The following is a 54,345-nucleotide window of genomic DNA, read 5'->3' on the forward strand; positions in this document are numbered from 1 at the left end:
CAGCTGGAAGCGGCGCTGGCGCGCGCGGCCATCGTCGGTCGCGACGATGCCGGGCTGCAGCAGGCGCTCGTCCGCATCGACGCGTGGCTGCGGCGCCTGCTGGCCGGGTCGCCGTCCCTGCCGCAACGCCAGCGCCTGATCGTGCAGCTGCGCACGATCACGCTGCATCCGGCCATCCCGCTGTCCGGCAGCACGCTGGCGCAGCTGCGCGCGCAACGCGACGGCTGATCCAAGGCACCGCGCCGCCGGTTGCATCCACGCGCGGCGTGGACATCCCGCTCCAACCCACTGCGTACACTGGCGCCATCCCGCCGCCTGGGGCGCGGATACCCCCTGCCCACCTGGGAGATGCCGCATGAACCTGTTCCGCAACGTACTGGTCTGGCTGCTGCTGGCGGTGCTGGGGGCTGTGCTGGTGCAGTTCCTGCTGCAGGACCCGGGCTATCTGCTGATCCGCTACCGCGGCACCGATTACAGCACCACCCTGGCGGTGGGGATTGGCCTGCTGCTGGCAGGGCTGTTCGCGCTGGCACTGCTGTGGGCTGCGCTGCGGCTGCCGTTCCGGCTGTGGAACCGGCGCCGCAAGCGGCGCGCGCGGGCGCAGCTGGTGGATGGGCTGGCCGCGTTCGAACGCGGCGACTACCTGCGCGCCGGGCAGCTGCTACGACAGGCCATGGACGAGCCCGCAGCGGAAGCCGTCGCCCGCGCGCAGGCGGCACGCGCCGCGTTCGCGCGCGGCGACGACGCCACAGGCGAAGCGTTGCTGGAGGGATTCGAACATCGCCACGCCGGCATCCGCGCGGTGGTGCAGGCCGAACGCGCGCTGGCCCGGCAGCAGCCGGAAGCCGCGCTGCATGCTCTCGACGCCACGGCGGCGCAACCGCTGCCGCCGCGCGGCCTTTGGCTGCGCGCGCAGGCGCTGGTGGCCAGCGGACGCAGCGCCGAGGCGTACGGCTTGCTGGGTGCGCTGCGCCAGCAGCAGGCGCTGCCGGCAGCCGAAGGCGAATCGCTGCCGGCACGCTGGGCAGCGCAGGCGCTGCGCGAAGCCGATGACGGCAATGCCATCGCCGGACTGTGGGATGCGCTGCCGCCGGCACTGCGCACGCATTCCGACGTGGCGGCCGCCTACGCCGGCCGCGCCGCCGCGCTCGGCTGGCACGAGGCAGCCACGGGCGGCATCGAGCGGGCACTGGACGCCGGCTGGGACGATGCGCTGGCAGCGCTGTACGGCCAGCTCGACGTCGACCGCCTCGATGCGCGCCGCGCGCAGCTCGAGCGCTGGCTGCAGGCGCGCCCGGCCAACCCGGCCCTGCTGCTCGCCAGCGCCCGCATCGACCAGCGCCAGGGCCGCTGGCTGGCGGCTGAGGACACCCTGCATCGCGCCATCGCGGCAGGCGCAGGCGCGCCGGCATGGGAAGCGTTGGGCGATGGCGCCGCGCGGCTGGATGACCACGTTCGCGCCCAGCGCTGCTATGCCAACGCGCTGCGCAGCCAGCGCGGGGAGACCGTGCTGGAGCCGGCAGACCCGGCGCCGCAGGCGCTGCCGCTGGCCGCGCAGGTGGTAACGCGCGACCCGTACGGCACGCCGCGCCTGTCCGACTGACCCGGCCCGCACCGCGGCGCGTCATCGCCCGCGCGCGGTTCGGCGAAAATAGCGCGCGCCTTGCCCGCGTCCCGCGCCGCTGCGGATGCAGCCGCGACGCGACGCGCGGGCAGCCGCCCCCTCCTTCCCCGGATACCCCGATGCTCAATATCGTCGTCGCCGCGCTGTGCAGCGTGCTGGTTTCCGTCCTGCTCAAGCTCGCCCGGCGGTTCGATGTCGACGTCGGCCAGGCGGTGGCGTGGAACTACGTCGCCACCACCGCGCTGACTCTGGCGGTGCTGCAGCCGGCGCTGCCCCCGCTGCAGCAGGTGGACACGCCGTGGCTGACCCTCGCCGCGCTGGGCCTGCTGCTGCCGACCATCTTCCTGGCGCTGGCGGCCTCCGTGCGCCACGCAGGGATCGTGCGCAGCGATGCGGCCCAGCGGCTGTCGTTGCTGATCCCGCTGCTGGCCGCATTCACCCTGTTCGGCGAATCCCTCGCGCCGCTCAAGCTGACCGGCTGCGCGCTGGGCCTGCTGGCGCTGGCAGCGATGGTCTGGCGCGATGATCGCAATGCCGATGGCAACGGTGGCGCGCGCTGGGGCTGGCCGCTGGCGGTGTTCGCCGGCTTCGGCCTGATCGACGTCCTGTTCAAGCGCTTGGCCGCCGGCGGCATGCCGCTGGGCAGCGCGCTGCTGGCGGTGTTCGCACTGGCGCTGCTGGTGGCCTTTGCCATCCAGCTGGCGCGGCGGGTTCGCTTCACCCTGCGCAGCGCGCTGGGCGGGCTGCTGCTGGGGGCCGTCAACTTCGCCAACATCCTGTTCTACCTGCGCGCCCACCGCGCGCTGCCGGACAGCCCGTCTCTGGTGTTCGCCAGCATGAACCTCGGCGTGGTGGCACTCGGCGCGGTCGCTGGCGTTGCGCTGTTCCGCGAGCGCCTCGGCCGGATCAACGCCGCCGGCCTGCTGCTGGCGCTGGCCGCGATCGCCCTGCTGGCGCTGGGCTGAGCGGCGCAGCTCCTACAATGCACGCATGAACATCCCCGACATCGACAGCGTCCGCAGCTACCTCACCGGCCTGCAGGACCGCATCTGCGCCGCCATCGAAGGCGCCGACGGCAGCGCGCGCTTCAGCGAGGACGCATGGACGAAGGATCCCGCCAGCTCGCCGATCCGCGGCGGCGGGCGCACCCGGGTGCTGCGCGAGGGCGCGGTGTTCGAGCAGGCCGGGATCGGTTTTTCCGACGTGGCCGGCGACCGCCTGCCGCCATCCGCGAGTGCCGGCCGCCCGGAACTGGCCGGTGCGTCGTGGCGCGCGGTGGGCGTCTCGCTGGTGTTCCATCCGCGCAATCCGTACCTGCCGACCACGCATGCCAACGTGCGCCATTTCCGCGCCGAGCGCGACGGCGAAACCGTGGCCTGGTGGTTCGGCGGCGGCTTCGACCTGACCCCGTTCTATCCGTTCGACGAGGATGTGCTGCACTGGCACCGCACCGCGCGCGCGCTGTGCGAACCGTTCGGCGCGCAGGCGCGCTACGACGCGCACAAGCGCTGGTGCGACGAATATTTCTTCCTCAAGCACCGCGACGAAACCCGCGGCGTGGGCGGGCTGTTCTTCGATGACCTGCACGGCGACTTCGACGACTGCTTCGGCTACATGCGCGCGGTCGGCGACGGCTTCCTCGACGCCTTCCTGCCGATCGTCGAACACCGCAAGGACACGCCTTACGGCGAGCGCGAGCGCCAGTTCCAGCTGTACCGGCGCGGGCGCTACGTGGAGTTCAACCTGGTGTTCGACCGCGGCACGCTGTTCGGCCTGCAGAGCGGCGGCCGCACCGAATCGATCCTGATGAGCCTGCCGCCGCTGGTGCGCTGGGAATACGGCTACCAGCCCGAGGCCGGCAGCGCCGAGGCGCGGCTGGCCGACTACCTGCGCCCGCGCGACTGGCTGGGCGAGCTGGCCTGATCAGTCGCGCATCAGGGTGGACTTGCCGAACAGGCTTTCCACCAGGTCCACCGCCAGCTTGGCGGTGGCGTTGCGACGATCCAGCGCGGGGTTCACTTCAACCAGGTCGAGCGACCCCAGGCGGCCGCTGTCGGCGACCATCTCCATGATCAGCTGCGCCTCGCGGTAGTTCACGCCGCCGGGCACGCGGGTGCCGGTGCCGGGCGCGATCGACGGGTCCAGCATGTCGACGTCGAAGCTGACGTGCAGGTGGGTGTCGGCATCCACGCCTTCCAGTGCCTCCTCCATCGCGCGGCGCATGCCCACTTCATCGATGTAGCGCATGTCGTAGATGTCGAGGCCATGTTCCTTGACCAGCTGCTTCTCGCCCGGATCGACCGAGCGGATGCCGATCTGGCGCACCTGTGCCGGGGTGATCGCCGGCACTGTCCCGCCCAGCGTGGTCAGCGCCTCCGGGCCCATCCCGCACAGGCAGGCCACCGGCATGCCGTGGATGTTGCCGCTGGGAGTGAGCGCACTGGTGTTGAAATCGGCGTGCGCGTCCAGCCACAGGATGCGCAGCTTCCGGCCGTTGTCGCGGCAGTGCGCGGCCACCGCGGCGATTGAACCGATGGCCAGGCAGTGGTCGCCACCCAGCATGATCGGCATGCGCCCGGCGCGCAGCTCGCCGAGGCTGGCGTCGAACACCGCGCGGTTCCAGGCGGTGACTTCCGCGAGGTGGCGGTAGCCGTCCACCGGCGGGCTGACCGGATTGCGCGGGCCGGCGACATCGCCGATATCGCGCGCATCCACCCCGCGGGCGGCGATGGCTTCGACCAGCCCGGCCACGCGCAGCGCTTCCGGCCCCATCGATGCGCCGCGCCGGGACGCGCCGATGTCGGTGGGTACGCCGAACACGGAAACGGGCGGATAGGCACGGGTCATGGTGGCTCCAGGCGCTGCGGATGGCGCGGATGCGCGCACGGGATGGTGCCGCTTGTCCGAATCGAACGGACGACCTGCTGTTTACAAGACAGCTGCTCTACCAACTGAGCTAAAGCGGCGGGCAGCCGATTCTATCAGGCGACATGATCGCCGCCCGACGCGCCGCAGCGCGCCCTCAGCGCAGCTGCGCGCAGTCCAGCGGCTGCGAGCGCGCGATCCGCGCCAGCGCGGCGCGGTCCGCGCCCGCCGGCAGGCGCGCGTCCAGCCACGCCTGCGCGGGAGTGCCGCCAACCGGCTCCACCTGCGCCTGCACACCCTTGCCGCGCAGCTCGGTCTGGCGCCGGCGCGCGCCGGTCTCGCTGCTGAAGCGGCCCAGCGCGATGCTGTTGGCGTCCGCGCCCTCGGTCATCACGAACAGGTCGGCCACGCCCGCGGCCTTCAACCGCTCTGCCGTCGCCACCGCTGCCTCGCGCGAGGGCTGCGCAGGCAGGAACACCTTCCAGCCGCGCACGCCGCGGGCGCGCTCGTCGAAGGCCACCGCCGTGACGCCGGCCGTGGCCAGCGCCGTGCGCGCAACACTGCGCGCGGCAGGATCAGCAAACGGTCCGAAGCGCAGGCAGACCGCAGGCTGTTCGACCGCGATGGGGGCAGCGGGCGCGGGCGTGGCCATGGGCGTGCCGGGCGCCGCAGCCGGCGGTGCCGCGGCGGCAGACGGTGACGGTGCGGCCGCCGCGTCGGCCGTTGCCGCCACTGCCGGCGGGAACGGCGCCGGCACTTCCTTCAGCAGGCGCAGTCCCGGCGCGGCAGTGGCCATCCCGGCGGCAACGCCGGGCTGCGGCTGGAACAGCCACCAGCCGGCGGCGCCCAGGTTGAGCATCACGAGGATCACGATGGCGGCGCGCAGCAGCATCGGGCGAGTTTATGCGATCCGCAGCGCGTGCCAGCGCGCCAGCCCCTGCAGCACCGCATCCGGCGCCCAGGCGTGCGCCGGCAGCCGCGCACGCAGCGCCTGCGCGCCACCGCCGTGCAGGTGCAGGACGGGCGCGGCGCCCAGCAGCGCCTGCGCGGCGTGCAGGCTGCGCTCGACCAGCGCCAGCGCGGCGCCATCGCAGCCGGAGGCGAGTGCGTGATGGGTGTCGTCGGCGAACTCCGCATAGTCGCCGCCTGTGGCCGGCAGCTGCGCCGCGCGCACATTGAGCGCCTCGCGCATCAGCTGCGGCGAGGGCGCGATGCGGCCGCCGCGGTGGCGGCCTTCGCCATCCAGCAGATCGAGGGTGAGCGCGGTGCCGACGCCCACCACAAGCGCCGAGCCGCTGCCGCACAGTCCCAGCATCGCCAGGAAGCGGTCCACGCCCAGATGCGCGGGCTCGGCGTAGGCGATCCGCAGCGGCCCCAGCGCCGTTTCGGTGTGCACCCGGTGCAGGCGCACGAAGCGCGCGCACAGCGCATCCAGCAGCGCCACCCGCCGCTCCGGTGCGGCCACGCTGGCGATGCAGGCGACATCGCCGATCGGCAGCGCGTCCAGCCAGCCATCGGCATCGTCATGGGCGATCGCGCGCACCTCGCCCACGCTGCCGTCGGGCCGCAGCGGCGCACATTTCAGGCGGGTGTTGCCGAGATCGAACAGCCAGGTGTTCATGCCTGCCCCGCCTCCGCCCGCGCGGCGCGCACGCTGACGTCGCCTGCGTGCACCAGACGGATGTCACCAGCGTCGTCGCGCACCCGCAGCGCGCCATCCTCTGCGATGCCCAGTGCCTGCGCATCCCAGCTGCGCTCGGCCTCATGCACCTGTACCGGCCGTCCGGCCAGCGCATCCAGCGCCGCATAGCGCGGCAGGAACGGCGCCAGCCCCTGTGCATCGAACACGTCCAGCGCGGGCAGCAGCTGCGCCAGCAGGCCGGCCGCCAGCAGGTTGCGCGCGGGTGGTGCCGGCGCCAGTGCGGCCAGCTGCGTCCACGGCTGGTCGATGGCGCTGGAAAAGGCTGCCGGCATGCGCACATTGACGCCGATGCCGACGACCGCGCGCGCCGCGCCGCCGGCTTCACCGCCGCCCTCCACCAGCAGGCCGCCGAGCTTGCGCAGGCCGGCGCCATCGTTGACCACCAGATCGTTCGGCCACTTCAACCGCAGCTGCGGGAAGCCCAGCGCCTGCAGCGCCTCGCAGGCGGCCACCCCGGCCACCAGGCTCAGGCCGCCCAGCCGCGCCAATCCGCCCTCGAAACGCCGCGCCAGCGACAGGTACAGATGCGCGGCCAGCGGCGACGCCCACTCGCGGCCACGCCGGCCGCGCCCGCCGGTCTGGCGTTCGGCCAGCAGCACCGCGCAGCCACGCGCAGGGGTGTCGCGACGGAGCAGTTCGCTGTTGGTGGAATCCAGCGACCACGCCACCTCCAAATCGGCCAGCCCGGTGTGCACCGAGGCCGGCAGCGCAGCGCGGATGGCCTCGATGTCCAGCAGGTCCAGCGGCTGCGCCAGGTGGTAGCCGCGCCCCGGCGCCGCCTCGATGGCGATACCCGCGTCGCGCAGCGCCTCGATCCGCTTCCACACCGCGGCGCGGGTCAGCCCGACCTCGCCGGCCAGCACGTCGCCGCTGACCGGCCCGCCAGCCAGCCGCTGCAACAGCGCGCGTTCGCCGCGGGCGTCGCTCATGCGCGCGCGCCCCGGCGGCGCAGCAGGCGCGCGCGCTCGAAGCGCGACTCGGTGCCATGCCACAGCCGCTGCAGGTTGCCGCGATGGGTGAAGGCGAGGAACAGTGCCAGCGCGACGGAAAACGCCAGCCGCGACGCACCGGCATCGAACAACCAGGCCCACAGCGGCAGGCTGGCCGTCGCCAGCACCGTGGACAGCCCGACGTAACCGGTGGCCACCAGTACCAGCAGCCACACGCCCAGCAGCAGCGGCACGGCCAGCGGCCACAGCACCAGCAGCGCGCCGACCGCGGTGGCGGCGCCCTTGCCGCCGCGGAAACCGTGCCAGACCGGCCAGACATGGCCCACCACTGCCAGCGCCGCCGCGGGCCAGGCTATGGCCGGTGCGAACCGCAGCGCCAGCCACGCCGCCAGCGCACCCTTGCCGACGTCGATCAGCACCACCCCCAGCGCGAAGCGCAGGCCTTGGGTGCGGAACGCGTTGGTGCCGCCGGCATTGCCGCTGCCCATGGTGCGCACGTCGACCCCGCGCAGCCGGCCCAGCAGGAGACTGCCGGACAGCGAGCCCAGCAGGTAGGCGACACACAGCAGGCAGGCGGCGACGAGTACGGGTGACATCCTTCGATGATACGCAGCGCGGCCATCCACCCGCACCCGGATCGCGTCAGGGGGCGGGTTGCAGCCCCACCACCAGGGCACCGCGTCCGGCATGCGCGCCGATCGCCGGACCCACTTCGAGCAGATGCGCCTCGGTCACCGGCAGCAGCCGGCGCAGCGCCGCAAGCGCGCGTTCACCGTCCGCCGCCGCATCGGCATGGCCGACCAGCAGCCGCCAACCGGGTGCCGCCGGCAGCCGCCGCGCCACATGGCGCGCGAACGCCTCCGGCGCGCCGTGGCGGGCGAACAGGCCACCGGCCACCTTCAGCACGCCGTTGCGGATCGCGGCCAGCGGGGTCAGCCCACTGAAGCGCACCAGCGGGGCGGCCCAGCGGGGAATGCGACCGCCGCGCACGGCGTGGCGGATGTCGCGGGCCATCGCCCAAGTCAGCGTCTGCGGCACCAGCCGCGCCAGTTCCTCGGCAATCGCGTCCGCCTCCGCACCGGCGGCGGCCAGCTCGCCGGCGCGCCATGCCAGCAGCGCCTGGCCAACGCTGGCATGACCGCTGTCGATGCAGCGCAGCGGCCCCTGCTGCCCGCGCGCCGCCGATTCGGCCGACTGCAGGGTGCCGGATAGCGGCCGCGACAGGCCCACGTAGACTGCCGCCGGCTGGTGCGCCAGCACGTGTTCGAAGACGCGGCGGAAATCCCCCGGTGGTGGCTGGCTGGTCTGCGGCAGCTGCGCCGACGCGGCCATGCGCCGGTAGAACTCGGCCGTTCCCAAGCCCAAGCGGTCCAGATAGTCACGGCCGTCCAGGCTGACCCGCACCGGCACCACGTGGATGTCGAAGCGATCGGCCAGTGCCTGCGGCAGGTCGGAAGCGCTGTCGGTCACCACCGCCACCCGGCCCGGCGATTCCACGCTGCGCTGCTGCATGACCATGTCGTCGGCCTTCATCGCCTCGACCCGGCCAAACCCGGCGCAGGCATCGAACAACACCTGCGGTTGCGCCGCGTGGCCATGCACGCGCACCCGGCTGTCGCTGCCGGCCACCACCAGCGATTCGATGCCGATCGCCGCCAGCGCCGTGCGCAGCGCGACCCGATCGATCCGCTCGCCCACCAGCAGGCATTCGGTGCAGTAGCGGCTATCCGGATCCACGTCCAGGTGGACATGCGTCGCAGCGGCGTCCGCACCATCGGCAGTCGCGCCGCGCAGATCCAGCGCGCGCGGTCCGCCTTCGGCATAGGCGGCAATGCCTTCCAGCCAGTCCACGAATCCGCGCGCACCGGCGTCCACCACCCCGGCCTTGCGCAACAGCGGCATCTGCCGCGGGGTGTCGGCCAGCGCCACCCGCGCACGCGGCAGCGCCGCCGCGAACGCCTGCCACGGCTGCGCGCCCACGCGGCGCGCCTGCTCCTCCAGCGCCTCGGCGAACGCCGCGATCACGCTCAGGATGGTGCCTTCCACCGGCTGCGCCAGCGCCGCGCGCGCGCTGTCCGCGCCGCGCCGCACCGCCGCCGCCAGTTCGCCGGCGTCGAGCTGCGACAAGGCCCGCGCCTGCTCGCCCAGGCCCATCAGGAACTGCGCCATGATCGCGCCGGAATTGCCGCGCGCGCCGTCGATCGCGTCGTTGCCCACCCGCAGCAGCAGTTCGCCGGCATGGCGGCTGCGCCGGCTCAGCGCGCCGTGCAGCACGCTGCCCAGGGTCGAGGCGAGGTTGCTGCCGGTATCGCCGTCGGGCACCGGGAACACATTGATGCGGTTGAGCTCGTCGCGCGCGGCGATCACCCGGCGCGCTCCGGCGATCAGGGCGCGGCGCAGCGCGGCGGCGGTGACGGCAGTGGGCGTGGCGCTGGTGGCCAGGGCGGTATCGGACATGCCGCCAGTGTGCAGAGCCGGCCGCCTCCGCGCCTGCTGCGTCGCAGCATCCGCCGGCCCGGCCGGCTGCTATAGTCGCGGGCGGGCCGTGCGCTGCGTACGCCCATTCATCCGGTGACCCTCCATGCGCCTGTCCATGACGCGTCAGCTGTTGGTCTGCCTTGCCCTGGCGGGCGCCTTTGGCCATGCCGGCGCCAGCGAACTGCGGCAGATGGCACCGGAAAGCCCCCCGCCGACGGAGCCCCAGCCGGCGTCGATGGAGCGGCTGGACGAGGGCGACCTGGACGTCACTGCGGCCGCCGCGCATACCCCGCGCGCACCGCGGCCGAAGGCACAGGCGCCGGGTCCCGCCCGCGCCTCCGGCGACAGCCGCGCAATGCCGTCGCGCTTCCACAGCTTCCTGCCCGGCATGTTCCGCTGAGCGATTGCGTTTCCGCGTGATCTGGCCGTTCCTGCGCCGCCCGCGCACCGCTCCTGCACTTGACCCCTCGCTGTGCCGTCAGGCCGCGGCCGGTTTGCCGTGGCTGTGCGACCTCGATCCGCCGCGCCAGCAGCGCCTGCACGCGCTGGCCGCCGAGTTCCTGGCCGACAAGGCCATCACCCCCCTGCACGGCCTGCGCCTGGACGAGGTGCAGCGGCTGCGGCTGGCGATGTTGTGCTGCATGCCGCTGCTGGAATTCGGCCGCGAAGGCCTTTATGGATGGAAGGAGCTGCTGGTGTATCCGGCCGCGTTCCGCGCCCGGCGCAGCCATGTCGATGCCCACGGCATCCTCCACGAAGGAGCCGAGGATCTGATCGGCGAAGCCTGGGAGCGCGGCCCGGTGATCCTGTCCTGGGCCGACGTGCGCAGCGACATCGCCGCACCGAACGACGGTTTCTGCGTGGCTGCGCACGAGATCGCGCACAAGCTCGACGCACTGGACGGCGCGATGGACGGCACCCCGCCGCTGCCGCGCGACTGGCAGCGGCAGTGGGCGGCGGATTTCCAGCGTGCCTACGACGGTTTCTGCGCCGAGGTGGACGCCGGCCACGACACCGCCATCGACCCCTATGCCGCGGAAGCGCCGGAAGAATTCTTCGCGGTGTGCACCGAATACCACTTCAGCGACGCACGCACGTTGCAGGCGGCAATGCCCGAGGTCGCCGCGCACCTGCGCCGGTTCTACGGCGCGCCGCTGCTGGGCTGAGGCGCGTCGAACATCGCCGCAGCGGGCGCGAAGGCGCGCGGTGCATAGCCGAGGTCGCGCGCCGCCGGCCCGGCATCGAACACCAGGTCATCGCGCATGCGTGCGATTGCGTCACCGGTGAGGTCGCGCGCGATGCCCCCGGCACGCGCCGCCGCCAGCAGCGCGCGGAACAGCGCCATCGGCAGCAGGTGCAGGCGCAGTGGCGGCGAGAGGCAGGCCAGCACCCGCCGCACCATCTCGATATATGGCAGGGTTTCACCGCCCGGCAGGTCATAGCCGCGGCCGTGCGCGGCGGCGCCGTGGCTGGCCGCCAGCGCGGCATCGGCCAGGTCATCGACATGCACCGGCTGGCGCAGGCCGCTGGCGTTGCGCGGCAGGACGAAGCGACCAGCGCGCCGCGCCAGGCGGGCGATGCGGGTCAGGGTGGCGTCGCGCCCGACCCCATACACCAGCGTCGGACGCAGCACGATGGCGGCTTCACCGCGCGCCCTCGCGGTCGCGAACAGGCTGGCTTCCGCCTCGCGCAGGCGCCGCGCCACGTCGCGCTCGCCGGGATCGCCGGAGGCATGCTTGACGTGGACGCTGGTGGAACCGAACGCGATCACCCGCGCGCTACGGATGCCGGCCTGCGCGTACCACTGCGCGAACGCGTCCAGCGGGCCGCAGCTGAAGATCGCATCGACTTGCTCCGGCAGTCCCGGCGGCCGGGGAAAGCCGCCGCGCAGCCAGCGCAGGCCGGGGCCATCGGCGCGTGCCTCGCGCGACAGCGCCAGCACCTGCCAGCCCCCGTCGCACAGCCGCGCCAACAGCGCCGCGCCGATCTGCCCGCTGCCACCGAACACCAGCGCCGTTTTCATGCGCGGGCGTTGCGCGGCAGCACCAGCGCCAGCCATACGCTGCCCAGCAGCGCCGCGACCACCGATGCACCCAGCACGCCCAGCACGCCCTCGGTGTAGTGCAGCGGATGCCCGGTGAAGGCCAGCGATGCGATGAACAGGCTCATGGTGAAGCCGATTCCGCACAGCAGCCCGAGGCCCAGCATGGAACGCAGGTCCATGCCCTGCGGGAACCGCGCCAAGCCCAGCGCGCGCATCGCCACCGCCGCCGACACGATGCCCACCGGCTTGCCCAGCACCAGCCCCAGCGCGATGCCCGCCGGCAGCGGCGACGCCAGGTCCTGCAGGCGCAGCCCGCCCAGCGCCAACCCTGCGTTGGCGAATGCGAACAACGGCAGGATGGCGAACGCCACCCACGGATGCAGCGTGTGTTCGAGTGTCTCCAGCGGCGAATGCTCGTTGGCGTCGTCGACCGCGTTGCTGCGGTCGTAATGCGGGATCATCAGCCCGGTCACCACCCCCGCCAGCGTGGCGTGCACGCCCGATGCCAGCACCAGCGCCCACAGCAGCAGGCCCAGCAGCAGGTAGGGCGCCAGCCGCGTCACCTTGCGCCGGTTGAGCGCGGCCATCGCCAGCACCACCAGCGCCGCACCGGCCAGCGCGCCCCACTGCAGGCCCTGCGAATAGAAGAACGCGATGATCAGGATCGCGATCAGGTCGTCGGCCACGGCAATCGTGGACAGCAGCAGCTTCATCCCCAGCGGCACCCGCGCGCCGAGCAGCGCCAGCACGCCGAGGGCGAAGGCGATGTCGGTTGCGGTGGGAATGGCCCAGCCGCGCATCGCCCCGGCATCGCCGTGGTTCATCGCCGTGTACAACAGCGCCGGCACGGCGACGCCGGCCACCGCGCAGACCACCGGCAGCACCAGCTGGTCGCGGCTGGACAGCTGGCCGGAGATCACCTCGCGCTTGATCTCCAGCGACACCAGCAGGAAGAACACCGCCATCAGGCCGTCGTTGATCCACCAGTGCAGCGACTTGCCCCAGTCCGCGCCGCCCAGCGGGGTGTCGCGCAACATTTCGTAGAAGTGCGCCAACGGCGAGTTGGCGGCCACCATCGCCAGCACTGCCGCGGCGATCAGGACGATGCCGCCGGCGGCTTCAAGGCGGAAGAATTCGGCCAGCGCGTGCTGGGCGCGGGCAAGGACGGAAGCGTGCGTAGTCATCGCCCGCATTATAGAAGCCGCACCGCGCTGGCTACCCGCGCACTGGCGTCAAGAACAGCCTTCCACGTAGTCCACCTGCGGCGGCAGGCCCACCCGCCACGCCACCACCTTCGCATCCTCGCCGCGGCCATCGGTCTCGAACACCAGCACGCCGGTGCCGCCGGCGGGATCGCGGATGCGCAGGTATTCGCCGTCGGTGTAGTGGTGCGGCCGCGCTTCGACCTGGTCCGCATACAGCCGGGCGATGTCGGCCCTGCGCATGCCGACCTTGCCGCCGCCCGGCGCGGTTACGCGCGTGCCGTGGATGTCGTAGCGGACGAACCTGCCGCCTTCCAGCATGAAGGCCGGGTCTTCGACTGAGCGCGCGGCGCGCTTCGGACGCAGGTAATGACAGGCATCCGCCGGCGACGGCGGCGGCCCGAGCCGTTCCAGCGCACCACCCCAGGCCTGCTCCATGCCGGCGGCGGCGGTGCCGAGCCGGACATCGCCGTAGCCGCCAAACCCCGCCAGGCCCGGCTCCGCCGTCGGCGCCGGTGTTGCCGGGGCGGCAGGCGCAGGCTGCGCCGGGGCGCTCGACGGCACTGGCGTGGTGGGTGTGGCCGGCGTGGCAGGTACATCGACCGCGCGCTCCGGTGCGCGGTCACAGCCGGCAAGCACGGCAACTACGATCACGGCCGGCAGCAGGCGCATGGCGGAACTCCAGCAAGACGGGGAAGCCTGCAGTGTCGCCAGCCGCGGTGAACGCGGCGCGAACCGCCTTCGCCCTCGCCGCCACGCAACCGTCATTCGCGCGACATCCGCGCCGGCTAGCGTGGCGCGCGTCGAACCGGGGACCACCCATGCTGCTCAACAAGACCGCACTCGCGCACAGCGCCCTGCAGGCCGGCTCCAGCGCCGGCTTGAGCCTGGCGGAACGGCGCATCCTGATCGTCACCGACGGCAAGCGCACGCTCAACGAGGTGATGGCGATGCTGGGGCCCGACATCCTGCCGGCCATCGACCGCCTGCTGAAGGATGGTTACATCCGCCCGGCCGACGCCAGGGACACCGCCGTGGTTGCCCCCACCAACGGCGTGGCCGGCGCGTTCACCGGCCTGCTGCGCGCCACCACCGAAGCGCTGCAGGCACGCACCGAACAGATCCGCGCCGGCAGCCCGCGGCCGGCGCCGACGCAGGCCGGTATCGCCTCCCCGGCGCAGGCTGGCGGCACCGCGCCACTGGTGGTGCCGGCTGGCGCCGCGCCAGCGCCCACGCGCGGCCAGCGTCGCTCGCTGGTGGCGGCGAAGATGTACATGATCGACATGCTGTCGCTGCAGCGCGACCCGGATGCGGTGGAGCGCAAGGCGCGCATCCAGTTCTGCGGCAACGACGACGAACTGGTCGAGGCCCTCCTCGACGGCCTGCAGGTGCTGCTGCGGCTGACCAACGACAGCTATGGCCAGCGCGTGCTGGCGCGTCTGGGCGAGGTGTTGCCGGAGCCGCTGCTGCCGCGGCTGGATGCGACCGCGACGCCACGCGCACCACGGGAGGCCGCGCCCCAGCTCAAGCTGGTGGGCGGCTGAGGCGCCAGCGGTTCAGCGCTGGAAACGCTTGCGCAGGCCCATCCAGCAGTCGGGGTAGTCCTGCTGGCGATGCGGCGCGGCCATGGCCTGCGCGGTCGGGCGGATCACCGCGCGGGTCTCGAACATGAAGGCCATGGTGCCGTCGATGTAGTCCGGCTGGCTCAGGTCGGCCGTGCTGGCCTTCTCGAAAGTGGCGGCGTCAGGCCCGTGCCCGGTCATGCAGTTGTGCAGCGAGCAGCCGCCGGGGGCGAAGCCTTCGGCCTTCGCGTCGTACACGCCGTGCAGCAGGCCCATGAACTCGCTGGCGATGTTGCGGTGGAACCACGGCGGCCGGAACGTGTCGCGCATCGCCAGCACGCGCGGCGCGAAGATCGCGAAGTCCACGCTGCTGGTGCCGGGGGTGTCGCTGGGCGAGTGCAGGACCAGGAAGATCGACGGATCCGGGTGGTCGTAGCTGATCGAACCGATCACGTTGAAGCGGCGCAGGTCGTACCGGTACGGCGCATAGTTGCCGTGCCAGGCCACCACGTCCAGCGGCGAATGGCCGATGTCGCTGCGCCACAGGTGGCCCTGGAACTTGGTCAGCAGCTCGAACTCGCCCTCCACGTCCTCGAACGCCGCCTGCGGGTATTCGAAGTCGCGCGGGTTGGCCAGGCCGTTGCTGCCGATCGGGCCGAGGTCGGGCAGCTTGAACAGCGCACCGAAGTTCTCGCAGACATAGCCACGCGCCTGCCCCTCCGGCAGGGCGATGCGGAAGCGGACGCCGCGCGGGATCACCGCGATCTGCTGCGGCTCCACGTCCAGCACGCCAAGCTCGGTTTCGATGTGCAGGCGCCCCAGCTCCGGCACCAGCATCAGCTCGCCGTCGGCATTGCAGAAGAAGCGGCCGTCCATGTCGCGGTTGGCCGCGTACAGGTGCAGGCCGACGCCGGTGCCGGCTTCCGGGCCGCCGTTGCCGGCCACGGTGAACAGGCCGTCGATGAAATCGACCGCCTGCTCCGGCAGCGGCAGCGGATTCCAGCGCAGCTTTTCCGGCGTCACCGGGCCGCTGCCGAAGTCGTTGTGGAAGCCCGCGTGCGCGAACGGCTCGAAGCGCCCGTGCACCGCCGCCGGGCGGATCCGGTACAGCCAGCTGCGCCGGTTGGCGTGGCGCGGCGCGGTGAACGCGGTGCCGGTCAGCTGCTCCGCGTACAGGCCATGCGCCACCTGCTGCGGCGAGTTGCGCCCCACCGGCAGCGCGCCGGGCAGCGCCTCGGTTGCGAATTCATTGCCGAAACCGGTCTGGTAGCCGTTGCTGTGGATCGCCATGGTCTGCTCGCTCAGTGGATGCCCGCCGCGCGGCGGGCGGGGATCACAGCACGCCGCGCTTCATCTGGTCGCGTTCGATGCTTTCGAACAGCGCCTGGAAGTTGCCCTCACCGAAGCCTTCATTTCCCTTGCGCTGGATGATCTCGAAGAAGATCGGGCCGAACGCGTTCTGGGTGAAGATCTGCAGCAGCTTGCGCGACTTGGTTTCCATGTCGGCGTCGATCAGGATCGAGTTCCTGCGCAGGCGCTCCACGTCCTCGCCGTGGTTGGGCACGCGCACGTCGATCACGTCGAAGTAGGTGTCCGGCGTGTCGAGGAACTTCACCCCGGCCGCGTGCATGCGCTCCACCGAGTCGTAGATGTCGTCGGTGAACAGCGCGATGTGCTGGATGCCCTCGCCGTTGTACTCGCGCAGGTATTCGTTGATCTGGCTCTTGTCGTCGCTGGACTCGTTCAGCGGGATGCGCACCACGCCGTCCGGCGCGGTCATCGCCTTGGACAGCAGGCCGGTCTTGGCACCCTTGATGTCGAAGTAGCGGATCTCGCGGAAGTTGAACAGCTTCTCGTAGTAGTCCGACCACTTCGCCATGTTGCCCACGAACAGGTTGTGGGTGAGGTGGTCGATGAAGGTCAGGCCGAAGCCCTTCGGATGCTGGTCCACGCCGGGCAGCGGTTCGTAGTCGGCGTACAGGTCGGCGCGGCCGTCGTCGACCAGGTACAGCATGCAGTCGCCGATGCCCTTGATCACGGGCGTCGCCACCGCGCCGGTGTCCGGCTTGTGGTCGACCTGCGCGCCGCCGTTGGCCAGCACGTGCGCCAGCACCTTGTCCGTGGGTTCGCGGAAGCGGATCGCGAAACCGCAGGCGGACGGACCGTGCTGGGCGGCGAAATCGGCGGCGAACGAATCTTCCGACTCGTTGAGCAGGAAATTGATGGTGCCCTGCCGGAACAGGGTGATCGGCCGCCCGCGATGGCGGGCGATGGCGGTGAAGCCCAGCTGCTGCAGGTATTCGCGCATGCGCGGGCCCTGGCCGGCGGGGGCGGCGAATTCGACGAACTCGAAGCCGTTGATCCCCATCGGGTTGTCGAAGGTGGTCGGCTGCATGCCAAGATTGGGTTGCGCGTTCATGCGGGTGGTCCTCAACGCCGGGAATGCGCATTCTATGGTTGCACTTGCAACTATCTCAAGCACCCCCTCTTCCGGCCACCTGCCATGCCCGACCACGCCAGCCTCGCCCTCGAACGCTTCCTGCCCTACCGGCTCAGCGTGCTTTCCAACCGCATCAGCGGGTCGATCGCGCGCGAGTACTCGCAGCGCTTCGACCTGGGCGTCACCGAATGGCGGGTGATGGCGGTGCTGGGCCGCAGCCCGGACCTGTCGGCCAATCAGGTGGCGCAGCGCACCGCGATGGACAAGGTGGCGGTGAGCCGCGCGGTGGCCAGCCTGCTGGAATCCGGTCGTCTGCTGCGCAGTTTCGACGACGACGACCGGCGCCGCTCGGTGCTGCGCCTGTCCGAGGCCGGCTACGCGATCTACGACCAGATCGTGCCGCTGGCGCTGGGCTTCGAGCGCCAGCTGCTCGGTGACATGCCGGCGGACGAGCGCGCCCTGCTGTTCCGCCTGCTCGACCGGCTGGACGAACTGGAACTGCGGGTCGAGGCCACCAGTCAGGCCGCAGCCGGCTGATTTCCAGCGGCCGCGAAACGCACGCGGCGGCCCTGGGGCCGCCGCGCTTGCATCACCCAGCCGCGCCGTCCGCCGGCGCGGCTGGCAGGTCTTACTTGACGCCGTGCATCAGGCGCTGGATCAGCGGCGCGATCACGAACAGCAGCACGCCCGGGATCACCAGCGCCCAGAAGCCGAACGTGTAGCCGCTCAGCGCGGACGCCACGCTCATGCCCTCGGTGCCGCTGACATGGCTGGCGAAGATGCCGGACAGGTTATTGCCGATGCCGGTGGACAGGAACCAGCCGCCCATCGCGAAACCGACCAGCTTGGTCGGCGCCAGCTTGGTGGTCATCGACAGGCCGATCGGCGACAGGCACAGCTCGCCCACCGACTGGATGACATAGACCATGAACAGCGTCCAGAACGGGATCTTCAGGGTCTGCGGGTCGACCAGGCTGGACAGCGCGAACATCAGCAGCAGGAAGGCCAGGCCGTTGAAGATCAGGCCCAGGCCGAATTTGCGCGGGATCGACGGATTGTTGCGGCCCATCTTCACCCACAGCCAGGCCAACACCGGCGCCAGCGTGATGATGGCGATGGAGTTCACCGACTGGAACCAGGCGTTCGGCCAGATGAAGCCGCCCGGGGCGCCGAGGTCGCGGTTGACGATCTTGTCGGACAGGAAGCTGAAGGAGCTGCCGGCCTGCTCGAAGAACATCCAGAACAGCACGTTGAAGGCGAAGATGATCAGCATCGCGATGGTCTTGTCGCGAGACACCGAACCCTCGCGCACGCCCTCGACCAGCAGCATGATGCCGAGCACAACGAACATCGCGGTCAGGATCCACTGCAGCGAGCTGGCGCCCATCGACAGCAGGAAGTAGATCACCGGGATCGCCACCAGCGCGCCGATCGCCGTCATCAGCACGCGGCCGGCGCCTTCTGCGCCTTCCGGCGGGCGACCCACGCCGTGGAGCTGGCTGCGGCCGAACCAGAACCACACCAGCGAGACCAGCATGCCCACGCCGGAGGCGATGAACACCACCTTGTAGGCCGGCATGTCGACGGTGCCGCCCAGCAGGCTCTGGGCCAGGAACTGGGTGAGGATCGGCGCCAGCATCGCGCCCAGGTTGATGCCCATGTAGAACAGGGTGAAGCCGGAATCGCGGCGTTCATCGCCCTGCACGTACAGCTTGCCGACCATGGTCGAGATGTTCGGCTTGAACAGGCCGTTGCCGGCGATGATGGTCGCCAGGCCGAGCTTGAACACGTTCTCGTCCGGCATCGCGATCATGAACAGGCCAGCGGCCATGATGGTCGCTCCGACCAGGATCGAACGCTGGTAACCGATGATCCGGTCGGCCACGTAGCCGCCGAAGATCGCCGCCGCGTACACCAGCGCCAGGTAAGCGCCATAGGTCTGGTTCGCGCTGGCTTCGCCGGACGCGGCGCCGCCGTGGAACTGGGCGACGATGTACAGCACCAGCGCCCAGCGGATGCCGTAGAACGCGAAGCGCTCCCAGAACTCGGTCATGAACAGCATCCACAGCGGACGCGGATGACCCATCAGCTGCTTGTATTCCGGAATCGCGCCCGGCGTCGTGTTAGCGGCTCCGCTCATGCGGAATCCCCCCGTCTTGAGTTATTGGAATGGCGTGTCGAACCGGCCTGACACGGGCCGGGAACCGGGGGAGCATCGCCGAGGCGCGCAGGCAACGTCAAACCGCGCGCATTCAGGACAACGTGCTGCACCGCAACAGATGCGGCGCGCGAGCGGCCCTCAGGCAGGCGCGGAAGCGCGGCCCGGGCCTACCGAGGTGCGCACCTCGAACAGCTCCGGGAAGAAGGTGAGATCGAGCGCGCGCTTGAGGAAGGACACCCCGCTGGAACCACCGGTGCCGCGCTTGAAGCCGATGATCCGCATCACCGTGCGCATGTGGCGGAAGCGCCACAGCTGGAACTGGGTTTCCAGATCCACCAGGTCCTCGCACAGCTGGTATTCGCGCCAGTAGCGGTCGGTGTCCTCGTAGATGCGTTCGAACACCGGCACCAGCGACCCGTCCAGCACATGCGGCTGCGACCAGTCGCGCTCCAGATGCGCGGCCGGCACGGCATGGCCCCAGCGGGCGAGGTAGCGCAGGAATTCGTCGTACAGGCTGGGCGCGCGCAGCACTGCCTCCAGCGACGCCTGTCCCTGCGGGTCATGCGCGAACACCTTGAGCATCGCCGCGTTCTTGTTGCCGAGCAGGAACTCCACCGTGCGGTACTGCAGCGACTGGAAGCCGGACGACGGCCCCAGGATGTCGCGGAACTCCATGTATTCCGACGGCGTCAGCGTCTCCAGCACCGACCACTGCGCGGTCAGCTGGTCGAGCACGCGCTTGCAGCGCGCGGCCACCTTGCCGAACTGCCAGACGCGGTCGTGGCGCAGGTGCTCCACCGCCGCGGACAGCTCGTGGATCAGCAGCTTCAGCCACAGCTCGCTGGTCTGGTGCTGGACGATGAACAGCATCTCGTCGTGGTGCGGCGGGTTCGACAGCGGCTGCTGCGCGGACAGCAGGCGGTCCAGCCGCAGGTAGCCGCCATAGGTGATGCGACCGGCCAGATCGGTGTGGATATCGGCTTCGAGGTCGCGCCGGTTGGCGCTGGCGGTGTCGTGTTCGCTGCTCATCGCGCGATTCTCGCATGCCGCCTGCGGCGTCGCGCTGACCGCCGTCAAATGCCTTGCGATGCCGCAGCGCGCAACGGATTGCCAACACATCGCCGGTATCATGGAGCAATTGCTCCAACCTCAAGGCGATCATGACCACTGCCGCCAGCTTCGAAATCGAATACCTGCAATACCTCAAGCCCGATGGCACCCTGGCCGGCCCGCTGCCGCCCGCGGTGGCCGATGCGGCGGCGCTGCTGCCGCTGTTCAAGCAGATGCTGTTCCTGCGCACCTTCGACAGCAAGGCCATCGCCCTGCAGCGCACCGGCAAGCTGGGCACCTATGCCGCCTGCCTGGGCCACGAGGCCACCCACGTCGGCATCGGCGCGTCGATGCAGCCGGAGGACGTGTTCGCCCCCAGCTATCGCGAATATGGCGCGCAGTTCGCACGCGGCATGCGCCCGCGCGAAGTGCTGATGTACTGGGGCGGCGACGAACGCGGCAACCTGCTGACCGGCGCGCCGGCCCACGACTATCCGTGGTGCGTGCCGATTTCCACCCAGATGCTGATGGCCTCCGGCGCCGCGCTGAGCTTCAAGCTGCGCAAGCAGGACCGGGTGGCGGTGGCGGTCTGCGGCGACGGCGGCTCCTCGAAAACCGACTTCTACGCCGCGGTGAACTCGGCCGGCGCCTACCAGCTGCCGCTGGTGCTGTGCGTGGTCAACAACGGCTGGGCGATCAGCGTGCCGCGCAAGGCCCAGACCGGCGCCGAGACGCTGGCGCAGAAAGGCCTGGCCGGCGGCCTGCACTGCCTGCAGGTGGACGGCAACGACCTGGTCGCGGTGCTGGAAGCGATGCGCCGCGCCCACGAGCGCGCGCGCGCCGGCCAGGGCGGCAGCGTCATCGAGTTCATGACCTACCGCCTGCACGACCACACCACCGCCGACGATGCCCGCCGCTACCGCGGCGAGGACGAAGTGAAGCAGGCCTGGCTGAAGGAGCCGTTCCTGCGCCTGCGCAAGTTCCTGACCGATGCCGGGCTGTGGGACGAGGCGCAGGAAAAAGCCTGGATCGAGGAGAGCGGCAAGCGCGTGGACGTGGAAATCAACGCCTACTTGGAAACCCCGGTGCAGCCGGTGGAAGCGATGTTCGACTACCTCTACGGCGACATGCCGGCGGACGTGCTGGCGCAACGCGACGCCGCGATCGCGCTGGAGGGCCGGGCATGAGCGCGCAACCCATCACCCTGATCGAGGCGATCACCCAGGCGCTGGCCTACGAACTGCGCAACGACGAATCCGTGGTGGTGCTGGGCGAGGACGTGGGCGTCAACGGCGGCGTGTTCCGCGCCACCGCCGGCCTGTCCGCGCAGTTCGGCACCGAACGCATCCTCGACACGCCGCTGGACGAAACCACCATCGCCGGCCTCACCGTGGGCATGGCCTCGCAGGGCATGAAGCCGGTCGCCGAGGCCCAGTTCGACGGCTTCATGTACCCGATGGTCGATTTCATCGTCTGCCACGCCGCGCGCATGCGCTACCGCACCCGCGGCCGGCTGACCTGCCCGATGGTGCTTCGGGTGCCGTGGGGCGGTGGCATCCGCGCGCCGGAACACCATTCCGAAGCCAACGAGTCCATCTTCACCAACGTGCCCGGCCTGCGAGTGGTGATGCCGAGCTCCCCGCAGCGCGCCTACGGGCTGCTGCTGGCCGCGATCCGCGACCCGGATCCGGTCATCTACATGGAACCCAAGCGCATCTACCGCCAGTACAAGGAACTGGTGCCGGATGACGGCGAGGCGTTGCCGCTGGACGTGTGCTACGTGCTGCGCGACGGCGCCGACGTGACCCTGGTGACCTGGGGCGCGCAGGTGAAGGAAACCCTGGAGGCCGCCGAGAAGCTGGCCGCCGAGGGCATCAGCGCCGAGGTCATCGACGTCGCCACGCTGACCCCGCTGGACTTCCCCACCATCGCCGAATCGGTGGCCAAGACCGGCCGCTGCGTGATCGTGCACGAAGCCGCCAAGACCGCGGGCTTCGGTGCGGAAATCGCCGCGCGCGTCGCCGAGGAATGCCTGTTCGACCTGCTGGCACCGGTCGAGCGCGTCACCGGCTACGACACCCACATCCCGCTGTTCCGCCTCGAGATGAAGTACCTGCCGAGCGTGGACAAGATCGTCGCCGCCGCCAAGCGCGCGAAGGCCTATTCGTAAAGGACAGCCCATGAGCAAGAAATTCCTCCTTCCCGACCTGGGCGAAGGCCTGCCGGACGCGACCATCGTGGAGTGGTACGTCAAGGAAGGCGACGTGATCCGCCTGGACGAGAACCTGGTTTCGATGGAGACCGCCAAGGCGGTGGTCGACGTGCCCTCGCCCGTCTCCGGCAAGGTGCTGAAGCTGGCCGGCGGCCCGGGCGACGTGATCGTCACCGGCACCATGCTGGCCGAATTCGAAATCGACCCCAGCCTGCCGCAGCGCGCGGAAGGCCAGGACACCGGCCACCACCACGGCCCGTCGCACGCCGCCCCGGAACCGGCCGCACCCGCCCCGGCAGCCGCCGCGAAGGCGGAGCCGGAAGACGCCGGCACCGTGGTCGGCGCGATGCAGGTCGGCAATGCCGTGGTCAGCGAGGCCGCGGTTGCGGTCGGGGGAGTCAAGGCTGTGCCGGCGGTGCGCGCGATGGCGCGCAAGCTCGGCGTCGACATCACTCGCGTTCGCGCCAGCGGCGTGGACGGCACGGTCAGCATGGACGACGTGAAGCGCGCGGCGGCCGACGGTTCGGCCAAGCCGGGCGCCACGCCCGCGCCGGCACGCGCCGCGGCACCGGTTGCGGCCACGCCTGCTGCCGCGCCGGCCGGGCGCAGCACCCTCTCGCAGTCCGGCAAGCCGATGCGAACCCAGCCACCCGGCGTGGCGGCCACCGGCCAGCCGGAACAGCTCAAGGGCGTGCGCCGCAACATGGCACGGGTGATGGCCGATGCCCACGCCAAGGTGGTGCCCACCACCCTGTGCGACGACGCCGACCTGCATGCCTGGATCGGCAAGCAGGACATCACCGCGCGCCTGGTGCGCGCGATAGTGACAGCCTGCAAGACGGTGCCGGCGCTCAACGCCTGGTTCGACGGCGAGGCGCTCTGCCGCACCATGCACCCCAACGTCGACATCGGCATCGCCGTGGACACCGACGACGGGCTGTTCGTGCCCGCGCTGCGCAATGCCGACATGCTGGATGCCCGCGGTATCCGCGAAGGCATCAACCGCCTGCGCGCACAGGTGGAGGCGCGCACGCTGCCGGCCAGCGAATTGAGTGGCTACACCATCTCGCTGTCGAACTTCGGCATGTTCGCCGGCCGCTATGCCACCCCGGTGGTGGTGCCGCCGTGCGTGGCCATCGTCGGCGCCGGCAAGCTCAGCCATGACGTGGTGGCGGTGATCGGCGGCATCGAGGTGCACCGCCGCATGCCGATCAGCCTGACCTTCGACCACCGCGCATGCACGGGTGGCGAGGCAGCGCGCTTCCTGAAGGCGCTGCTGGACGACATGGCGCTGCCGAACTGAGCCGAAGCCGCGGCGGCCTCGGCTGTGCCGCTGCCGCCACACCTTCGTCGGGCATTGATTGTTCGGAAGGTCCGCCGGCATCGCAGCCGGAATAGAAGAAGCAGCGGGGCGGGGCGAATGCCCCCGCCCCGCATGCAATTGCGAGATATACCGCCGCCTGCCGGCGGCTCAACGCGCCAGCGTCAGCCCTTGGTCGGCGCAATCCACAGGCGGTCGGTGGCCAGATCGAAGGTGAGCTGCCAGTGCACCAGCGCCGGGATGCCCACCACGCCATCGCGCACCATGTCGCGCACCAGCGCGCGGGTCTTCAGGGTCAGGTCGCGCACCTTGCCGTTCAACGTGAGCTGGTACGGCTGGGCCTTCTCCACGGCGGGGTCGGCACCGGCCTCGGCGGCCATCGCGGTGGGCAGCAGCACCGGGGCATCGCCGCCGCTGTCCAGCTCCAGCCACAGGTCACCCTTGTCGGTCTTGGAGCGCGCGTAGACGCCCACGCCGCGCGCGCTGCTGCCGTAGCGGCTCACCCGGATCGGCACCTCCACCGCATCCGCCACGCGCGCCGCCAGGCTCTGCTGCGTTTCGAACGTCAGGGTCCCGGCCCGCAGGTCCAGGGTGAAGATTTGGCCGTCCAGCGCATCGAGCGCCAGCGACCCGTCCACCGGTTCGTCGCCCTTGGCCAGCACCGCCGCGAGATCGAACACGCCGGCGGTGATGGGGGCCAGGGTGCGGCCATCCGCCAGCGCGATCCGCAGGTTCTCGCAGCGCGGCATGTCCAGGCGCTCGCCGGTCAGGCGGAACCCGGAAATCTGGCCCCACGGCGCGCAGCCGATCCGCTTGGCGAAGGCCTTGTCTAGGACGGTGACGCCGCCGCCGGTATCCAGCAGGAACCTGCCCTGCTGGCCCGCCACTTTGACCGTGATGTCCCGCTTGCGCCCCATGAAATCGCCGAGCGCGATCGGCGATGCCGATCCGGGCCCGTCCGCGGGCGCTGCGGCGGCGGGGCCGGGAAGCGGGAACACGGTGACCAGTGCAAGGGCGACGGCCAGGAAGAGGGGCGAACGCATGGCGCTAATCCTAGTGTTGTATTGAAGTACAACACTAAACCATCACTTTCACCTCCGCAACCCTGACTGATGGCCACAATCAAACGTCACGGCCACCCCGCAGGAGCCCGCCATGCCCCACCGCAGCCGCCTCTCCGGCTTCATCATCGACTGCAACACCGGCGACCTCGACGACGCCGCCGATTTCTGGGCGCAGGCGCTGGGCTGTAGCGTCGCCGACCGCGACGCGGGTGACGCTACCGCCGACTACCAGATGCTGGGCGACACGCCGGGCGAGCTGCACATCGAAGTGCAGAAGGTCGGGCACCCGTCGCGGGTCCATCTCGACATCGAAACCGACGACGTCGACGCGGAAGCCGCGCGACTGGAACGGCTGGGCGCGAAGAAGGTGGCCTTCGTGAAGCGCTGGTGGGTGATGGAGGCGCCGACCGGGCAGCGCTTCTGCGTGGTCAAGAGCAAATATCCGGACCGCGGCGTGGCCTGGAACGCCTGGGACTGATCAGGCCGGCGCGAACCGGCGCCGGCGCAGCCAGAACGCCACCGCCAGCACCAGCAGGAACACCCCGTAGCCCACCGAGGTGGCCAGCACCTGCGGCCACAGCGCGCCGTGGCTGCGGTCGGCGTGGTCGAAGCTCCAGTACAGGCTGAGCAGGCAGCCGGCGTAGGCCATCAGCAGGGCGATGGCGTCGAAGCGCCGGCGCGCGTCGGTGCGCGGCTGGCGCGGATACAGCCAGTACAGCGCCGACAGGATCAGGAACCACGGTGCGAACAGCACCAGCGCCAGCACCGGCAACGCCGCGAGGTTGTTCACGCCTTGCCGCCCTCGCCTTCCAGCGCCGCCGCCACGAACGCCGCCAGCGCGGCGTTCACTTCGGCGCTGGTCACGCCCTCGCCCAGCATGAAGTCGCTGGCATCGTCGCCCACTTCACCCTGCTTGATCGCGGCCACGCGCTGGCCGGCATCGCGCGGCGAATCGAAGCCCACGCTCTGCAGCAGCACGCGTTCGCCCTGCACCAGCTTGAAATAGAACTTGCCGTCGGCGTCGCGGTACTGCTTGAACGCGGGCAACACCTCGGCTTCCTTCTTCGCCGCGGCCGTGGCGTCGTCGCCCGCGACCGTGGACAGATCGCGTAGGCCCACCGCCGCGCGCAGGCGCGCAAGCGTCGGGGTGGCATGGGTGGCGCGCAGGCGCGCCGCACCGTCGCGCAGGACCGCCTCGATCTCCGCCGGCTTCGCCATCAGCGCCTCGTACTTCTCGCGCAGCGGGGCCACTTCCGCATCGATGCGCTCGAACAGCTTCTGCTTCGCATCGCCCCAGCCGATGCCGTCGGCGAAGGCCTGCGCGAAGGCGGCGGTTTCCTCCTTCGAGGCGAACGCCTGGTAGAGCTGGAACAGCGCCGAGCCTTCGGTGTCCTTGCGCTCGCCGGGCGCGCGCGAGTCGGTGAGGATGCCGGCGATCAGCTTCTTCAACTCGTTGCGCGGGGCGAACAGCGGGATGGTGTTGTCGTAGCTCTTGCTCATCTTGCGGCCGTCGAGGCCGGGCAAGGTGGCCACGTTGTCGTCGATCACCACCTCGGGCAGCACGAAGTGCTCGCCGTAGAGATGGTTGAAGCGCTGGCCGAAGTCGCGCGCCATCTCGATGTGCTGGATCTGGTCGCGGCCCACCGGCACCTTGTTGGCGTTGAAGATCAGGATGTCCGCGGCCATCAGCACCGGGTACATGAACAGCCCGGCGTTGACGCCAGCGTCATCGTCCTCGCCTTCGGCGCGGTTGCGGTCCACCGCCGCCTTGTAAGCGTGGGCGCGGTTGAGCAGGCCCTTGCCGGCCACGCAGGTCAGGAACCAGGTGAGCTCGGGGATTTCCGGGATGTCGCTCTGGCGGTAGAACCAGTTCTTTTCCACATCCAGCCCGCAGGCCAGCCAGGTGGCGGCGATTTCCAGCGTGCTGCGCTGCACCCGCGCCGGATCGCCGCATTTCACCAGTGCATGGAAATCGGCGAGGAAATAGAAGTTCTCGACATCGGCGGCCTGCGCGCTGGCCAGCGCCGGGCGGATCGCGCCGACGTAGTTGCCCAGGTGCGGCGTGCCGGACGTGGTGATGCCGGTCAGGATGCGGGTCTTGCTCATGCGGTGGACGCTGTCGGAACGCGGGAGGTGGGCCACACAGTGTACCCGCGACACCCGGCAACCCCGTTCGCCGGCGCCGCGCGTTGGCAGCAGTGCAGCGCAATGCCTGCACCTCAGGAGAGAGCCATGTTCCACCGCCTGCTGTTCGCCCTTGCCGCCATCGCCGCCTGCACGCCTGCGACCGCGCGCGCACCACTGCCCGTCCAACCGCTGGTGGAGCTGGCATTGGTGGACCGAGACACCGCCCAAGTCCTGCCCGAGTACCGCCACCGCGGCCGCGGCTGGGTGGCCGGCACGCCCGGCCACCGATACGCGGTGCGCCTGACCAACACCACCGGTGAAAGGGTGCTGGTGGTGCTGTCGGTGGATGGGGTGAACGCCGTCAGCGGCCAGACCGCCGCGCCGTCGCAGGCGGGCTATGTACTGGGACCGTGGGAAAGCACCGAGATCGGCGGCTGGCGCAAGTCGCTGGACGACATCGCGCAGTTCTTGTTCACCGACCTGCCGGACAGCTACGCCGCGCGCACCGGGCGGCCGGACAACGTCGGCGTGGTGGGCATCGCGGTGTTCCGGGAACGTTGGCAGCGTCCGCTGCCGGCGCCGGCGCCGCCCGTTGCGGCTGCACCGCAGGCCAAGGCCGGTGCGAGCGCCGATCGCGCAATGGCGATGGAAGCGATGCCGCAGCGCATCGGCACCGGCCACGGACAACGCGAGCGGGCGCCGGTCGGACAGACCACGTTCGAGCGCGCCAGTTCGGGCCCGCAGCAGGTCAGCGAATTGCGCTACGACAGCGTGCAGGCGCTGGTGGCGATGGGCGTGCTGCCGCGTCGCTACCAGGCGCAGACCTGGCCGCAACCGCGCGCCTTCCCTGGCGGTTTCGTTCCAGATCCGCCGGGGCGTTGAGCGATGGCACCGTCGAGAGTCACCTGCCGGCGCGGAAGGTCACTTGACCGCGCCCTCGATCTTCTCGCCGGCCTTCTGGATATCCTTGCCTGCACCGGCAATGGTGTTGCAGCCAGCCAGGAAAGCCAGGCAGGCCAACGCCACCAGGGCCATCTTCATCTGCTTCATGGGGTTCTCCTCGGAATCCGGCGGACATTACCGGTCTAGAGGGAGCCCAGGCAAGCCTGCCCCCCGCGCCGTCTCCACCTGCGTCCCTGCAGGGTGGGCGGCGCGGGGGAAGCCATCAGCACTTCATGTCCTTGCAGTCCTGGGCCTTTTCTTCGACCTTTTCACCGGCCTTCTGTACATCCTTGCCCGCGCCGGCAACGGTGTTGCAGGCGGTCAGGACCATGCTGGAGAACATGACCAGCATCAGCAGGGCGATCAAGCGCTTCATGGGGACTCCTTCACTGTCGGGGGTGCGGTCATTTACTCTGCTGCGGCGTGAAGCAGACGTGCATGCCGGACGCGCCAACCCAACCCAGGATGAACGTCGCGTACGCGACCTAATCGTGCTCCCGCGGTATCACCGAGATCCGCCCGTTGGTCTCGAGCAGGGCAAGGCGCACGTCACCGACATCGTCGATGTTGTTCATCCGCAGCGCTTCGGCGAAGTCGTCGTGACTGACCAGCTCGCGCCGCAGCACCTGCCTGAAAACCTTTCCATCCCGCGCCAGCACCACTGGCTCGCCCTCGACCCAGCGCTCCACCATGCGGTTGCGCGAGGTTTGCCAAGCCACCAGGTAGTTGAGTGTGATCAGGGTGGTGGCCATGATCACCGCGCCAGTCAGCGAGTTGTCGCCACCATTGATGCCGTTCTGCACGGCGTTGCCGATCAGGATCAGCAATACCAGGTCGAACGGGGTGAACTGCCCCACTGCGCGCTTGCCGGAGACCCGCACCAGCACCATCACCAGCACGTAGATCACGCAGGCCCGCAGCACGAAGTGCCACCAAGGCGCGGAAAGATGGAACAGCTCGTACATGTGGATTCCTCCGCTGGTGCCCGCTAGCCACATTAGCAACGCACGGCCCGCATGAAATCCGCATGGAGCAAAGCGCCATCAGCAAGGGGGCGCAACGACAGCGGCTGACCTCGCTGTTTGCGGCCGCCAGAAGACGTCCATAAAAAAGCCCCGCAGCCAGGGGGGACTGCGGGGCCGGGGAAGGCCGGTTGGGGAGGACCTGCACCTTCCGGGTGATCACACCAGGGGAGGGGTAGTGATCGGCAACAGGCGTTGCACCTGTTGCGAGCTATATGACCACTTCCAACATGGATGGTTCGTGAAGATTCCAGTTAAAAAACCGTTGGGTTCAGGAATGATTCATTGCATTTCCGCGGAAGCCTTCGGAACACGCACCAGTTCACGCTTTCTGCCGCCTAATGGGCCTCGTCCCAGTTGTCGCCCACCCCGCTGTCCACCACCAGGGGCACCCGCAGGTCGGCCGCGCCCGCCATCAGCGCCGGCACCTGTTCCAGCAGCACGGGCACGAAGTCGGCGTCGGCCTCGAATACCAGTTCGTCATGCACCTGCAGGATCATCAGTGAGCGGCTTCCACCTGCTGCGGTGCGCTGGTCGGCCAGCCAGGCGTCCACCCGCACCATCGCACGCTTAATGATGTCGGCGGCGGTGCCCTGCATCGGCGCGTTGATCGCGGCGCGCTCGGCGCCGGCGCGCTGGGCGGCATTGCGCGAGTGGATGTAGTCCAGCGCCAGCCGCCGGCCGAACACGGTTTCGACGTAACCGGCATCGCGCGCCTGCTGGCGGGTGCGCTCCATGTAGTCGCGCACGCCCGGATAGCGGCTGAAGTACAGCGCGATGTAGTCCTGCGCCTCGCCGCGGCCAACGCCCAGCTGCTTGGCCAGCCCGAACGCGCCCATGCCGTAGATCAGGCCGAAGTTGATCGCCTTGGCGGCGCGGCGCTCGTTGCCCGACACCTCGGCGATCGGCTTGCCGAACACCTCGGCGGCGGTGGCGCGGTGGATATCGGCGCCCTCCGCGAACGCGCGCAGCAGCGCCGGGTCCTGCGACAGGTGGGCCATGATGCGCAGCTCGATCTGCGAGTAGTCGCAGGCCACCAGCTTGCGGCCCGGCGGCGCGATGAAAGCGGTGCGGATGCGCCGGCCCTCCTCGCTGCGGATCGGGATGTTCTGGAGGTTGGGGTCGGACGATGACAGCCGCCCCGTGGCCGCGCCGGCCTGGTGGTAGCTGGTATGCACGCGGCCGGTGTCGGGGTTGACCATCTCCGGCAGCTTGTCCGTATAGGTGCTGCGCAGCTTGGCCAGACCGCGGTATTCCAGGATGATCCGCGGCAGCGGGTGCTGGTCGGCGATCGCTTCCAGCGCCTCCTCGTTGGTGGACGGCGCGCCGCTGGGGGTCTTCACCAGTGCCGGCAGCTTCAACTCGTCGAACAGCAGTGCGCACAGCTGCTTGGGCGAGTCGAGATTGAAGCTGCGGCCGGCCAGTTCGGTGGCCTGCTGCTGCGCGGCCAGCATGCGCCGGCCCAGCTCCGCCGACTGGCGGCGCAGTTCGTCGGCATCGACCAGCACGCCGTTCGCCTCCACCCGCGCCAGCACCGGCACTAGCGGCATCTCGATGTCGCGGTAGACCGCGTCCAGCGCGGGCTCGGCCTGCAGCTTCGCGCGCAGCACGCGGTGCAGGCGCAGGGTGATGTCGGCATCCTCGGCCGCATAGCGGGTGGCGTCGTCGATGGCGACCTGCGAGAACGGGATCTGCTTGGCGCGCTTGCCGGCCACGGCTTCGTACTTGATGGTGTCGTAGCCGAGATGGCGCTTGGCCAGCGAGTCCATGTCGTGGCGGGCGATGCCGGCGCTGAGCACGAAGCTCTCCAGCATGGTGTCGTCGGCATAGCCGCGCACGTCCACGCCGTGCCGGCGCAGCACGTGCAGGTCGTACTTGCCGTGCTGGCCCAGCTTCTTCTTCGCCGGATCCGACAGCAGCGGGCGCAGCGCCGCGAGCACCGCCTCGCGCGGCAGCTGCGCGGGCGCACCGGGATAATCGTGGCCCAGCGGGACGTAGCAGGCCCTGCCGGGCTCGACGCTGAAGCTCAGGCCGACCAGGTTGGCGCGCAGCGGGTCGAGGCTGTCGGTCTCGCTGTCGAAGGCGAATTCGTCGGCGGCCCGCAGCTTCGCGATCCAGTCTGCCAGCTGCGTTTCGGCCAGCACCGTTTCGTATTCGCCCGGCGCGGACAGCGCGGGGTCGATGTCCGTTTGCATCGCAGGCGTGGCCGGGGCGACGAAGCCGCCGCCGCGCGCCACACCCGGCTCCCGGTTCGCCACCGTGCCGGTCGACGCGCCGCCGTCCAGCTCCTTCAGCGCCTGGTTGAAGCCGTAGCGCGCGTACAGCGTGCGCAGCGCATCCACGTCGCGCTCGCGCAGCGCAAGGTCGGTCGGCGCCTGCGCCAGCGTCACGTCGGTCTTGATGGTGACCAGGTCGCGGTTCATCGGCAGCCGCGCCAGCGCCGTGCGCAGGTTGTCGCCAACCTTGCCTTTGATCGCGGCGGCGTTGGCGATCACCCCGTCGAGGCTGCCGTATTCGGCCAGCCATTTGGCAGCGGTCTTCGGCCCGCACTTGTCGACGCCGGGCACGTTGTCGATGGCATCGCCCATCAGCGCCAGCAGGTCGACGATCTGGCCGGCGCGCACGCCGAACTTGTCGATCACCGCCGCGTCCGAGTCCATGCGGCTGCCGCTCATGGTATTGACCAGCGCGACCGACCCCGCGCCGGCTGCGGGCTGCCGCACCAGCTGGGCGAAGTCCTTGTCGCCGGTGGAAATGGTCACCTCCAGGCCCTGCGCCGCCGCCTGCAGCGCCAGCGTGCCGATCACGTCGTCGGCCTCCACCCCCTGCTCGCGCAGGATCGGGATGCCCAGCGCCGCCACGATCTCCATCATCGGCTCGATCTGCGCGCGCAGCTCGTCCGGCATCGGCGGGCGGTTGGCCTTGTACTCGGGGTACATCTCGTCGCGGAAGGTCTTGCCGGGCGCATCGACCACGAAGGCGATGTGCTCGGGTTTCTCCTTCAGGTGGCCGCGCAGCATGTTGACCACGCCGAACAGCGCGCCGGTCGGCTCGCCGGCCGCGTTGGTCAGCGGCGGCAGCGCGTGGAAGGCGCGGTAGAGGTAGGAGGAACCGTCGATCAGCACGAGCTTCGTCATCGGGCGATTCTAATGCCGCGGCCACGCGAAGGCAGGAACGGCGGACGCACGGCACAATGCGCTGCCCCGCCTGGAACACCCGCATGCTGCGCTGGTTCGAATCCCGCCTCGATCCCTTCCCCGACGCGCCGCCCGCGCAGCCGCCGGCAAGCCTGTATGCGTTCTGCCGCCATTTCACCCGCGGCGCTGAGCGCTGGCTGCTGCTGATGGCCGCGACCACCGCCGCCATCGCGCTGGCGGAAGTGGCGCTGTACGCCTACGTCGGTGCGCTGGTGGACCGGATGAACGCGCTGGGCGTGGCCGGGTTCCTCGCCGCGGAAGGCCCGCGGCTGGCCTGGATGGCGGTGCTGGTCCTGTTCGGGCTGCCGCTGCTGGTATGGCTGAACTCGGCGGTGCAGCACCAGACCCTGCTCGGGAATTTCCCGATGCGGATCCGCTGGAACGTGCACCGCTACCTGCTGCGGCAGTCGATGGGCTATTTCCAGGACGAGTTCGCCGGGCGCATCGCCACCAAGCTGATGCAGACATCGCTGGCCGTGCGCGAGACCGTGGTCAAGCTGTTCGACATCGGCAACTACGTGCTGGTGTACTTCGGCGGCACCCTGCTGGTGGCGGCCAGCGCGGACTGGCGCCTGATGCTGCCGTTCGCCGGGTGGCTGGCCTGCTACGGGCTGCTGATGCGCTGGTTCGTGCCGCAGATGGGCAAGGTCTCGCAGGAGCAGGCCGATGCACGCAGCACCATGACCGGCCGGATCGTGGACAGCTACACCAACATCGCCACGGTCAAGCTGTTCTCGCATTCGCGCCGCGAGCAGGCGTATGCGCGCGAAGCGATGGACGGGTTCCTGTCCACCGTGTACCGGCAGATGCGGCTGGCCACCAACGTCTACAGCCTGCTGTACGCACTGAACATGGCGCTGCTGTTCGCGGTGGCCGCGCTCGGCATCTGGCTGTGGCTGCAGGGCATGGTCAGCGTGGGCGCGGTGGCGGTGGCGTCGGCGCTGGCGCTGCGCCTGCTGGGCATGTCGCACTGGATCATGTGGGAGCTGTCGGCGCTGTTCGAGAACATCGGCACCGTGCACGACGGCATCAGCTCGATCTCGCTGCCACCCACCGTCGATGACGCCCCGGGTGCACCGGCACTGCCGCAGGTGCGTGGCGATGTGCGCTTCGAGAACGTGGCCTTCCACTACGGCAAGGGCAGCGGCGTGATCGAGCACCTCGACCTGCACATCGCGCCGGGCGAGAAGATCGGCGTGGTCGGCCGCAGCGGCGCCGGCAAGTCGACGCTGGTGAACCTGCTGCTGCGCTTCCATGACGTGGAAGCCGGGCGGATCACCATCGATGGCATCGACGTGGCGGGCGTGCAGCAGGACTCTCTGCGCGCGCAGATCGGCGTGGTCACCCAGGACACGTCGCTGCTGCACCGCTCGGTGCGCGAGAACATCCTCTACGGCCGGCCCGATGCGAGCGAGGCGGACCTGCTCGACGCGGCGCGCCAGGCGAACGCAGACGGCTTCATCGCCGAGCTGGTGGATTCGCAAGGCCGGCGCGGGCTGGACGCGCAGGTCGGCGAGCGCGGCGTGAAACTGTCGGGCGGCCAGCGCCAGCGCATCGCCATCGCCCGCGTGCTGCTGAAGAACGCGCCGATCCTGGTGCTGGACGAAGCGACCTCGGCGCTGGACTCCGAAGTCGAGGCGGTGATCCAGGAGAACCTGTACCGGCTGATGCAGGGCAAGACGGTGATCGCGATCGCGCACCGGCTCTCCACGATCGCGGCGATGGACCGACTGGTGGTGATGGACGCCGGGCGCATCGCCGAAACCGGCACGCACGAGGAACTGCTCGCGCGCGGCGGCCTGTATGCGCAGCTGTGGAAGCGGCAGTCGGGCGGCTTTCTGGAACTGGATGCGTTGGCGGGCGGCTGATCCCGGCCGCCGCGTATCGCGCATACTTGCCGCACCCTTCCCGAGGACAACGCCATGCGCATCGCCCTGCCCCTCGCACTGACGCTGGCATTGGCCGCCTGTGCCACCGCCTCCCCGGAAGAGATGCTGCCGACGGATGCGGTGCCGGCCACCCGCACCGAAGCCAACGGCGACGTGGTCACCGAATACCGCGTCAGCGGGCGCCTGACCATGGTCAAGGTGGTGCCCGCGCGCGGCCCCGCCTATTACATCTACGACCGCAACGGCGACGGCGTGGTCAACGACGCCGACGCCAAGGGCGGGCCGATGACCTATTACAAGCTGTTCAGCTGGTAAGCACGCGGGTCATCACGCCGGCGTCAGGTTCGCGTACGCCAGCACCAGCCACTTCGAGCCGACCTCGTCGAAATTCACCTGCACGCGCGCGTGCGGGCCGCTGCCTTCCACGTCGGTGACGAAGCCGGTGCCGAACTTCGGATGGCGGACGTTGGCGCCCAGCCGCACCGGCGGCGCTTCCAGTGGGGCGTGGCCGAAGTCGCGGCGCGGCTGCGGGGTGAAGCCGCCGCGCGCGAATGTGGCCTGCGGCTTCGGGCGGATCTCGCGCAGCAGCGGCTTGGGGATCTCGCGCAGGAAGCGCGACGGCAGGCCGTACATGTCGCTGCCGTGGATGCGGCGCGATTCGGCATGGCACAGCACCAGCTGCTGGCGCGCGCGGGTGATGCCCACGTAGGCCAGCCGGCGCTCCTCGGCCATCCGGCCTGGCTCCTCGGCCGAGCGCATGTTGGGGAACAGCCCTTCTTCCAGCCCGACCAGGAACACCAGCGGGAACTCCAGGCCCTTGGCGCTGTGCAGGGTCATCAGCTGGACGCCGTCCTCGCCGGCCTGCGCCTGGCCCTCACCGGCTTCCAGCGCCGCGTAGGCGAGGAACGCGACCAGCTCCGGCATCGACGCCGCGTCTTCCTCGTCGCCGCGCACGAAGCGCGACGCCACCGACACCAGTTCGTCGAGGTTGTCGGTGCGCGAGTCCTGCTGGCCGCGCGATTCGTTCTCGTAGTGCACGCGCAGGCCGGATCGCGCCAGCGCGTGGTCGATCTTTTCCGCCAGCGGCATCGCCGCGGTTTCGCCGGCCAAGGCGTCGATCAACTGCAGGAAACCTGCCACCGCGTTGCGCGCGCGCGCGGCCAACGTCGAGTGCTCGCACAGCCGGCGCGAGGCCCGCCACAGCGACTCGCGATGCTCGCGGGCGGCACGGCGGATCTCGTCCAGCGTACGGTCACCGATGCCGCGCACCGGCGTGTTGACCGCACGTTCGAACGCCGCGTCGTCATCGCGGTTGGCCAGCAGGCGCAGGTAGGCCAGCGCGTCCTTGATCTCGGCGCGCTCGAAGAAGCGCATGCCGCCGTAGACGCGGTAGGGGATCTGCCGCTTCAGCAGCTCCTCTTCGAACGCGCGCGACTGCGCGTTGCTGCGATAGAGGATGGCGGCGTCGCCGTGACTACCGCCGTCGCGCACCCACTGCGAGATCCGGTCCACCACGTAGGCGGCCTCGTCCATCTCGTTGTAGGCGGCGTACAGGTCGATAGCCTCGCCTTCGCCAGCCTCGGTCCACAAGCGCTTGCCCAGGCGGTCGTCGTTGTGGGCGATCACCGCGTTGGCGGCATTGAGGATATTGCTGGTGGAGCGGTAGTTCTGCTCCAGCCGGATGGTCTGCGCCCCACTGAAATCGCGCAGGAAGCGCTGCACGTTCTCGACCTTGGCGCCGCGCCAGCCGTAGATGGCCTGGTCGTCGTCGCCGACCACGAACACCTGCCCGCTGTCGCCGGCCAGCAGGCGCACGAAGCCGTACTGGATGGCGTTGGTGTCCTGGAACTCGTCCACCAGGATCTGGCCGAAACGGTGGCGGTAGTGCGCCAGCAGTGCCGGGTTCTCGCGCAGCAGTTCGTGCGCGCGCAGCAGCAGCTCGGCGAAGTCGACCAACCCGGCGCGCTCGCAGCGTTCCTGGTAGGCGGCGTAGGCGCGCAGCAGGGCGTCGTTCCACGGGTCGTTCGCGGCCGGCTGGATGTGCTGCGGGCGGCGGCCTTCGTCCTTCTGCGCGTTGATCCACCACGCGATCTGGCGCGGGGGGAACTGGCCGTCGTCCAGCTCCAGCTGCTGCACCACGCGCTTGACCAGGCGCAATTGGTCATCGCTGTCCAGCACCTGGAAGCCTTCCGGCAGCTTCGCTTCCTGCCAGTGCAGGCGCAGCAGGCGGTGGGCCAGGCCGTGGAAGGTGCCGATCCACGCGCCGCGCGGCTCGCCGCCCAGCTGCGCGGCGATGCGCGCGCGCATCTCACCGGCGGCCTTGTTGGTGAAGGTCACCGCGAGGATGCCGTGCAGCGGCACCCCGAACACCTCGTGCAGCCAGGCGATGCGGTGGGTGAGGACGCGGGTCTTGCCGGAGCCGGCACCCGCCAGCACGAGGTAGTGCCCGGGCGCGGCGGAAACGGCCTCGCGCTGGGCCGGGTTCAGCCCATCGAGAAGGTGGGAAACATCCATCCCACCATTCTACCGGGGCGTCACGCCGTCCCTGCCTCAGTGTGCCTGTTTGCCGTTGGACACGCCGTGCATGAGCTTGTCGGTCCAGGCGATGCCGACGGCCGAGAAGATGAACACGCAGTGGATGATGGTCTGCCACATCACCCCAGCCTCGGTGAATCCGTTGCCGGGAGCGCCGAGGTCGCCGATTTCGATGAAGGTTTTCAGCAGGTGAATCGAGGAGATGCCGATGATCGCCATCGCCAGCTTGACCTTGAGCACGCTGGCGTTGACATGGCTGAGCCATTCCGGCTGGTCGGGGTGGCCGTGCAGGCGCAGCCGCGAGACGAAGGTCTCGTAGCCACCCACGATCACCATCACCAGCAGGTTGGAGATCATCACCACGTCGATCAGGCCGAGCACGATCAGCATGATCACGATCTCGGCGCTCTTCTCGGGCTCGGCCGGCACCGCGGCATTGGCCGCCACCTCCGCCGCGTGGCCGCCCAGGAACACCTGGTCGATCAGGTGCACCAGCTCCACCCCGAACTGCCAGACATAGATGGCCTGCGCCACGATCAGGCCCAGGTACAGCGGCAGCTGCAGCCAGCGCGAGGAGAAGATCAGGGCGGCCAGGGGCGACAGGCGGGGGGTGGTTTCAGGCTGCATCGGCGGGGGTGGGTCGGCAGGGAATGCTGCATTGCAACGGCTGGCGGCAGCGCCGTCAACCGTCTGGGAAAACGTTTGCAGAGCCGCCCGCGGACCTGTACAAGCCGCCGCTGCGGCGCTGTACTGCCCGGACTGGGGAGCGGGCCCGGCGGCGATGGACGCTCGCCCGTCGATGACGACCACCTACACGCGGGGCACCATGGCACAGCAGCAGACCCGATGGGCGCAGTTCAGCGTCCTGATCACCGTGTTCTTCTTCTGGGGCTTCGTCGCCGCCAGCAACGACATCCTGATCCCTGTGTTCAAGAAGGCGTTCGGGCTGACCCAAGCACAGAGCCAGTGGGTCTCGATGGCGTTCTACGTGGCCTACACGGTGGGCTCGCTGGCCTACATGGCGGCGTCGAAGCTGCTGGGCCGCGACCTGCTGGACCGCATCGGCTACCGCAACGGCATCTGCCTGGGCCTGCTGGTATCGGCACTCGGCACCCTGCTGTTCTATCCGGCCGCCAACACCGGCTCCTTCGCGTTGATGCTGAGCGGCCTGTTCATCGTCGGCCTGGGGTTCGCCCTGCAGCAGATCGCCGCCAACCCGCTGGCGATCGTGATGGGCAACCCGGCCACCGGCGCGCAGCGCCTGACCATGGCTGGCGGCGTCAACAATTTCGGCACGACGATCGGGCCGCTGCTGGTCAGCTTCGCCATCTTCGGCAGCCTGGCCACCGGCAACACCGAGGCCAGCATCGAGAGCGTGAAGGTTCCTTACCTGGTGCTTGGCGCGGCGTTCGTGCTGGTGGCCCTGTTCATCCGGTTCTCGTCGGTGCCCAACCACATCGACCTGGAGGCGGTGGCCACGGACGAGGCCGAGGACAGCTCGAAGCTTGCGCACAAGTCCTCGGCCTTCGCCTATCCGCAGCTGGCGCTGGGGATGCTGGCGATCTTCGTCTACGTCGGCGTGGAGGTCTCCACCATCTCCAACCTGCCGGCCTACCTGCACGAAGGCCTGGGAATCGAGAACCACCACCTGGCGCCGTATGTGTCGCTGTACTGGGCCAGCCTGATGATCGGCCGCTGGACCGGCGCGGCCGGTGCGTTCGAGGTGGACGCCGGCGTGCGCAGGATGCTGATGCTGATCCTGCCGTTCCTGGCCTTCGGCGTGTATCTGGCGGTGAATGCGATCGCCCGGCACGACGTGTCGCAGTTCTACGGCTACGCCGGAGTGATCCTGCTGATGATCGCCGCCACCTGGCTCAGCCGCGGCAACCCGGCGCGGATGCTGCTGTATTTCGCGCTGTGCGGCATCGCCGCGCTGCTGGTCGGCATGTTCACCACCGGCAAGACCAGCGTGGTCGCCTTCATCAGCGTCGGCCTGTTCTGCAGCACGATGTGGCCGTGCATCTTCGCGCTGGCGATCGCCGGCCTCGGTCGCCATACCAACCAGGGCAGCAGCCTGCTGATCATGATGATCATGGGCGGTGGCTGGGTCAGCCTGGCGCAGGGTGCGCTGGCCGACCGCGTGGGCGTGCACATGAGCTTCTGGGTCGGCGTGGCCTGCTTCGCCTACCTCGCGTTCTATGCCGTCACCGCCAGCGGCGCGCTGCGCCGGCAGGGCATCGACCTCGACCGACTGGGCGCCGGCGGCGGGCACTAGGCGCCACGCCGCCGTCGCGGCGATCCGGCGGAGCGGCGCAGCTGCCGCGCGCCGCAGGTCCAACGTGGCCTGGCGCTGCCCGACACATCAGGCGGCCGGCCACCTGGTCCGTCGCTGGCCGGCCGCTACTGCGGCGTTACAGTGGCGCCTTCCCCCACGGAGCGCCCGCCATGATCGACCTGTACTACTGGCCCACCCCGAACGGCCACAAGATCACCCTGCTGCTGGAGGAGGCCGGCCTGCCCTACGCCATCCATCCGGTGGACATCGGCAAGGGCGCGCAGTTCGAGCCAGCGTTCCTGGCGATCTCGCCGAACAACAAGATGCCGGCGATCGTCGACCACGCCCCCGCCGACGGCGGCGAGCCGATCAGCGTGTTCGAATCCGGCGCGATCCTGCGCTACCTGTCCGACAAGGCCGGTCGTTTCACCGGCGTGGCCGCCGGCGCCGACGCGCGGGCCGCGCTGCGCCAGCGCATCGTGGTCGATGAATGGCTGTTCTGGCAGATGGCAGGGCTGGGGCCGATGACCGGCCAGTACGGCCATTTCCACGTCTACGCGCCGGAAGTGGTGCCCTATGCACGCGAGCGCTACCGCAAGGAAGCCGAACGCCTGCTGGGCGTGCTGGACCGGCGGCTGGAAGGCCGCGCCTTCATCGCCGGCGACGAGTACAGCATCGCCGACATGGCCTGCTATCCGTGGGTTGGCGCCTACACCTCCGCGCCGCTGGATCTTGAACCTTTCGCCCAGGTCCGTCGCTGGCGCGAGGCGATCGCCGCGCGCCCGGCTACCCAGCGCGCCTACGCGCTGGCGCAGCAGGTCAACCCGGCCACCGGCAAGCCGCTCTCGGACGAGGAGAAGAAGATCCTGTTCGGACAGGGCCCGCGCTGAGCCCGGAAACGACGACGGCGCCCTGCGGCGCCGTCGTGCATTGCGATCCTGTCCGCAGCGTCAGAACTGCGGCTTGACCTCGAACGCCTTCGGCGGCTCGGCGCCAATGAGGTTCTTCACGAAGTAGTCCCAGCGCCGACGCATCACGTAGTAGCTGTCCACGCCGAAGCCATGGCGCGCATGCGGCAGCAACAGCAGGTCGAAATCCTTGTTGGCCTTCATCAGCGCATCGACCACCTGCAGGGTGGACTGCACCGGCACGTTGTCGTCCATCATGCCGTGCAGCAGAAAGAGTTTCCCCTTGAGGTTCTTCGCCAGCGCGGCGTTGTCCTGGCCGGTGTAGTTGGTGGACCCGTCGGCCTTCTTTTCCAGCAGACCGTGGTAGCGCTCGGCCCAGTCGTCCTCGTAGGTCAGGTTGTCGTGGTTGCCGGATTCGGCGATGCCGACCTTGTAGACGTCCGGGTAGCGGAACATCGCCGCGGCGGTGGCGTTGCCGCCGCCGGAGTGGCCCCAGATGCCCGCACGGGTGGTGTCGATCCACGGATGGCGCTCGCCCAGCTGCTTCAGCGCCGCCACCTGGTCCGGCAGGGTGTTGTCGGCCATGTCGCCGTACCACGCGTCCTGGAAGGACTTGCTGCGCAGCGGCGTGCCCATGCCATCCACGGCGATCACCACGAAGCCCAGCTCGGCCAGCGCCTGGTGGTCGCCGTGCGCGGGCTGGAAGCTGCGGCTGCGCACCGAACCCACCTGCGGGCCGGGGTAGATGTAGGTGATGACCGGGTACTTCCTGGCCGGATCGAAGTTGGACGGCTTGAACATCTGGCCGTACAGATCCGTCTTGCCGTCGCGGGCCTTGACCGTGAACGATTCCGGCGCCACCCAGCCGGCCGCCTTGAGGCGGGTCAGGTCGGTCTTTGCCAGCGCCGCCACCTGCTTCCCGTCGGCATCACGCACCAGCGCCACCGGGGCGTCGGCGATCGTCGAATACACATCGGCGAAGTACTTGCCGTCCTCGGACAGGGTCACCGCATGGTTCGCGTTTTCCGGAGTCAGCAGCCGCGGCTCGCCACCGTCCATCGAGACGCTGTAGAGGTGCGAGAAGTACGGGTCGCGCCCGGCCTCGCGGCCGACGCCGGTGACCCACAGCTGGCGGCTGGCCGGATCCAGGCGGAGGATCCTGGTGACGTTCCAGTCGCCGCTGGTGAGCTGGCGCTTCAGCTTGCCGGTCGCCAGGTCGTGCAGGTACAGATGACCCCAGTCGGACTTCTGCGAGAACCACAGGAACTCGTTGCTCTCCGGCAGGTAGCGCCAGTTCACCGAGCTCAGCGTGGGCGCGCTCTGGTACTGGGTCGCCACGGTTTCGGTAAACACGTCGCGGACCTTGCCGGTGGCGACATCGGCTACGCGCAGGGTGGCCGACTTGTGGCCCCGGTCGGTGCTGACGAAGGCGAGGGTCTTGCCGTCCTTCGCCCATTGCACGTCTTCCCAGCCGTCATCGCAGACGATGTCGTCGCTGCAGGTGGAGCGGTGCTGGTCGGCCGGCATCTGCAGGCGCACGACGTTCGGCCTGGCGCCGGACAGGTCGATGATCACGCGCTCGATCAGCGTCACGTCCTTGTCGCCGGCGAACGGGTATTTCCACTGCTGCACCTCGGGCGCGCCGACATTGGTGCTGACCATGGTCATGGTGCTGGTCTTGCGCTGGTCCTGCTGGAAGGTGGCGATCTTCGTGCCGTCCGGCGACCACACCACGATGGCGTTGTCGGTGTGCTTCCAGCCGGCGTTGTCGGTGGCATAGCCGTAGTCACGGACGCCGTCGAAGGTGAGCTGGGTTTCCTGGCCGCTGGCGAGGTCGCGCAGCCACAGGTTCCAGTCGCGGATGAAGGCCGCGCGCTTGCCGTCGGGCGAGGCCGCGCCGGGCTCGCTGCCGGACTTCGGCGCGGGCTTCGCCTCGACCTTGCAACCGTCGGCGGCGCAGCGGAACGCACTGCCGCGGCTGCGCAGCAGCAGGCTGCCGTCGGCTTCGCGCTCGACCTGCAGTGGCGGCAGCTTGTCGGGATCGACCGGCTTGCCCTTGCCACTTGCCGCCGCGTTCATCGCCGCGGCCAGCGCCTTCGCGTCGAACGCGGGCGCGGACTTGCCGGTGCCCGGATCGAAGCGCAGCACCTGCACCTTGCCGTTGTCGGCCAGCCGGTACACCAGTGTGTTGTCGTCCAACCAGCTGGCGCCGCTCAACGCCTGGTCCAACAGCGGTGCGGTGCGATCACCCAGCATCTTCACCGCGCGCTCGTAGTCGGCCGTGGTGACCGCCTGCGCCGTCGCCGTGCCCGCGCCCGCCATCAGCAGCGCCCCCGCCAGCCAGACCGCGTTCGAATGTCGTGCCATTGCATCCCCGAGAGTCCTCGCGCCCGTGCGCATCGCCGGCGATCCTAGCGCGCGCGCCGCCACGGCGCCCGTGCCAATGGTCGGGGCCGTGACCGGCGCCTCATGCCGGCGCGCTATCATTCGCGCCCTGATGTCCTCGCTTCCCACCGTCGCCTCCCCGCCCGCCAATCCGCTGCGCATCGACCTCGTCGACGCGTCGCTGGAGGCCGTGCTGGCCGAACCGGGATTGCTGGCGGCGTTCGCATTCGACGCCACCCCGGCGCCCCGCCACGACGACGCCCGCCACCTGCGGGTGGCGCTGGCCCCGGCGCATGGCCGTGCGCCGCTGGAATGCTGGCGGGTGGATGGCCCGGTGTCGCACGGCCGCGACGGCGACATCGCTTGGAGCCGCGGTGGCGGGCTGCAGTTCGGCGCACTGGAGCTGGCCGACGACGGCGATATCGAGGCGGTCGCCGAAGCCGCCTACCGGCGCCTGCAGCAGTGGCTGTCGCGCAGCGACCATCCGCATCCGCTGCGGATCTGGAACTACCTCGACGCGATCACCGAAGGCGACGGTGACAACGAGCGCTACCGGCGCTTCTGCGTCGGCCGCGCGCGCGGCATCGGCCGCGAACTGGCGCCGGGTGAACTGCCCGCCGCCACCGCCATCGGCCACCCGCAGCGCAGCGGCCGCTTCCAGCTGTACTGGCTGTCCGCGCAACAGGCCGGCACGCCGCTGGAGAATCCGCGCCAACTGCAGGCCTGGCGCTACCCGCGGCAGTACGGGCCGCAACCGCCCGGCTTCGCCCGTGCCCTGTTGCCGACCTCGGACGCGATGCCGCTGCTGCTGTCCGGCACCGCCGCGGTGGTCGGCCACGCCTCGCAGCACGGCGACTCGCTGGAAGCGCAGCTGGACGAGGTGCTGGTGAACCTGCGCAGCCTGATCGCCACCGCGCGCGCGCAGCGGCCGTCGCTGCCGGCGCAGCCGGGCCCGGCGTCGCGGCTGAAGGTGTACGTGCGCGATGCCGACGCGCTGGCGCGGGTCGACGCGCTGATGGAGGCGCGCCTGCCCTTTGTTCCGCGGGTCGTGCTGCACGGCCACGTCTGCCGGCGCGAGCTGCTGGTGGAAATCGACGGCAGCCACGCCTGAGCCGACGCCGCGCTTGCATTGGCGGGCGACATCCTGCATATCGTGGGTCTCATCAATCCGGGGGAACGCGCATGGGACTGGTCAGCCTGATCTGGGGCATCCTCTCGCTGCTGTGGATGTTGCTGGCGCTGGTGCCGCTGCTGGGCTGGGGCAACTGGTTCATGATCCCGTTCGCGGCGGTTGGCGCCATCCTCGCCATCATCGCCATCGCCAGCGGCAAGGGCCGGGTGTCGGGCATCATCGGCCTGCTCCTGTGCATCCTCGCGATCGGCATCGGTTCGCTGCGGCTGATGCTGGGCGGCGGCATCCTCTGATCGCCGGCGGCGGGCGTAAAATGCCCGCATGAACACGCCCGCCCAACGCTTTCCCGTCCGTCCGCGGCGCATGCGCCGCGACGAGTTCTCGCGCCGGCTGATGCGCGAGCACGTGCTGACCACCAACGACCTGATCTACCCGGTCTTCGTGCACGAGGAACAGGGCCGCGCGCCGGTCGGTTCGATGCCGGGCGTGGAACGGCTGTCGATCGACGAACTGCTGCGGGTGGGCGAGCAGGCGCTGGAGCTCGGCGTCCCGGTGCTCGACCTGTTCGGTGTGCCGGATCCGTCCGCCAAGACCGCCGACGGCCGCGTCGCCTGGGACGAGAACGGCATCATCCCGCGCGCCATCCGCGCGCTGAAGTCGCGCTTCCCCGAACTCGGCGTGATGACCGACCAGGCGCTGGATCCGTACACCACCCACGGGCAGGACGGGCTGATCGACGACAGCGGCTACATCCTCAACGACGAAACCATCGAAGCGCTGGTCAAGCAGTCGCTGGTGCACGCCGCCGCCGGTGTGGACGTGCTGTCGCCGTCCGACATGATGGACGGCCGCATCGGCGTGATCCGCGACGCGCTGGAAGCCAGCGGCTTCATCCACACCCGCATCATGGCCTACAGCGCCAAGTACGCCAGCGCCTTCTACGGCCCGTTCCGCAGCGCGGTGGGCAGCGCCGGCAACCTCGGCAAGGGCAACAAGTACACCTACCAGATGGACCCGGCCAACTCCGACGAGGCGCTGCACGAAGTCGGCCTCGACCTCGCCGAAGGCGCCGACATGGTGATGGTCAAGCCGGGCCTGCCGTATCTGGACGTGCTCTACCGGGTGAAACAGCACTTCAAGCGCCCGACCTACGCCTACCAGGTCAGTGGCGAGTACGCGATGATCAAGGCCGCCGCGGCCAACGGCTGGATCGACGAGAAGATGGTGGCGATGGAAGCACTGACCGCGTTCAAGCGCGCCGGCGCCGACGGCATCCTCACCTACTTCGCGCTGGACGCCGCGCGCTGGATGAAGGCCTGATCCCGTAGGAGCACGGAACGGGCGCGAACGCGTCCGCAAGATCACGCCTGGAGCGTCCTCCCCTGCGGTGCGCTCCTACAGGCAAAGCGCAGGAAGAGGTTGACGCGGCGACTACAGGCAGGGAGAGCACATGCAACGCTACGCCGTTTTCGGATCACCCATCAGCCACTCGCAGTCGCCGCGCATCCATGCCGCGTTTGCGAGGCAATGCGGCATTGCGATGGAGTACGTCGCCATCGAGGCCGGCCACGCCGACTTCGCCTCGAAGCTCGCCGCCAGCGAGGTGCGCGGCGCCAACGTCACCCTGCCGCTGAAGGAAGACGCGTTCGCGCTGTGCATGGGCAATGCCAGCACCCGCGCGCAGCGCGCCGGCGCGGCCAATACCCTGATCCGCGACGGCCACGGCTGGCGTGGCGACAACACCGACGGCAGCGGGCTGGTGCGCGACCTGACCGAGCGCCACGGCCTGGACCTGCGCGAGCGCCGCGTGCTGCTGCTGGGCGCCGGCGGCGCCGCACGCGGGGTGGCGCCCGCCCTGCTGGATGCCGGCGTCCACTCGCTCTACGTGGCCAACCGCACGCCGGCACGCAGCGAGGCGCTGGCGGATGCGCTGGGCGAGCCCGGCCGCGTCCATCCGCGCAGCCTTGACGACCTTGACCGGCTGGGCGAATTCGACCTGCTCATCAATGCCACCTCCGCCACCCGCGGCGGCACCCTGCCGGCGCTGCCGATGTCGCTGGCCGGCCAGCGCAGCGTGGCGGTGGACCTGAGCTATGGCGAGGCGGCGGTGGCGTTCCTGGCCTGGGCCCGCGCCGCCGGCTGCACGCAGGCGCTGGACGGGCTCGGCATGCTGGTGGAGCAGGCCGCGGAGAGCTTCCTGCTCTGGCACGGCGTGCGCCCGGAAACCGAAGCGGTGTATGCCGAGCTGCGTGCCCGCAAAGATGCGCTGGTCACCGGCGACTAGGCCGGCACGTCACCCGCGAGATAGGCATCCTTCAGCCGCACGTAATGGCCGGCGCTGTAGTACAGCGCTTCGATCTCGGCCTCGCTGAGCATCCGCGCCTTCTTCGCCGGGTTGCCCAGCCACAGTTCGCCCTCGCCCACCACCTTGCCAGGCGCCACCAGCGCGCCGGCGCCGATGAAGGCGTGTTTCTTCACCACCGCGCCGTCCAGCACGATCGCGCCCATGCCCACCAGCACCGCATCCTCGATGGTGCAGGCGTGGATGATCGCCTTGTGGCCGATGGTGACGTCGCTGCCGATGCGGGTGGCGAAGCCGCCCAGCTTGGCGTGTGGGCCGTCGTGGCTGACGTGGATGACGGAGCCGTCCTGGATGTTGGTGCGGTCGCCGATGCGGACGAAGTTGACGTCGCCGCGGATCACCGTGAACGGCCACACCGACACGTCGTCGCCCAGCACCACGTCGCCGATCACGCAGGCGGCGGGGTCGATGTAGGCGCGCGCGCCGAGGGTGGGGGTGATGCCGCGGTAGGGTCGGATGTTCATGGCTGGATTCTAGCGCCGGCGCGACTACACTGACCCGTATGGACACCGCTGACACCCCGCTCCACGACCTGCAACCCACCCTCGCCCGCCTGCGCGCGGCCTGGCAGGCGAACAAGCCGGACCATGCACAGCGCCGCGACGACCTGCAGCGCCTGCGCGACGCGCTGAAGCGGCGGCTGGACGAAATGGCGCGCACGATTGCCGCCGACTTCGGCCACCGCTCGCTGGATGAAAGCCGCATCGCCGACGGCATGACCGCGCTGAACGAGATCGACCACCTGCTCAGCCACCTGCGCGGCTGGATGAAACCGCGCCGGGTCGGCGTGGGCTGGCGCTTCCTGCCGGCGCGCGCGCAGGTGCTGCCGATGCCGCTGGGCGTGGTCGGCGTGATCGCACCGTGGAACTATCCAGTGAACCTGGCGCTGATTCCGCTGGCCACCGCGATCGCCGCCGGCAACCACGTCTACCTGAAGCCATCCGAGCACACGCCGCGCACCAGCGCCTTCCTGCGCGAGCTGCTGGCGGAAGTCTTCCCGACCGACCGCGTTGCCGTCGCCACCGGCGGCGCCGATCTTGGTGCCGCCTTCGCGGCGCTGCCGTTCGACCATCTGGTGTTCACCGGTTCCACCGCGGTGGGCCGCAAGGTGATGGCCGCCGCCGCGCCCCACCTCACCCCGCTGACGCTGGAACTGGGCGGCAAGTCGCCGGCCCTGGTCTGCGACGACTATCCCGTCGAGAAGGCCGCCGCCCGCATCGCTACCGGCAAGTGGTTCAACTGCGGCCAGACCTGCATCGCGCCCGACTACGTGCTGGTCCCGGCCGGCAAGCGCGATGCCTTCGTCGAAGCGCTGCGCCGCGAGATCCAGGCGCGCTACGGCCACGACCTCGGCAACCGCGACGACTACACCCGCATCATCAACGACGGCCAGTACGCGCGCCTGCAGGGCTATCTCGACGACGCGCGGCAGCGCGGTGTCGACATCGTCACCCTGGCCGGCAGCGCCGACCCGGCGCAGCGGCTGCTGCCGCCGACCGTGCTGCTGGAGCCGGGCGATGACGCGAAGATCATGCAGGACGAAATCTTCGGCCCGCTGCTGCCGGTGAAGAGCTACCGCACGCTGGACGAGGCGATCGGCTACATCAACGGCCACGACCGTCCGCTGGCGCTGTATCCCTTCAGCCACGACCGCGCGTCGGTGGAGAAAGTCCTGCATGCCACCCTGGCGGGCGGTGTCTCGGTCAACGACACGCTGTTCCATTTCGCAGTCCCCACATTGCCCTTCGGCGGCGTCGGTGCCAGCGGCATGGGCGCCTACCACAGCCGCGCCGGCTTCGATGCGATGAGCAAGCTGCTGCCGGTGCTGTGGCAGGCGCGACGCACCGGCGGCGACCTGCTCAAGCCGCCGTACTCGAAAGCGAAGTGGCTGATCGACCTGATCGTGCGATAGGCACCAGGGCGATACCGGATGACGGCGGGCGCCTCCGGCGCGACCGCCTCGCAACATGAACGAATGACCCGCCACCGATCCGCCTGATCACGGCGCCTTCATCGTCGGGACGGTTCTTTTGTCCGCATGGTGTCCGCCGCGAAATCGCTGCTTGGCGTCTTGCCGCCACCCACCTCCGCCGCGGATGAAATCGACGGCGGGCGGCGACTGTCGGCCGTCCGCAAGCCGGAAACGGTCCGCATCCGCGTGGGCTGCGCCGGCTGGTCGATCCCAGCGCGCCATCGCGACCTGTTCGGCGATGGCGAGAGCACGCTCGCGCGCTATGCCACCACCTTCTCCACGGTGGAAATCAACTCCTCGTTCTATCGGCCGCACCAGGCCAGGACCTACGTGCGCTGGGCGCGCAGCGTGCCGGAGGACTTCCGTTTTTCCGTCAAGATGCCGCGCGCGATTTCGCACGAGCGACGGCTGCGCAATGCCGATGCGTTGCTCGACCGCTTCCTCGACGAGGCCGGTGCGCTCGGCGACAGACTCGGCGGGTTCCTGCTGCAGCTGCCGCCGAGCCTTGCGCTGGATGCGGACGACGCTGACGCATTCTTCCGCGCGTACCGCCAGCACAGCGGCGCGCCACTTGCCTGCGAGCCACGCCACCCAAGCTGGTTCACGTCGTCCGCGGACGCCCTTCTGGCGGAGCACGGGGTTTCGCGCGTTGCGGCCGATCCGCCGCGCGCCGTGATCGGCGCCGTTCCCGGTGGCGATCCCCGCTGGCGCTACTGGCGCTGGCACGGTTCTCCGGACATCTATCACAGCGACTATCCGCTGCCGCGCCTGCGGGTATTGGCGACCGCGATCGCCGACGCCGGCGCGGTGCGCGAAGCCTCGGTGATCTTCGACAACACCGCGCGCGGCCACGCCATCCCCAACGCGCTGCGCCTGCAACAGCTGCTGGCCACGGCCGCGGCAGCGAGCCACGGCGATGCCTGAAGGCCCGTCCATCGTCATCCTGCGCGAGGCGGCGGCGAAATTCCGCAACCGGACGGTGCGTGAGGTCGGGGGCAACAGCAAGCTCGACCTGCGGCGCATGCACGGCCGCAGGGTCGTCTCGCTGCGCAGCTGGGGCAAGCACTTCCTGATCGGGTTCCGTGGCTTCAGCCTGCGCGCGCACCTGCTGATGTTCGGGTCCTGGCTGATCGACGCGGAGAAGGACGCAACACCGCGGGTGTCGCTGCGCTTCGACAACGGCACGCTCAACCTCTACGCCTGTTCTCTGAAGTACATCGAAGGCCCGCTGGAGGACACCTACGACTGGCGGGGCGACGTGATGGCGCCGGAATGGGATCCGGAACTCGCCCGGCGCAAGCTCAGGCAGCAGCCCGAAGTGCTGGTCTGCGACGCCCTGCTGGACCAGGACGTGTTCGCCGGGGTCGGCAACATCATCAAGAACGAGGTGCTGTTCCGCATCCGCGTGCATCCCGCCAGCGAAGTCGGCGCATTACCACCGCGCCTGCTGGGCAGGATGATCCGGGAGGGGCGCGACTACAGCTTCCAGTTCCTCGAATGGAAGCAGCGGTACGTGCTGCGCCAGCACTGGCTGGTACACAACAAGTCGCAGTGCGCGGAGTGCGGCGGCATGCTGACTCGCCAGCACATGGGAGCGCGCAACCGGCGGACCTTCTACTGCGAACGCTGCCAGCCGCTGTATCCGCCCCCGGCCTAGACGTGCAGGCCCAGCATCCGCAGCACGTCCCCCGGCGCCAATCCGGATAGATCGGCGCCGAACGCACGATGCGCCTCCGCGCCGCTCATGCGCAGCACGTAGAGAAAGCAGGGGCCAGGGCGGGCGTGACGACGCATTCGGGTTCCGGGTGGCGTGCGCAGCTGCGGGTGGCCGGCGGTGCGACCATCGACGCCCAGTGCGGTAGGCTGCGCCGCATCCGACCCGCACTGCGCCCAGAGTCTGCATGAAGATCGCCAGCTGGAACGTCAATTCCCTCAATGTGCGGCTGCCTCAGCTGCAGCAGTGGCTGGCGGAATTCTCGCCCGACGTGGTGGGGCTGCAGGAAACCAAGCTGGAGGACCACCGCTTCCCCGACGACGCCCTGCTGGAGGCCGGTTACCGCAGCGTGTTCCACGGCCAGAAGACCTACAACGGCGTGGCCATCCTGGCGCGCGACCGGAGCATCGCCGACGTGCAGGTCGCCATCCCGGGCTTCGACGATCCGCAGGCGCGGGCGATCGCGGCCACCGTGGGCGAGGTACGCATCGTCAATCTCTACGTGGTCAACGGCCAGGACGTGGGCACCGAGAAATACGCCTACAAGCTGCGCTGGCTGGAGGCCGTGCATGCCTGGCTGAGCGACGAGCTGCGCCGGTATCCGAAGCTGGTGGTGCTGGGCGATTTCAACATCGCCCCGGACGCGCGCGACGTGCACGACCCGGCGGTCTGGAACGACGACCACATCCTGACCTCCACCGCCGAGCGCGAAGCATTGCAGCGGTTGCTGGCGCTGGGGCTGTATGACGGCTTCCGCCTGCACAACGACGAGGGCGGCATCTTCAGCTGGTGGGACTACCGGCAGGCGGCGTTCCGCCGCAACCTCGGCCTGCGCATCGACCTGACCCTGGTTTCGGAGGGGCTGCGGGGCGCGGCGGTGGCATCCGGCATCGACCGCACGCCGCGCCAGTGGGAGCGCCCCAGCGACCACGCCCCGGCATTCGTCGTGCTGGACTGAGCGGCGTCGCCCGCGCGCCTGAAAAGGCGAAGGCCCGGGGTTACCGGGCCTTCGTGGGACCTCCCTGTCCTGACATCCATGTCAAGCCGTGTTTCAGCGCACGCGGCCGCGACGGAACAGGTTGACGATGGCGAGCAGGATGATCGCGCCGAGGAAGGCGGACACGTAGGCCATCACGCCGGCGCCACCGATCAGCGGGGCGATCAGCCAGCCGCCGAGCCACGAACCGACGATACCGACGACGACGTTGAGGATGATGCCCTGCTGGCCGTCGGTCTTCATGACCAGGCTGGCCAGCCAGCCGATGATGCCGCCGATGATCAACCAGATGATGAGATTCATTGCGTGCCTCCTGATGGAATTTGGGGCCCGGATGGGCTTGGCTTGCCTTGACCCGGCGCACGATGGCGGGGGGCGGCTGCAGTCTTCCCCAGCCCATGTGATGACCGCGTTCGCGTCGCCGTCCACTCGTTCAGCGATGCCCACGCGGCGTGAAGGCGGCACGCGCCGCGGCATACTGTGCACATGACCGTGGACACCAACGCCCTGCGCCCCGAGCTTGAAGCCGGGCTTGCGCAACTCTCGCTCGATCCCGCATTGGCGCCGCCGCTGCTGGATTACCTGGCGCTGCTGGCGCGCTGGAACGCCACCTACAACCTCACCGCGGTCCGCGACCCGCGCGAGATGCTGTCCAAGCACCTGCTGGATTCGCTGGCGATGCAGCCGTTCGTGCGCGACATCGCCACGCTCGCGGACCTCGGCACCGGCCCCGGGCTGCCCGGCATCCCGCTGGCCATCGCCACGCCGAACCTGCAGGTCACCCTGGTCGAAAGCAACGGCAAGAAGGCCCGGTTCCTGCGCGAGGCAGTGCGCCAGCTCAAGCTGGCCAACGTGCAGGTGGCGGAATCGCGGATCGAGGCATTCCGGCCAGGCACCACCTTCGATGCCATCACCGCGCGCGCACTGGCCACCCTGCCGCTGATCCTGGAGCTGGGTGGCCATCTGCCCGGGGCCGACGGCAGGCTGCTGGCAATGAAGGGCGTGCTGCCCGAAGACGAGATCGCTGCGCTGCCGGCCGGCTGGCGGGTCGCCGCGATCCATCCGCTGCGCGTGCCGGGGCTTTCCGCCGAACGCCATCTGCTGGAAATCGTCCGTACCCGGGCATAAGGCATAATCCTCTGTCGCCTGCCTGCCCCGGCGCAGGCCCAGCCTCGGGAACACACGCCGCATGGCCCGCATCATCGCCATTGCCAACCAGAAGGGCGGGGTCGGCAAGACCACGACCGCCGTCAACCTCGCCGCCGCGCTGGCGCGGACGCCCAAGCGCGTGCTGCTGGTGGACCTGGATCCGCAGGGCAACGCCACCATGGGCAGCGGGGTCGACAAGCGCGAGCTCGGCGCCTCGGTGACCGACGTCCTGCTGGGCGAGGCGCTGCCGGCGGATGCGGTGGTGGGCTGCGCCGACGGCTACGACCTGCTGCCCGGCAACATCGACCTGACCGCCGCCGAGATCCAGCTGATGGACGCGGCCAACCGCGAAGGGCGGCTGAAAGCGGCACTGGAAACCCTGCGCGGCCGCTACGACTTCGTGCTGATCGACTGCCCGCCCTCCCTGTCGGTGCTCACCCTCAACGCGCTCACCGCGGCGGATTCCGTGCTGGTGCCGATGCAGTGCGAGTACTACGCGCTGGAAGGCCTGTCGGCGCTGATCGACACCATCGAAGGCCTGAAGGGCCGGTTCAACCCGCAGCTCGAGATCGAAGGCGTGCTGCGCACCATGTTCGACGTGCGCAACAACCTCGCCAACGCGGTGTCGGCCGAGCTCACCAACCATTTCGGCGACCTCGTGTTCCGCACCATCGTGCCGCGCAACGTTCGCCTCGCCGAAGCGCCCAGCCACGGCCAGAGCATCCTCGGCTACGACAAGGCCAGCCGCGGCAGCGTGGCCTACCTTGGCCTTGCCGGCGAAGTCCTGCGCCGCCAGCGCGAGCGCAGCCAGAAACAGAAGGAGACCGCCGCATGACTGCTGGCAAGGAGGCCGCAAAGGGCGGTGCCAAGAAGCGCGGCCTGGGCCGCGGACTGGAAGCGCTGCTCGGCCCCAAGGCCGCGGCGGAGGCACCGGCGCTGCAGGCGATGCCGGGCGACGTGCTGCGCACGCTGCCGGTGGATGCGATGGTCTCGGGCAAGTACCAGCCGCGCCGCACCATGGACGACGCCAAGCTGGAGGAATTGGCCGCGTCGATCCGCGCGCAGGGCGTGATCCAGCCGATCGTGGTGCGCGAGCGCCTCGGCGCCGACGGCAAGGGCGGCCGCACCTACGAGATCATCGCCGGCGAGCGCCGCTGGCGTGCGTCGCAGCGCGCAGGCCTCGCCGAAGTGCCGGTGGTGGTGCGCGAAGTCGACGACCGCACCGTGGTGGCGATGGCGCTGATCGAGAACATCCAGCGCGAGGACCTCAACCCGCTGGAGGAAGCGCAGGCGCTGCAGCGCCTCATCGACGAATTCGACCTGACCCACGCCGCCGCAGCCGAGGCGGTGGGCCGCTCGCGCGCCGCGGTGTCCAACCTGCTGCGGCTGCTGGAGCTGCCGGAAGCCGTGCGCGTGCTGGTGCAGACCGGCGCGATTGAAATGGGCCACGCGCGCGCGCTGCTGCCGCTGGCCGAACCGATGGCGGTGGCACTGGCGAAACAGGCGGCCGAGGAAGGCTGGTCGGTGCGCCAGGTCGAACACCGCGTCCAGCAGATCGCCGCCGGCAAGGTGCCGGTGGAGCCCCGGAAGTCCACACCCAAGGCGAAGCCGCCGCAGGCCGACATCGCCGCGCTGGAGCGCGAGCTGTCGGAGACGCTGGGCAGCAGGGTCAACGTGCTCAACGGCCGTGGCAACAAGGGCAAGCTGGTGATCCACTACGCCAACCTCGACGCGCTGGACGGCGTGCTGGAGCGGCTGCGCAACCGGTCGTGAGGACACAGCGCGCATGAGCGGATCGCCGCAACTCTCCGTCGTCGTCCCGGTCCATAACGAGGAAGACAACGTCGCCCCGCTGGTCGGCGAGATCCTCGCCGCGCTGCGCGGCCGTATCGACTTCGAGATCGTGTACGTCGACGACGCCTCCCGCGACGCCACCCTGGCGCGCCTGCGCGAGCTGCAGGCGGCGACGCCGGAACTGCGGGTGGTCCGCCACCTGTCCAACGCCGGCCAGAGCACCGCGGTGCGCAACGGGGTGAAGGCCGCGCGCGCGCCGTGGATCGCCACCCTCGACGGCGACGGCCAGAACGATCCGGCCGACATCCCCGACCTGCTGGCCAAGCGCGATGCCTCGACACCGGAGGTGAAGCTGTTCGCCGGCTGGCGGGTCAACCGTCAGGACAGCGGCAGCAAGCGCTGGGCGTCGAAATTCGCCAACGCGATCCGCAGCCGCATGCTGCGCGACGCCACCCCGGATACCGGCTGCGGCATCAAGCTGTTCGCGCGCGAGGCCTTCCTCGACCTGCCCTACTTCGACCATATGCACCGCTACCTGCCGGCGCTGATGCAGCGCGCCGGCTGGCAGACCGTCAGCGTGCCGGTGAACCACCGCCACCGCACCGCCGGCGTGTCCAAGTACAACAACCTCGGCCGCGCCATCGTCGGCATCAAGGACCTGTTCGGCGTGTCCTGGCTGATCCAGCGCAGCCGACGCACCGGCACCGAGGAACTGCCGCGGTGATCGCGATGCTGGCGGCGCCGCCGGTCGGCTTCATGGACACGCCGCTGGCGGCGCTTGCGTGGACCGGCATCCACATGAGTCCTTGGAAGCTGATCGGACTGGTCGGCGCACTGATGTTCGGCGGCCGCTGGCTGGTGCAGTTCATCGCCAGCAAGCGCCACGGCAAGCCGGTGATCCCGCGGCTGTTCTGGTACATGAGCATCCTCGGCAGCCTGATGACGCTGAGCTATTTCGTGTTCGGCAAGAACGACGCCGTGGGCATCCTGCAGAACCTGTTCCCGAGCTTCACCGCCTGCTACAGCCTGTACCTGGACATCCGCCACCGCGGCTGGAAGCGCGACCGCGCCGGCCATTGAGCCGCGTGCCGCCGGTGCTACGATCCCGGCACCCCGCCACCGCCGGTTCCCGCCCCGTGAAGTCCCTCGTCCGCGCCAGCCTGCTGGCCCTGTGCCTGTCGCCCGCCCTCGCCCTTGCACAGACGCCGCCAGCCGCGCCGGCCGTCACCCAGTCGGCCAATGCCGCCGATGCCGCGTTCCGCGCGGTCTA

Annotated in this window: 57 protein-coding genes and 1 tRNA gene (2 of these 58 running past the window's edge); 31 read left to right on the forward strand and 27 right to left on the reverse strand. The window is 69.9% G+C overall.

Annotation, left to right across the window (positions count from 1 at the left end; translation table 11 throughout):
• From ICG51_RS06125 to hemF, 4 genes are all read left to right on the forward strand, one after another.
• Window positions 1-228: the 3' portion of a uroporphyrinogen-III C-methyltransferase gene (locus tag ICG51_RS06125; RefSeq protein ID WP_190282104.1), read on the forward strand. The gene continues 750 nt to the left of window position 1, outside the view; 228 of the gene's 978 nt are visible here — the last part of the coding sequence; its start codon lies off the left edge, out of view; it ends in the stop codon at window positions 226-228.
• Between the two features lie 127 nt (window positions 229-355).
• Window positions 356-1,603, forward strand: coding sequence for a heme biosynthesis HemY N-terminal domain-containing protein (locus ICG51_RS06130; protein ID WP_190282105.1), 1,248 nt, complete (start codon window positions 356-358; stop codon window positions 1,601-1,603).
• Between the two features lie 140 nt (window positions 1,604-1,743).
• Complete coding sequence (locus ICG51_RS06135; protein ID WP_190282106.1) at window positions 1,744-2,589, forward strand: EamA/RhaT family transporter; 846 nt, start codon at window positions 1,744-1,746, stop codon at window positions 2,587-2,589.
• 31 nt (window positions 2,590-2,620) lie between these two features.
• The gene (hemF, locus tag ICG51_RS06140; protein ID WP_190282387.1) at window positions 2,621-3,547 is read left to right on the forward strand and encodes an oxygen-dependent coproporphyrinogen oxidase; all 927 of its coding nucleotides are present in this window, start codon (window positions 2,621-2,623) and stop codon (window positions 3,545-3,547) included.
• On the opposite strand, the gene rocF is transcribed toward hemF, so the two are convergent.
• The 7 genes from rocF to ICG51_RS06175 form a co-directional block, all read right to left on the reverse strand.
• The gene (rocF, locus tag ICG51_RS06145; RefSeq protein WP_190282107.1) at window positions 3,548-4,471 is read right to left on the reverse strand and encodes an arginase; all 924 of its coding nucleotides are present in this window, start codon (window positions 4,469-4,471) and stop codon (window positions 3,548-3,550) included.
• A gap of 43 nt (window positions 4,472-4,514) precedes the next feature.
• A tRNA-Thr gene (locus ICG51_RS06150) sits at window positions 4,515-4,590 on the reverse strand.
• 56 nt (window positions 4,591-4,646) lie between these two features.
• Window positions 4,647-5,381, reverse strand: coding sequence for a hypothetical protein (locus ICG51_RS06155; protein ID WP_190282108.1), 735 nt, complete (start codon window positions 5,379-5,381; stop codon window positions 4,647-4,649).
• A gap of 9 nt (window positions 5,382-5,390) precedes the next feature.
• Window positions 5,391-6,110 (reverse strand): type III pantothenate kinase, encoded by a 720-nt coding sequence (locus ICG51_RS06160; RefSeq protein WP_190282109.1) that lies wholly within the window; start codon window positions 6,108-6,110, stop codon window positions 5,391-5,393.
• Complete coding sequence (gene birA, locus ICG51_RS06165; RefSeq protein ID WP_190282110.1) at window positions 6,107-7,120, reverse strand: bifunctional biotin--[acetyl-CoA-carboxylase] ligase/biotin operon repressor BirA; 1,014 nt, start codon at window positions 7,118-7,120, stop codon at window positions 6,107-6,109. Before birA ends, ICG51_RS06160 begins: the two co-directional genes overlap by 4 nt.
• Entirely contained in the window at window positions 7,117-7,737 is a 621-nt protein-coding gene (gene plsY, locus ICG51_RS06170; protein WP_190282111.1) for a glycerol-3-phosphate 1-O-acyltransferase PlsY, read from the reverse strand. The genes birA and plsY overlap by 4 nt, the downstream gene beginning before the upstream one ends.
• A 46-nt stretch (window positions 7,738-7,783) precedes the next feature.
• On the reverse strand, window positions 7,784-9,598 hold the full coding sequence (locus ICG51_RS06175) for a DegV family protein (RefSeq protein WP_190282112.1): 1,815 nt from the start codon (window positions 9,596-9,598) through the stop codon (window positions 7,784-7,786).
• A 136-nt stretch (window positions 9,599-9,734) separates the two neighbouring features.
• Between ICG51_RS06175 and ICG51_RS06180 the strand changes: the two genes are divergently transcribed.
• Together ICG51_RS06180 and ICG51_RS06185 are read left to right on the forward strand one after the other, a co-directional pair.
• Window positions 9,735-10,019, forward strand: a complete 285-nt coding sequence (locus tag ICG51_RS06180; RefSeq protein WP_190282511.1) for a hypothetical protein — start codon at window positions 9,735-9,737, stop codon at window positions 10,017-10,019.
• A 16-nt stretch (window positions 10,020-10,035) separates the two neighbouring features.
• A complete protein-coding gene (locus ICG51_RS06185) occupies window positions 10,036-10,785 on the forward strand; it encodes a M90 family metallopeptidase (RefSeq protein WP_223809539.1) in 750 nt (249 codons plus the stop codon).
• Here the strand turns inward: ICG51_RS06185 and ICG51_RS06190 are convergent.
• Genes ICG51_RS06190 through ICG51_RS06200 form a run of 3 tightly spaced genes read right to left on the reverse strand, consistent with a single transcriptional unit; the run spans window position 10,761 to window position 13,537 of the window.
• Window positions 10,761-11,642 (reverse strand): NAD-dependent epimerase/dehydratase family protein, encoded by an 882-nt coding sequence (locus ICG51_RS06190; protein ID WP_223809540.1) that lies wholly within the window; start codon window positions 11,640-11,642, stop codon window positions 10,761-10,763. The genes ICG51_RS06185 and ICG51_RS06190 overlap by 25 nt on opposite strands.
• On the reverse strand, window positions 11,639-12,847 hold the full coding sequence (nhaA, locus tag ICG51_RS06195; protein ID WP_190282114.1) for a Na+/H+ antiporter NhaA: 1,209 nt from the start codon (window positions 12,845-12,847) through the stop codon (window positions 11,639-11,641). The genes ICG51_RS06190 and nhaA overlap by 4 nt, the downstream gene beginning before the upstream one ends.
• Before the next feature lie 48 nt (window positions 12,848-12,895).
• Entirely contained in the window at window positions 12,896-13,537 is a 642-nt protein-coding gene (locus ICG51_RS06200) for a lectin (protein ID WP_190282115.1), read from the reverse strand.
• Window positions 13,538-13,686: 149 nt separating this feature from the next.
• Between ICG51_RS06200 and ICG51_RS06205 the strand changes: the two genes are divergently transcribed.
• Window positions 13,687-14,409 carry a hypothetical protein gene (locus ICG51_RS06205; protein ID WP_190282116.1) on the forward strand — a complete coding sequence of 241 codons (723 nt, stop codon included), beginning with the start codon at window positions 13,687-13,689 and terminating at the stop codon, window positions 14,407-14,409.
• A 12-nt stretch (window positions 14,410-14,421) separates the two neighbouring features.
• Here ICG51_RS06205 and hmgA read toward each other — a convergent pair whose 3' ends face one another.
• Window positions 14,422-15,717 (reverse strand): homogentisate 1,2-dioxygenase, encoded by a 1,296-nt coding sequence (gene hmgA, locus ICG51_RS06210; protein WP_038053529.1) that lies wholly within the window; start codon window positions 15,715-15,717, stop codon window positions 14,422-14,424.
• Window positions 15,718-15,760: 43 nt separating this feature from the next.
• A complete protein-coding gene (hppD, locus tag ICG51_RS06215) occupies window positions 15,761-16,846 on the reverse strand; it encodes a 4-hydroxyphenylpyruvate dioxygenase (RefSeq protein ID WP_190282117.1) in 1,086 nt (361 codons plus the stop codon).
• An 84-nt stretch (window positions 16,847-16,930) separates the two neighbouring features.
• Here hppD and ICG51_RS06220 point away from each other — a divergent pair, with 84 nt between their 5' ends.
• Entirely contained in the window at window positions 16,931-17,404 is a 474-nt protein-coding gene (locus ICG51_RS06220) for a MarR family winged helix-turn-helix transcriptional regulator (RefSeq protein ID WP_190282118.1), read from the forward strand.
• A 91-nt stretch (window positions 17,405-17,495) separates the two neighbouring features.
• On the opposite strand, the gene ICG51_RS06225 is transcribed toward ICG51_RS06220, so the two are convergent.
• Window positions 17,496-19,007, reverse strand: a complete 1,512-nt coding sequence (locus ICG51_RS06225; RefSeq protein ID WP_190282119.1) for an oligopeptide:H+ symporter — start codon at window positions 19,005-19,007, stop codon at window positions 17,496-17,498.
• Window positions 19,008-19,166: 159 nt separating this feature from the next.
• Complete coding sequence (locus tag ICG51_RS06230) at window positions 19,167-20,057, reverse strand: tryptophan 2,3-dioxygenase family protein (RefSeq protein WP_190282120.1); 891 nt, start codon at window positions 20,055-20,057, stop codon at window positions 19,167-19,169.
• A 131-nt stretch (window positions 20,058-20,188) separates the two neighbouring features.
• Between ICG51_RS06230 and pdhA the strand changes: the two genes are divergently transcribed.
• Genes pdhA through ICG51_RS06245 form a run of 3 tightly spaced genes read left to right on the forward strand, consistent with a single transcriptional unit; the run spans window position 20,189 to window position 23,593 of the window.
• Complete coding sequence (gene pdhA / locus ICG51_RS06235) at window positions 20,189-21,265, forward strand: pyruvate dehydrogenase (acetyl-transferring) E1 component subunit alpha (RefSeq protein ID WP_190282121.1); 1,077 nt, start codon at window positions 20,189-20,191, stop codon at window positions 21,263-21,265.
• A complete protein-coding gene (locus ICG51_RS06240; RefSeq protein ID WP_190282122.1) occupies window positions 21,262-22,248 on the forward strand; it encodes an alpha-ketoacid dehydrogenase subunit beta in 987 nt (328 codons plus the stop codon). The genes pdhA and ICG51_RS06240 overlap by 4 nt, the downstream gene beginning before the upstream one ends.
• Window positions 22,249-22,258: 10 nt before the next feature.
• Complete coding sequence (locus ICG51_RS06245) at window positions 22,259-23,593, forward strand: dihydrolipoamide acetyltransferase family protein (RefSeq protein ID WP_190282123.1); 1,335 nt, start codon at window positions 22,259-22,261, stop codon at window positions 23,591-23,593.
• A 182-nt stretch (window positions 23,594-23,775) separates the two neighbouring features.
• On the opposite strand, the gene ICG51_RS06250 is transcribed toward ICG51_RS06245, so the two are convergent.
• Window positions 23,776-24,654: an aspartyl protease family protein gene (locus tag ICG51_RS06250; protein WP_190282124.1), complete on the reverse strand. Its 879-nt coding sequence runs from the start codon at window positions 24,652-24,654 to the stop codon at window positions 23,776-23,778.
• 112 nt (window positions 24,655-24,766) lie between these two features.
• Between ICG51_RS06250 and ICG51_RS06255 the strand changes: the two genes are divergently transcribed.
• A complete protein-coding gene (locus tag ICG51_RS06255; RefSeq protein WP_190282125.1) occupies window positions 24,767-25,153 on the forward strand; it encodes a VOC family protein in 387 nt (128 codons plus the stop codon).
• On the opposite strand, the gene ICG51_RS06260 is transcribed toward ICG51_RS06255, so the two are convergent.
• Window positions 25,154-25,465 (reverse strand): hypothetical protein, encoded by a 312-nt coding sequence (locus ICG51_RS06260; protein WP_223809541.1) that lies wholly within the window; start codon window positions 25,463-25,465, stop codon window positions 25,154-25,156.
• Window positions 25,462-26,781 (reverse strand): tryptophan--tRNA ligase, encoded by a 1,320-nt coding sequence (locus ICG51_RS06265; protein ID WP_190282126.1) that lies wholly within the window; start codon window positions 26,779-26,781, stop codon window positions 25,462-25,464. Before ICG51_RS06265 ends, ICG51_RS06260 begins: the two co-directional genes overlap by 4 nt.
• A gap of 126 nt (window positions 26,782-26,907) precedes the next feature.
• On the opposite strand from ICG51_RS06265, the gene ICG51_RS06270 reads away from it, so the two are divergent.
• A complete protein-coding gene (locus ICG51_RS06270; RefSeq protein WP_223809542.1) occupies window positions 26,908-27,684 on the forward strand; it encodes a hypothetical protein in 777 nt (258 codons plus the stop codon).
• A 39-nt stretch (window positions 27,685-27,723) separates the two neighbouring features.
• On the opposite strand, the gene ICG51_RS06275 is transcribed toward ICG51_RS06270, so the two are convergent.
• From ICG51_RS06275 to polA, 4 genes are all read right to left on the reverse strand, one after another.
• Entirely contained in the window at window positions 27,724-27,843 is a 120-nt protein-coding gene (locus ICG51_RS06275; protein WP_223809568.1) for an entericidin A/B family lipoprotein, read from the reverse strand.
• Between the two features lie 124 nt (window positions 27,844-27,967).
• A complete protein-coding gene (locus ICG51_RS06280; RefSeq protein WP_190282128.1) occupies window positions 27,968-28,120 on the reverse strand; it encodes an entericidin A/B family lipoprotein in 153 nt (50 codons plus the stop codon).
• A gap of 109 nt (window positions 28,121-28,229) precedes the next feature.
• Window positions 28,230-28,709 (reverse strand): YetF domain-containing protein, encoded by a 480-nt coding sequence (locus tag ICG51_RS06285; protein WP_190282129.1) that lies wholly within the window; start codon window positions 28,707-28,709, stop codon window positions 28,230-28,232.
• 395 nt (window positions 28,710-29,104) lie between these two features.
• Window positions 29,105-31,903: a DNA polymerase I gene (gene polA, locus ICG51_RS06290; protein WP_190282130.1), complete on the reverse strand. Its 2,799-nt coding sequence runs from the start codon at window positions 31,901-31,903 to the stop codon at window positions 29,105-29,107.
• An 83-nt stretch (window positions 31,904-31,986) separates the two neighbouring features.
• On the opposite strand from polA, the gene ICG51_RS06295 reads away from it, so the two are divergent.
• The gene (locus ICG51_RS06295; protein WP_190282131.1) at window positions 31,987-33,831 is read left to right on the forward strand and encodes an ABC transporter ATP-binding protein; all 1,845 of its coding nucleotides are present in this window, start codon (window positions 31,987-31,989) and stop codon (window positions 33,829-33,831) included.
• A 54-nt stretch (window positions 33,832-33,885) separates the two neighbouring features.
• Entirely contained in the window at window positions 33,886-34,167 is a 282-nt protein-coding gene (locus tag ICG51_RS06300; RefSeq protein ID WP_190282132.1) for a DUF2782 domain-containing protein, read from the forward strand.
• A 12-nt stretch (window positions 34,168-34,179) separates the two neighbouring features.
• Here ICG51_RS06300 and uvrD read toward each other — a convergent pair whose 3' ends face one another.
• Complete coding sequence (gene uvrD, locus ICG51_RS06305) at window positions 34,180-36,366, reverse strand: DNA helicase II (protein WP_190282133.1); 2,187 nt, start codon at window positions 36,364-36,366, stop codon at window positions 34,180-34,182.
• Window positions 36,367-36,402: 36 nt separating this feature from the next.
• Window positions 36,403-37,014, reverse strand: a complete 612-nt coding sequence (locus ICG51_RS06310; RefSeq protein WP_190282134.1) for a YqhA family protein — start codon at window positions 37,012-37,014, stop codon at window positions 36,403-36,405.
• Between the two features lie 172 nt (window positions 37,015-37,186).
• Here ICG51_RS06310 and ICG51_RS06315 point away from each other — a divergent pair, with 172 nt between their 5' ends.
• Window positions 37,187-38,662: an MFS transporter gene (locus ICG51_RS06315; RefSeq protein WP_223809543.1), complete on the forward strand. Its 1,476-nt coding sequence runs from the start codon at window positions 37,187-37,189 to the stop codon at window positions 38,660-38,662.
• A 170-nt stretch (window positions 38,663-38,832) separates the two neighbouring features.
• A complete protein-coding gene (locus ICG51_RS06320; RefSeq protein ID WP_190282135.1) occupies window positions 38,833-39,552 on the forward strand; it encodes a glutathione S-transferase C-terminal domain-containing protein in 720 nt (239 codons plus the stop codon).
• Between the two features lie 60 nt (window positions 39,553-39,612).
• Here the strand turns inward: ICG51_RS06320 and ICG51_RS06325 are convergent, their stop codons facing one another.
• Window positions 39,613-41,937, reverse strand: a complete 2,325-nt coding sequence (locus ICG51_RS06325) for a S9 family peptidase (protein WP_190282136.1) — start codon at window positions 41,935-41,937, stop codon at window positions 39,613-39,615.
• Between the two features lie 130 nt (window positions 41,938-42,067).
• On the opposite strand from ICG51_RS06325, the gene ICG51_RS06330 reads away from it, so the two are divergent.
• The 4 genes from ICG51_RS06330 to aroE all read left to right on the forward strand — a co-directional run bounded on the left by ICG51_RS06330 (window position 42,068) and on the right by aroE (window position 45,371).
• Window positions 42,068-43,066, forward strand: a complete 999-nt coding sequence (locus ICG51_RS06330) for a pteridine-dependent deoxygenase (RefSeq protein WP_190282137.1) — start codon at window positions 42,068-42,070, stop codon at window positions 43,064-43,066.
• Window positions 43,067-43,137: 71 nt separating this feature from the next.
• Window positions 43,138-43,380 (forward strand): hypothetical protein, encoded by a 243-nt coding sequence (locus tag ICG51_RS06335; RefSeq protein WP_190282138.1) that lies wholly within the window; start codon window positions 43,138-43,140, stop codon window positions 43,378-43,380.
• A 28-nt stretch (window positions 43,381-43,408) separates the two neighbouring features.
• Window positions 43,409-44,407, forward strand: a complete 999-nt coding sequence (gene hemB, locus ICG51_RS06340) for a porphobilinogen synthase (RefSeq protein ID WP_190282139.1) — start codon at window positions 43,409-43,411, stop codon at window positions 44,405-44,407.
• Window positions 44,408-44,537: 130 nt separating this feature from the next.
• The gene (aroE, locus tag ICG51_RS06345; protein WP_190282140.1) at window positions 44,538-45,371 is read left to right on the forward strand and encodes a shikimate dehydrogenase; all 834 of its coding nucleotides are present in this window, start codon (window positions 44,538-44,540) and stop codon (window positions 45,369-45,371) included.
• Here aroE and ICG51_RS06350 read toward each other — a convergent pair.
• On the reverse strand, window positions 45,368-45,913 hold the full coding sequence (locus tag ICG51_RS06350) for a gamma carbonic anhydrase family protein (protein WP_190282141.1): 546 nt from the start codon (window positions 45,911-45,913) through the stop codon (window positions 45,368-45,370). The genes aroE and ICG51_RS06350 overlap by 4 nt on opposite strands.
• Before the next feature lie 38 nt (window positions 45,914-45,951).
• On the opposite strand from ICG51_RS06350, the gene ICG51_RS06355 reads away from it, so the two are divergent.
• From ICG51_RS06355 to ICG51_RS06365, 3 genes are all read left to right on the forward strand, one after another.
• Entirely contained in the window at window positions 45,952-47,361 is a 1,410-nt protein-coding gene (locus tag ICG51_RS06355) for a coniferyl aldehyde dehydrogenase (RefSeq protein ID WP_190282142.1), read from the forward strand.
• A 126-nt stretch (window positions 47,362-47,487) separates the two neighbouring features.
• Entirely contained in the window at window positions 47,488-48,345 is an 858-nt protein-coding gene (locus ICG51_RS06360) for a DUF72 domain-containing protein (protein WP_190282143.1), read from the forward strand.
• Entirely contained in the window at window positions 48,338-49,078 is a 741-nt protein-coding gene (locus tag ICG51_RS06365) for a DNA-formamidopyrimidine glycosylase family protein (RefSeq protein ID WP_190282144.1), read from the forward strand. The genes ICG51_RS06360 and ICG51_RS06365 overlap by 8 nt, the downstream gene beginning before the upstream one ends.
• Here ICG51_RS06365 and ICG51_RS06370 read toward each other — a convergent pair.
• Window positions 49,075-49,215 carry a hypothetical protein gene (locus tag ICG51_RS06370; RefSeq protein ID WP_190282145.1) on the reverse strand — a complete coding sequence of 47 codons (141 nt, stop codon included), beginning with the start codon at window positions 49,213-49,215 and terminating at the stop codon, window positions 49,075-49,077. The genes ICG51_RS06365 and ICG51_RS06370 overlap by 4 nt on opposite strands.
• Before the next feature lie 107 nt (window positions 49,216-49,322).
• On the opposite strand from ICG51_RS06370, the gene xth reads away from it, so the two are divergent.
• Window positions 49,323-50,093 (forward strand): exodeoxyribonuclease III, encoded by a 771-nt coding sequence (gene xth / locus ICG51_RS06375; protein ID WP_190282146.1) that lies wholly within the window; start codon window positions 49,323-49,325, stop codon window positions 50,091-50,093.
• A gap of 93 nt (window positions 50,094-50,186) precedes the next feature.
• On the opposite strand, the gene ICG51_RS06380 is transcribed toward xth, so the two are convergent.
• Window positions 50,187-50,435 (reverse strand): GlsB/YeaQ/YmgE family stress response membrane protein, encoded by a 249-nt coding sequence (locus ICG51_RS06380; protein ID WP_190282147.1) that lies wholly within the window; start codon window positions 50,433-50,435, stop codon window positions 50,187-50,189.
• Between the two features lie 183 nt (window positions 50,436-50,618).
• Between ICG51_RS06380 and rsmG the strand changes: the two genes are divergently transcribed.
• From rsmG to ICG51_RS06410, 6 genes are all read left to right on the forward strand, one after another.
• A complete protein-coding gene (rsmG, locus tag ICG51_RS06385; RefSeq protein WP_190282148.1) occupies window positions 50,619-51,260 on the forward strand; it encodes a 16S rRNA (guanine(527)-N(7))-methyltransferase RsmG in 642 nt (213 codons plus the stop codon).
• A gap of 61 nt (window positions 51,261-51,321) precedes the next feature.
• Complete coding sequence (locus tag ICG51_RS06390) at window positions 51,322-52,116, forward strand: ParA family protein (protein WP_190282149.1); 795 nt, start codon at window positions 51,322-51,324, stop codon at window positions 52,114-52,116.
• Complete coding sequence (locus tag ICG51_RS06395; RefSeq protein ID WP_190282150.1) at window positions 52,113-53,054, forward strand: ParB/RepB/Spo0J family partition protein; 942 nt, start codon at window positions 52,113-52,115, stop codon at window positions 53,052-53,054. The genes ICG51_RS06390 and ICG51_RS06395 overlap by 4 nt, the downstream gene beginning before the upstream one ends.
• A 13-nt stretch (window positions 53,055-53,067) precedes the next feature.
• The gene (locus ICG51_RS06400; protein ID WP_190282151.1) at window positions 53,068-53,799 is read left to right on the forward strand and encodes a glycosyltransferase family 2 protein; all 732 of its coding nucleotides are present in this window, start codon (window positions 53,068-53,070) and stop codon (window positions 53,797-53,799) included.
• Window positions 53,800-53,831: 32 nt separating this feature from the next.
• Entirely contained in the window at window positions 53,832-54,155 is a 324-nt protein-coding gene (locus tag ICG51_RS06405; RefSeq protein WP_138347763.1) for a lipid-A-disaccharide synthase N-terminal domain-containing protein, read from the forward strand.
• 80 nt (window positions 54,156-54,235) lie between these two features.
• A protein-coding gene (locus ICG51_RS06410; protein ID WP_223809569.1) for a DUF885 family protein crosses the window boundary here: on the forward strand, window positions 54,236-54,345 show its 5' portion. 1,663 nt of this gene lie beyond the right edge of the window; the window shows 110 of its 1,773 coding nt (coding positions 1-110); it begins with the start codon at window positions 54,236-54,238; its stop codon lies beyond the right edge, outside the window.

Origin of the sequence: Thermomonas sp. XSG (assembly GCF_014678725.1) — a bacterium.
Classification (GTDB): Bacteria; Pseudomonadota; Gammaproteobacteria; order Xanthomonadales; family Xanthomonadaceae; genus Thermomonas.

Coding starts and splice junctions, on each gene's coding strand:
- ICG51_RS06130 (WP_190282105.1), top strand. CDS start 356: ATGAACCTGTTCCGCAACGTACTGGTCTGGCTGCTGCTGGCGGTGCTG.
- ICG51_RS06135 (WP_190282106.1), top strand. CDS start 1,744: ATGCTCAATATCGTCGTCGCCGCGCTGTGCAGCGTGCTGGTTTCCGTC.
- rocF (WP_190282107.1), bottom strand. CDS start 4,471: ATGACCCGTGCCTATCCGCCCGTTTCCGTGTTCGGCGTACCCACCGAC.
- ICG51_RS06155 (WP_190282108.1), bottom strand. CDS start 5,381: ATGCTGCTGCGCGCCGCCATCGTGATCCTCGTGATGCTCAACCTGGGC.
- ICG51_RS06160 (WP_190282109.1), bottom strand. CDS start 6,110: ATGAACACCTGGCTGTTCGATCTCGGCAACACCCGCCTGAAATGTGCG.
- birA (WP_190282110.1), bottom strand. CDS start 7,120: ATGAGCGACGCCCGCGGCGAACGCGCGCTGTTGCAGCGGCTGGCTGGC.
- plsY (WP_190282111.1), bottom strand. CDS start 7,737: ATGTCACCCGTACTCGTCGCCGCCTGCCTGCTGTGTGTCGCCTACCTG.
- ICG51_RS06175 (WP_190282112.1), bottom strand. CDS start 9,598: ATGTCCGATACCGCCCTGGCCACCAGCGCCACGCCCACTGCCGTCACC.
- ICG51_RS06180 (WP_190282511.1), top strand. CDS start 9,735: ATGACGCGTCAGCTGTTGGTCTGCCTTGCCCTGGCGGGCGCCTTTGGC.
- ICG51_RS06190 (WP_223809540.1), bottom strand. CDS start 11,642: ATGAAAACGGCGCTGGTGTTCGGTGGCAGCGGGCAGATCGGCGCGGCG.
- nhaA (WP_190282114.1), bottom strand. CDS start 12,847: ATGACTACGCACGCTTCCGTCCTTGCCCGCGCCCAGCACGCGCTGGCC.
- ICG51_RS06200 (WP_190282115.1), bottom strand. CDS start 13,537: ATGCGCCTGCTGCCGGCCGTGATCGTAGTTGCCGTGCTTGCCGGCTGT.
- ICG51_RS06205 (WP_190282116.1), top strand. CDS start 13,687: ATGCTGCTCAACAAGACCGCACTCGCGCACAGCGCCCTGCAGGCCGGC.
- hmgA (WP_038053529.1), bottom strand. CDS start 15,717: ATGGCGATCCACAGCAACGGCTACCAGACCGGTTTCGGCAATGAATTC.
- hppD (WP_190282117.1), bottom strand. CDS start 16,846: ATGAACGCGCAACCCAATCTTGGCATGCAGCCGACCACCTTCGACAAC.
- ICG51_RS06220 (WP_190282118.1), top strand. CDS start 16,931: ATGCCCGACCACGCCAGCCTCGCCCTCGAACGCTTCCTGCCCTACCGG.
- ICG51_RS06225 (WP_190282119.1), bottom strand. CDS start 19,007: ATGAGCGGAGCCGCTAACACGACGCCGGGCGCGATTCCGGAATACAAG.
- ICG51_RS06230 (WP_190282120.1), bottom strand. CDS start 20,057: ATGAGCAGCGAACACGACACCGCCAGCGCCAACCGGCGCGACCTCGAA.
- pdhA (WP_190282121.1), top strand. CDS start 20,189: ATGACCACTGCCGCCAGCTTCGAAATCGAATACCTGCAATACCTCAAG.
- ICG51_RS06240 (WP_190282122.1), top strand. CDS start 21,262: ATGAGCGCGCAACCCATCACCCTGATCGAGGCGATCACCCAGGCGCTG.
- ICG51_RS06245 (WP_190282123.1), top strand. CDS start 22,259: ATGAGCAAGAAATTCCTCCTTCCCGACCTGGGCGAAGGCCTGCCGGAC.
- ICG51_RS06250 (WP_190282124.1), bottom strand. CDS start 24,654: ATGCGTTCGCCCCTCTTCCTGGCCGTCGCCCTTGCACTGGTCACCGTG.
- ICG51_RS06255 (WP_190282125.1), top strand. CDS start 24,767: ATGCCCCACCGCAGCCGCCTCTCCGGCTTCATCATCGACTGCAACACC.
- ICG51_RS06265 (WP_190282126.1), bottom strand. CDS start 26,781: ATGAGCAAGACCCGCATCCTGACCGGCATCACCACGTCCGGCACGCCG.
- ICG51_RS06270 (WP_223809542.1), top strand. CDS start 26,908: ATGTTCCACCGCCTGCTGTTCGCCCTTGCCGCCATCGCCGCCTGCACG.
- ICG51_RS06275 (WP_223809568.1), bottom strand. CDS start 27,843: ATGAAGATGGCCCTGGTGGCGTTGGCCTGCCTGGCTTTCCTGGCTGGC.
- ICG51_RS06280 (WP_190282128.1), bottom strand. CDS start 28,120: ATGAAGCGCTTGATCGCCCTGCTGATGCTGGTCATGTTCTCCAGCATG.
- ICG51_RS06285 (WP_190282129.1), bottom strand. CDS start 28,709: ATGTACGAGCTGTTCCATCTTTCCGCGCCTTGGTGGCACTTCGTGCTG.
- polA (WP_190282130.1), bottom strand. CDS start 31,903: ATGACGAAGCTCGTGCTGATCGACGGTTCCTCCTACCTCTACCGCGCC.
- ICG51_RS06295 (WP_190282131.1), top strand. CDS start 31,987: ATGCTGCGCTGGTTCGAATCCCGCCTCGATCCCTTCCCCGACGCGCCG.
- ICG51_RS06300 (WP_190282132.1), top strand. CDS start 33,886: ATGCGCATCGCCCTGCCCCTCGCACTGACGCTGGCATTGGCCGCCTGT.
- uvrD (WP_190282133.1), bottom strand. CDS start 36,366: ATGGATGTTTCCCACCTTCTCGATGGGCTGAACCCGGCCCAGCGCGAG.
- ICG51_RS06310 (WP_190282134.1), bottom strand. CDS start 37,014: ATGCAGCCTGAAACCACCCCCCGCCTGTCGCCCCTGGCCGCCCTGATC.
- ICG51_RS06315 (WP_223809543.1), top strand. CDS start 37,187: ATGACGACCACCTACACGCGGGGCACCATGGCACAGCAGCAGACCCGA.
- ICG51_RS06320 (WP_190282135.1), top strand. CDS start 38,833: ATGATCGACCTGTACTACTGGCCCACCCCGAACGGCCACAAGATCACC.
- ICG51_RS06325 (WP_190282136.1), bottom strand. CDS start 41,937: ATGGCACGACATTCGAACGCGGTCTGGCTGGCGGGGGCGCTGCTGATG.
- ICG51_RS06330 (WP_190282137.1), top strand. CDS start 42,068: ATGTCCTCGCTTCCCACCGTCGCCTCCCCGCCCGCCAATCCGCTGCGC.
- ICG51_RS06335 (WP_190282138.1), top strand. CDS start 43,138: ATGGGACTGGTCAGCCTGATCTGGGGCATCCTCTCGCTGCTGTGGATG.
- hemB (WP_190282139.1), top strand. CDS start 43,409: ATGAACACGCCCGCCCAACGCTTTCCCGTCCGTCCGCGGCGCATGCGC.
- aroE (WP_190282140.1), top strand. CDS start 44,538: ATGCAACGCTACGCCGTTTTCGGATCACCCATCAGCCACTCGCAGTCG.
- ICG51_RS06350 (WP_190282141.1), bottom strand. CDS start 45,913: ATGAACATCCGACCCTACCGCGGCATCACCCCCACCCTCGGCGCGCGC.
- ICG51_RS06355 (WP_190282142.1), top strand. CDS start 45,952: ATGGACACCGCTGACACCCCGCTCCACGACCTGCAACCCACCCTCGCC.
- ICG51_RS06360 (WP_190282143.1), top strand. CDS start 47,488: ATGGTGTCCGCCGCGAAATCGCTGCTTGGCGTCTTGCCGCCACCCACC.
- ICG51_RS06365 (WP_190282144.1), top strand. CDS start 48,338: ATGCCTGAAGGCCCGTCCATCGTCATCCTGCGCGAGGCGGCGGCGAAA.
- ICG51_RS06370 (WP_190282145.1), bottom strand. CDS start 49,215: ATGCGTCGTCACGCCCGCCCTGGCCCCTGCTTTCTCTACGTGCTGCGC.
- xth (WP_190282146.1), top strand. CDS start 49,323: ATGAAGATCGCCAGCTGGAACGTCAATTCCCTCAATGTGCGGCTGCCT.
- ICG51_RS06380 (WP_190282147.1), bottom strand. CDS start 50,435: ATGAATCTCATCATCTGGTTGATCATCGGCGGCATCATCGGCTGGCTG.
- rsmG (WP_190282148.1), top strand. CDS start 50,619: ATGACCGTGGACACCAACGCCCTGCGCCCCGAGCTTGAAGCCGGGCTT.
- ICG51_RS06390 (WP_190282149.1), top strand. CDS start 51,322: ATGGCCCGCATCATCGCCATTGCCAACCAGAAGGGCGGGGTCGGCAAG.
- ICG51_RS06395 (WP_190282150.1), top strand. CDS start 52,113: ATGACTGCTGGCAAGGAGGCCGCAAAGGGCGGTGCCAAGAAGCGCGGC.
- ICG51_RS06400 (WP_190282151.1), top strand. CDS start 53,068: ATGAGCGGATCGCCGCAACTCTCCGTCGTCGTCCCGGTCCATAACGAG.
- ICG51_RS06405 (WP_138347763.1), top strand. CDS start 53,832: ATGGACACGCCGCTGGCGGCGCTTGCGTGGACCGGCATCCACATGAGT.